The following is a 57,671-nucleotide window of genomic DNA, read 5'->3' on the forward strand; positions in this document are numbered from 1 at the left end:
GTTGATTTTCAGCGGGCTTTCGAGCGGAACCGGGTGCGCCTTTTCTTTCGGTTCCTTTCTTTTGGCAAGGCAAAAGAAAGGAACTCACCGACAGGTGAATTCTCTGCTAAGCGGTCTCGCTGCAAAGGAAATAACGATTACGAAAACAAAGCCGCCCGCAGGGCAAAAGCCAAGCGCAGCGACGACCCGTCAGAGCGCCCGCAAAATATCCTCCAGCTTCTGCTGATCAGCAGCAAACTGGCGGATGCCTTCCTGCAGTTTGTCGCTGGCCATCTGGTCTTCCAGCATCTGCCAGCGGAATTGGGCTTCGGTCAGCGTCGAAGGTGTAGCTGCGGCCGGGACGTCGGTTTGCAAACGACGTGGCACCGGGCCTGTGCTGTCGGCGAGCTCCTGCAGCAGCGCCGGGCTGATGGTCAGGCGGTCGCAGCCGGCCAGCTGGCGAATTTCTTCGCTGTTGCGAAAACTGGCGCCCATCACGATGGTGGGGTAACGGTGGGTTTTAAAATACTGATACACACGGCGGACAAATTGGACGCCGGGGTCTTGCTCGCCGCTGAAATCCTGCTGCGGCTGCTGTTTTTTGTACCAGTCCAGAATACGACCGACAAAAGGTGAAATTAAGTAGCTACCTGCTTCAGCACAGGCACGGGCCTGGGCGAAGCTGAAAATCAACGTCAGGTTGCAGCGTACACCTTGTTGCTCCAGCACGCGGGCGGCCTGAATACCTTCCCAGGTGGCGGCGATTTTAATCAATACCCGCTGGGTGTCCGAACCTTGTGCCTGATACAGTTCCAGCAGCTGATGGGCTTTTTCAATAGTCGCCATAGTATCAAACGACAGGCGGGCGTCGACTTCGGTTGAGACATAACCTGGTACCTGCGCCATCAGCTGCTGACCAATTAATACCGCCAGTTTGTCGGCGGCCAGACTGATGCGGGCATCGCCTGTGGTGCTGCTGGCAGCCCACCGCAGCGCTTCTGCAGCCAGATGGCGGTATTGCGCCTGCTCGATGGTTTTTAAAATCAGCGACGGGTTAGTGGTGGCGTCTTGTGGCTGATACAACTTGATGGCGGCAAAATCACCGGTGTCGGCCACGACAGTAGTGAACTGCTTTAACTGGCTTAATTGGTCTGACATAAATTCCTCATTTATCATATTTAATTGTAAAAAAATGGCCTAAATTGGTGCTATTCACCCTGCTGAACTCCAGAGGGTGATGCGACGTTTGTCGATAAAAGCCTTAAAAGACAGCTGCCTTAACGAAAAACATCAGTGCAAATCAAAATATATTTTTATATGATCTTTACAGCTCTCAAATGGTGATATTATCATACAATTAATTTATGGTGATGTCGATGCAAAGCGAGAAAGGTACTTATGTCGTTTTATGTCATTGGAATTGATTATGGTTCGGACTCAGTCCGGGCCTTGCTGGTGGATACCGCCAGTGGCCAGGAGCTGGCCAGCGCCGTGGTGAACTATCCGCGCTGGAGTCAGGGTTTGTATTGTGAGCCGGGCCGTGACCAGTTCCGCCAGCATCCGCAGGATTATCTCGACGCGCTTGAACAAGTGCTGCAGTTGTTGTGGCAACAAGCGCCAGCGGGTAGTGCCAACCAAGTGGTGGGCTTGAGTGTCGACACCACAGGTTCAACGCCGGTGGCGATTAACAGCGCCGGCGTGCCGCTGGCACTGTTGCCGGAGTTTGCCCAGAACCCTAATGCGATGTTTGTGCTGTGGAAAGACCATACTGCGCTCTCCGAAGCTGCAGAAATCACTGCAGCGGCGAATAGCTATGCTGCGCGTGGTGCCGGGCCGAATTATCTGCAATTTATCGGTGGCATTTATTCGTCTGAATGGTACTGGGCCAAGGCGCTGCATGTGCTGCGTCAGGACCCGCAAGTGCGCGCGGCCGCCTACAGCTTTGTTGAACACTGCGACTGGATCACAGCAGTGCTGACCAATACCACGGCGCCGGCAGATTTTTATCTCGGCCGCTGCGCTGCCGGTCACAAAATGATGTGGCATCAAAGCTGGGGTGGTTTTCCACCTGAGGCGTTTTTTGCCGGCATCGACCCGTTACTGGCTGGTTTTGCCGAAAGACTGAATGCTGACACCCGCACTTCTGATCAGGCCGCCGGGCGTTTGTGTGCCGAATGGGCCCAGCGTTTAGGTTTGCCACGTGGTATTGCCATTGGTTATGGCGCCTTTGACTGCCATATGGGCGCCGTCGCCGCCAATGTGCGGCCCGGTGTCTTGACCAAAGTGATGGGTACTTCGACTTGCGATATTACAGTGGCAAGCGCTGAGCTTTTTGCAGATAAACCGGTGCGCGGTATTTGTGGTCAGGTCGATGGTTCAGTGTTACCGGGCATGATTGGTTTGGAAGCCGGTCAGTCTGCCTTTGGCGATTTATATGCCTGGTTTCGCGACCTGCTGAGTTTCCCGTTGCAGTTGCTCGGTCAGCAATTATCTGCCGCAGCGCTGGCAGAATTAGAAGCGCAGATTATTCCGGCATTGTCGCGTGAAGCGGCGAAGCTGACACCAGGCCAGACCGGCATCACGGCGCTGGATTGGGTCAATGGCCGGCGTACGCCGGATGCCAGTCAACGGGTGGCGATGGCGATCAGCGGCCTGAAAATGGGCAGCCAGGCGCCACAGATTTTCCGCGCTTTGGTCGAGGCGACGGCTTTTGGCTCACGCGCTATTACTGAGCGTTTTCGCGAGCAGGGTGTGCCGGTGGATTCGGTGGTGGTGATTGGTGGCATTTCGAAAAAATCGCCGCTGGTGATGCAGATTTGTGCCGACGTCTGGAACTGCGATATCGCGGTGCTCGACAGCGAACAAAGCTGTGCCTTAGGCGCCGCCATTTTTGCTGCTGTCGCCGCCGGTGTGTTCCCTTCAGTTGCGGCTGCGCAGGCGGTGATGGCGTCGCCGGTGTGCCAGACCTACAGCCCCAATGCGGCAAATGCCGCAGTCTATGACGGTTTATATCAACAATATCAGCAGCTTGGTGCCTTTGTTGATGCAAAAGCACAGGAGGGGCTATGAGCTACACCGAATTAAAACGCGAAGTATTTGAAGCTAACTTAGAGCTGCAAAAACGCGGACTGGTGATTTACACCTTCGGCAATGTGTCGCAAATCGACCGCGCCAAAGGTGTGATTGCGATTAAACCAAGCGGCGTGGCGTATGAAGATATGCGCGCCGACGACATGGTCATTGTCGACTTAGACAATCAGATAGTCGAAGGCAAGTTACGTCCTTCGTCCGACACCAAAACGCATACCCATTTGTATCGTCATTTCAATGACATTGGCGGTGTCACCCATACCCATTCCACCTATGCCACAGCCTGGGCACAGGCCAAGTTGCCTATCCCATGCCTCGGTACTACTCATGCCGATTTTGTTTATGGCGCCGTGCCCTGCACCGGTGAGATGAGCATCGAACAAGTGGCGCGGGATTATGAAGAAGAAACCGGCGTGCAAATCGTGCGCGCTTTCGCCGAACTGGACCCGCTGGCGGCACCTATGGTGGTGGTCGCCGGACATGCGCCTTTTGCCTGGGGTAAAGATGCAGCGAAATCCGTCTATCACGCAGTGATCCTCGAGGAAATTGCGCGGATGGCTTATTTAACCCGCACCCTGGCGCCGCAGGGCGACCTGTTAGCCAAAGCGGTGATGGACAAACATTATTTCCGTAAACACGGCAAAAACGCTTATTACGGTCAGGCCTGAGCCGGCCGCAGCCAAGAGGAATTAAACGATGAAAAGTACCAAAGAAGTCTGGTTTGTTACCGGTTCTCAACATTTATATGGCCCAAAAGTGCTGCAGACGGTGGCGCAGGACAGCGAAATTATCGTCGCTGGCCTCAATCAAAGCGGCAAATTGCCGGTGCAGCTGGTAGTGAAACCAACGGTAAAAAGCCCGGAAGAGATTTTTGCCGTTTGCCAGCAGGCCAATGCCAATCCGGATTGTGTTGGTCTGGTGCTCTGGATGCATACCTTCTCGCCGGCCAAAATGTGGATAGCCGGCCTCAATGAGCTGCGTAAGCCATTCCTGCATTTACACACCCAGTTTAATGCTGAGCTGCCGTGGGCAGAGATCAACATGAACTACATGAACACTCACCAAAGTGCGCATGGTTGCCGCGAGTTTGGTTTTATCGGCACCCGGATGCGTAAAGAGCGTAAAGTGGTGGTCGGTCACTGGCAAAACCCAACCGTAGTGCAGGAGCTGGACGACTGGTGCCGCGCGGCATTGGGCTGGGCCGAAAGCCGCTCATTAAAAATCGCCCGTTTTGGCGACAATATGCGTCAGGTCGCAGTGACCGAAGGCGACAAAGTGGCCGCGCAAATTCAGTTTGGTTATGAAGTCCACGCCTACAGCCTGGCCGATTTGGTGGCTGTGGTGGATGCGGTGTCTGACAGCGACATCATCAGTCAGCTGGATTTATACCGGCAGGATTATGACATTGCGCCGGCGGTGTTCAGCGATGACTACGCACTGCAGATGCTGAAAAACGAAGCGCGGCTGGAACTGGGCATGCGCACATTCCTCGATAAAGGCGGTTTTAAAGCCTTTACCAACTGTTTTGAAAACCTGGCTGGCCTCACCGGTTTACCGGGTCTGGCGACGCAGCGGCTGATGGCGCAGGGTTATGGCTACGGCGCTGAAGGTGACTGGAAAACCTCGGCCATGGTGCGCATCATGAAAGTGATGGGTCAGGGTCGCGCCGGTGGTTGTTCTTTTATGGAAGACTACACCTATAACTTTGGCAGCCGCGACCAGGTGCTCGGTGCACATATGCTGGAAGTGTGCCCGTCGATCGCGGCCGCCAAGCCACGCCTCGAAGTGCATCGCCACACTATCGGTGTCAAATGTGACGTGGCGCGTTTACTGTTCAGCGCCGCGCCAGGCCCGGCCATTAACGTGTCGCCGATTGATTTGGGCAACAGATTCCGCATTCTGATTAATGAAGTCGACACTGTAGTACCACCGGCCGGTACGCCAGAGTTGCCAGTGGCGTCAGCTTTATGGGAACCTAAGCCGAACTTAAGTGTGGCGGCAGCGGCCTGGATCCATGCCGGTGGCGCGCACCACACAGTATTCAGCCAGGCCGTGACCACCGACATGGTGGTGGACTTTGCCGAAATGGCTGGCGTGGAGACGGTGATCATCGACGATGCCACCAATATCCGTCAGCTGAAAAATGAACTGCGCCAGAGCTCAGCTTATTATTTCCTGAAGCAAGGCTTGTAAGCAGTTGCGGCGTTGCCGCGGCACTCAGACAAACAACAGGCCTGCGGGCCTGTTGTTTTTTGTACTAACACAATCACGGAGTACCGATGCTGGATTTATCCGCTTATCAGGCCATCGTTTTTGATATGGATGGCACTTTAATCGATTCGATGGGCAGCCATGGTGTGGCCTGGCGCCAAACGTGCGAGCGCTACGGCTATCCGTTTGACCCTGTGTATATGCATAGCCTCGGCGGCGTGCCGACCGATCAGACCGTGGTGCTGCTGAATGAAAAATATGGCTTGTCGCACGATGTGGATGAAGTTGCGCGGGTCAAACGTGAGCTGTGGGAACAACTGGATGAAGTGCCGGCGCTGATTCCTGCGACAGTCGAAGTGCTGAAACATTATCGCGGCCGGTTAAAAATCGGTATTGGCACCGGCGCCGACCGCGGCCATGCGCTGAAAATGCTGGCAGAAACGGGTCTGCTGGAGCTGGTTCAGACTGTGGTAACCGCCACTGACGTGGTGCACGGCAAACCACACCCGGAAACCTTTTTAACAGTCGCTGCGCAACTGGGCGTGGCACCACAGCATTGTGTGGTGTTTGAAGATACGGCGATTGGCCAGCAAGCCGCCGCGGCCGCCGGCATGGACTGCATTTTGGTGCAAAACGGCGAACTACAGATTTAAACCACAAAAGCACTTGTCTTAGCTTGGTTAATTGTATTATAAAACTACAATACAAAAATAACCAATCCGACAAGGTGTGATCATGACAATATTTCCGCACTTATTTCCGCGTTGGGCCAGACGGTCATCACCGCTGCTGCTTTGTGTCTGTGTGTGTCTGCCGCTGAGCGGTTGTGGGCCTGCCCCGACACAGACAGGCGCGCAGCCGCAAACTCAATCCGTCACTCCGGCACTCTCTCCGTCATCAAGCAAGGACGTACAACCCATGCAGCCAACAGTCAGTGAACAGTCATTCGGTCAGTTGGCCGATGGTCGCGCAGTGCAGTTATACAGCTTAAAAAATAGCAACGGCATCGAACTGGATGTGACCAACTACGGCGGCATCATCACCCGGCTGGTGACGCCGGATGCCAAAGGTCAGAGCGCTGATATTGTGCTTGGTTACGACAATCTGCAGCAGTATGTCGACAACAATCCGTATTTTGGCGCCATTATCGGCCGTTATGGCAATCGCATTGCCGGCGGCAAATTTGTGTTAAACGGTACCAGCTATCAGCTCGATAGCAATGACGGTGCCAACCATTTACACGGCGGGGTGCAGGGTTTTGATAAAAAACTCTGGACCGCAAAAAGCTTCACGCAGCCCGATGCTGTCGGCTTGGTGTTGAGCCTGCTAAGTCCGGATGGTGACCAGGGTTATCCGGGTAATCTCAGCGTGGAAGTGACTTATCTGCTGACCAACAGCAACGAGCTGCAGATGACTTTCCAGGCCACCACCGATAAAACCACAGTGGTGAATCTGACGCAGCACAGTTATTTTAACCTGGCTGGCGGCGGAGATATTCTGAGCCACGAACTGACCATTCCGGCGGCGCAAATCACGCCGGTCGGCGCAGGTCTGATCCCTACCGGCGCGCTGCAGGATGTCGCGGGTACGCCTTTTGATTTTCGCAGCGCCAAAGCCATCGGCCGTGATATTGCCGCGGACGATGCCCAGCTGAAATTAGGCCTGGGTTATGACCATAACTTTGTGTTAAAAACCACGCCAGATAAAACGCTGGTGTTGGCGGGGCGGGTGCTGGAGCCTGCCAGTGGCCGCGTGCTGGAAGTGCTGACAGATGACATTGCCGTGCAGTTTTATTCCGGCAATTTCCTCGATGGCACGCTCAAAGGCAAAGGCCAGACTTATGGTCATCGCAGCGGTTTTTGTTTAGAGCCGCAGCATTTCCCCGATGCGCCAAACCAGCCGGGTTTTGCCTCGACAGTGTTAGAGCCGGGTCAGCAATATCAAAGCCGGATTGTGTACCGTTTCAGCACGCAGCCAGCGAAGGAATAACTGATGAATAAACTGCGCAACAACAGGCTGATGGCCGGCGCTTTGGCCACGCTGCTGAGTTTGCCTGTATTGGCGAATACTGCGATGCAACCAGCAGGGCAAAAACAGGCGGCAGCAGAGCAAAAGCAGGCTGCAGCACAGGGCGCTTTTACCAATCCATTGTTTGAAAATGGCGCTGATCCCTGGCTGGAATATTTTGACGGCAATTATTATCTGACCACCACCACCTGGACTTCTCAGCTGGTAATGCGCAAGTCGCCGACGCTGGCTGGCCTCGCGACCGCCACGCCGGTCTATGTCTGGTCGGATGCTGACCCTAAACGCTGTTGTAACTTTTGGGCTTTTGAGTTTCATCGTTTAAAAGGCCCGAATGGTTACCGTTGGTATCTGATGTATACCGCAGGCCAGGACGGCACTTTAGATCACCAGCATCTGAACGTGCTGGAAAGTGCCGGCGACGACCCGATGGGGCCTTATCAGTACAAAGCCGCGATGATGCCGGACAGCTGGAACATCGACGGCAGTTATCTGCAGCACAATGGCAAGCTGTACCTGCTGTATTCACAGTGGCAAGGCGACGAGCAGCTCAATCTGATTGCACAGATGGACAACCCCTGGACTTTAACACCCGGCAAGCCACATCAGGTATTGACCCGGCCTGTGCTGGACTGGGAAACCAGTGGCCGCAAAGTCACCGAAGGCGCGGCTGCGCTGCAGTATCAGGGCCGTACTTTTGTCACTTACTCCGCCAGTTTCTGCGACACGCCGGATTACAAACTCGGGCTGATGGAGCTGGTTGGTGATGATGCGCTCAATCCCGCCCACTGGAAAAAACACGACAAGCCGGTGTTTAGCCGCACCGGGCAGGTGTTTGGCCCGGGCCACAATGGCTTTTTTAAATCGCCGGATGGCAAAGAACACTGGCTGATTTACCACGGCAATGACAAAGCCAGTCAGGGCTGCGGGGCGACGCGTTCGTTACGGGCGCAAAAATTCGGTTTTGACAGTCAAGGCTTGCCGGAATTTGGCGCGCCGCTGGCGCCCGGTGTGCAGGTGGCCCGGCCGTCTGGGGAACAAGGCCCGCGCATTGGTAAAGTGCAGGGACTGTCGTATCAATTGCGCGACAAAAACTCAGGCCAGTGTTTGGCAGTGGACAAAACAGGCCAGCCACAGCTGAGTGCTTGCGCTGAAGCCAGCCGCTGGCAACCGGATGCGATGGCAACCAATGCAGTGCGTTTGCTGGAGCCAAGGTCCGGCCAAGTGCTTGGCGCTGAAAAGTTGCAGCCGTGGCGGGACGAAAGCAGTCAGCAGTGGCAATTTAATGCGCTGGGCGATGGCTGGTTATCGGTGTCGAATCTGGCGCAGAACCAGCCGCTCGGTTGTGGCAACGGCAAAACCGCTTGTGGTCCCTGGCAGCTGCTGCCACAAGGCACTTTTGCGCTGGTCAGCCAGCAATCCGGCAAAGTGCTGAGCGCCGGTTGTGACACAAAAGCCGCAGTCACACAACAAGGCTGGCGTGGCGCTGCTTGTCAGCAATGGCAGGCGGTGCTGGCACCCCAGCGCAAAGACAGTGCTGTGGTTGATGGCAGTATTTTGCTGAAATTAAGCCAAACGCCAGAAACCTGTCTGGCCGTGCAAGGCGATGCCATAGTACCGGGTGCTCTGCTTTCGCCCGGCAGCTGTGACGCCAAAACGGCGCGCTGGCAACTGACGCCACAGCCCGGCGGTGGTATGGTGCTGACCAACAGCTACAGCAAACAAGTAGTCGATCTGGCGCATTGTGGCCTGGCCGATGGCACCGCTCTGGCGCAAGCGCCGGCCAATGCCAGTGTTTGTCAGATTTTCCATTTGCGGGCGGTGAAATAACCTTAAAAAAGCATGAGACAGTGGAGTGCGTCAGTCTCCATTTGTCTCGTCAATGTACGGCGGCGCTTTGCTTGCCGCTACCTACGATCTCAATTAGCGAGTAGGTACGCGCAAGCGCAGCGCGCTGGGCGTCACACGCCGCACGGTCAATCTCAGTAAGGTCAATGTCCCATTCTCAGGACATCCACCGATTTAATGTCACGCACCGCCGTACGGTCCATGGCCTAATTCCCGGAATACCCGTCGCGTTATCCAGAGCATTTCCCGATTTCCGCTCTTTACAGCGACCTGTCTTTAGTTTATTAATATTGTAATACAATATTGCATTTTAGGGCGTGTGAACGCCCGCACTGACGTCCTCCGGCCTTGTATTCCTCTGCCCGCCGCAACGCGCGGGCAATGCTGTGTGGCCCCGCGACTTCAGACCCGCAGTTTTCACGTCTGTGATCCGTCACAGGCAGAGGAGCAAGCCTGCTGTTGCAGGCTGACAACAAGGCCACCGCCCGATCGGTGGTGTAACAGGAGAAGACGATGAAGAAGACACTCCGGCAGTGTCTGTTGCCAGTTTTGCTCGGATGTTCCGGCATGGCACAGGCGGGCCTGCTCAACCCAGATTTCAGTCAGGGCTATCAACATTGGCAAGCAACGGTCAGCTGGACTGATCAGCAAAGCGGTGACTCGGCCACCGACAGTGGTGACCTGTTCAGTACTTATCCGGCAGCGTTTAGCCTGGCCGGCAGCAGCGTCACGTTGACCACCGCACTTCAGGCGCAGCGTGAACTGTGGAGCCTGCTGATGTATCAGGATTTACAGCTGGACGCTGTGGGTGCCGGTAAAGCCTTGTGGCTGCAGTTTAATCTCAAAGCACTGCTCAGCAGCAGTGATGATTTTTATTTTGCCCAGCTGCGTGATTTAGACACAAACGACGTACTGGATTTATCGGCCGGTGGCCGTTTTAACCTGACCGGCTGGATTGGCCGCAAGCTGACGCTGGAATTTGGCGTGCAGGACAATGACTTTGTGCTCGGCGACAGTCTGACCTTGAGTCAGTTCCAACTGGAAAGCCGTGATGTGCCGGCACCAGCCAGTCTGTTGTTATTGTGCGCCGGTCTGTTGCTGTTGCCACGCGCTGGTACAGGTCGCGTTGGTACAGGCTGCGCCGCCACAGGAGCGCAGCATCATGGCTAAACATCTGTTTTCATTGCTGTTGCTCTGTGTCGCTCCGACGCTGTGGTGTAGCGCTGTGGCTGCTGAGTGGCAACAACTGACCGGCGCAACTGTACAGCAGGGCGCGCGAGTGACGGTACGTAACGTCGGCTATTACACTGACAACAAAATTCTGCAGGCACCAGCGCCAACCACCGAACAGCCGCTGCGGCTGGTGATTATGAGCAGCACTTATGCGGTCACCAATGCGCACGGCAAAGACAGTGCCGGCCGGCCTTATTTTGATGTCACCATGCTCAGCACGCCGGTGCGGGTGTATTTTGCCAACAGCCGCGGCACTTTCAGCTACAGCGCTGCGGTGTTCCAGCAGTTGTCGGACAACAATCTGCCGGACCCGACGCTGCAAACCCCGGTGTCTTATCAAAATGCCACTGTGCATGACCCATCGGTGATCCGCTTAACGGATGGTCGTTTTTACGTGTTTGGTTCGCATTTAGCGGTGGCCAAAAGCACCGACCTGATGAACTGGCAGCTGGTGGCCGAAGGCGTTAATAATGCCAATCCACTGTTCGCCACTTATCAGACCGAAGCGGCCGAAGGCATCGCCTGGTCGGGGGGCCATGTTGGCTCCTGGGCCTCTGATGTGATCCAGCTGGCTGACGGCAAATATTATTTTTACTACAACCACTGCGCCTCACCGGAAAATGGCGAATGTGATTCTTCACGCTCATATTTAGGTGTGGCGGTGTCTGAGAATATCGAAGGGCCTTACCGCAATCTGGGACTGATGCTGAAAAGCGGTCATCGCGGCAGCGAAAACCCTGGTGTGGACGGCAATGTCTACAACGGTAACATCCATCCGAATGCGATAGATCCGGACGTATTTTTTGATAAAACCGGCCGGCTCTGGATGGTATACGGCTCTTACTCCGGCGGTATTTTTGTGCTGGAACTGAACCCGCAAACGGGTTTCGCGTTGCCGGGGCAGGGTTATGGCACCAAGATCATGGGCGGTTATTACAGCGCGATCGAAGGGCCATTTATGTTCTACAGCCCGGAATCGGATTACTACTACTTGTTCACTTCATTTGGCGGTTTTGCTCAAAACGATGGCTACAACATGCGCATCGCCCGCGCCCGCACGCCACAAGGGCCGTTTCTGGATGCTGAAGGCCGTAATATGCTGGGCGCGTCTGGTGGTTGGTCGTCGATTGCGCCTTTTGGCGTGAAGCTGATGGGCGGTCATCTGTTTGAGCACAATCCGGGCGACCCAGGGACGGACCATGGTTATATGGCGCCTGGTCATAACTCGGCGTATTACGACGCGGCGACCAAACAGCATTTTGTCATCTTCCATACCCGCTTCCCGGAGAAAGGCGAAGGCCATGAAATTCGTGTGCATCAGCTGTTTGTCAATAGCGACGGCTGGCTGGTGGCGGCGCCACACCGCTATGCGCCGGTGCAGGGCGCAAATCTGGTGGATAAAACTGATGCGCTCGGCACTTATCAGTTTATCAACCACGGCAAAGATATTAACCGCACACCACACCGCTCGGTCTATCTGAGCTTAAACGCCGACGGCAGTATCAGTGGTGATGTCAGCGGGAGTTATTCGCTTGGCGACAAACAACAAATCACGCTGAATATCACAGGCATGGGTAGCTTTAACGGCGTACGGTCCTGGCAATATAACGACAACACCCCCCAGCTGGTGCCGACTTTTACCGCGTTATCAGCCAAAGGCGAAGCGGTATGGGGTAGCCGGTTGCCAGTGTTAAGCGCTGCCGATTTAGTGCAGCAAACGCTGAACAGCCTGAGCGTACCGGCTGAAACGGTCACCGACTTGCCGTTATCCAGCCGTGGCGCCCAAGGCGCAACTATTCAGTGGAGTTCATCATTACCAGAGGTGATTGCGGCAAACGGTAAAGTGGAGCCTCCGGCGGCCGGCAACGCGGATGCCACAGTGGAACTGACGGCGACAGTGACGCTGCAAGGTGTCACGCAACAAAAAACCTTCAGTATCAAAGTCAAAGCCCGCAAAGCCTACAACCGTACCGCGCTGTATCGCTTTGATCAGAACTTAGCTGACAGCACGGGTTTATTCGGTCAAGGCCGGGCTACCGCCAACAGACCGGACAGCACGGGCGTTGTCAGTTTCACCGCAGGCCGTGCCGGACAAGCGCTGCAGCTGAATGGCCAGAACGGTGTGCGCTTACCGGATGGCCTCATCAACAGCCACACTTATACAGTATCAATGTGGCTGAATCCGGCGGTGTTAACCCAGTTCACGCCGGCATTTTTTGCCGCCGCCAATCCGGATAACTGGCTGAGCCTGGTACCGCGCAGCTGGGATCAAAACACCATGCTGTGGAGTGGCAGTCAGGTCTGGTTTGACGGCAGCGCTGGTCTGCAAATCCCGGTTAATCAGTGGACGCATGTGGCTTTTAGTGTGCAACAAGGCCAGCTCAGCTTGTATATCAACGGTGTGCAGAAATTTACCGGCAGTAATTTCCGCGATTTATTCAGTACAGTGCAGGCGGTGTTTGCGCTTGGGGTGAACTACTGGGACACGCCGTTTAATGGTGCCATCGATGAGCTGGCGGTGTATGAAACTGCGTTGTCGGCCGCAGAGATTAAAGCGCTGGATGTCGACCGGCTGCAAGATGCGCAGCTGCTGCAAATTGCCGTCAACAATCTGAATCTTGGGGATATTTCGGCAGTACGCAGCGATTTGACGCTGCCACGCAGCGGCGCTTTTGCCAGTGTGCTGCAGTGGCAATCCTCGGACCTCAGCACCATAGATCTGCAAGGCAAAGTGACACGGCCAGGCCTGACAGAGCCGGACCGGCAGGTCACGCTGACTGCGACTGTCAATCTGAATGGTCAACAGCAGAACCGTGATTTTGTTGTGACCGTGCGCTCGCTGGCGCCGCCAACGCCGTTGGCCAACTTCAGTTTTGACCAGAGTAATCTGGCCGATGCCGCTGGCCGCTTTAATGCCGGCAGCAGCACCGGCAGCAAGTTGGACCAGGGTGGTGGTGTGTTGAGTTATCAGGCTGGCGTGAAAGGTCAGGCGTTGGTGCTGAATGGCAGCGCAGGCGTGCGTTTACCGGATAACCTCATCACCGACCATAGCTACAGCGTGGCGCTCTGGCTCAATCCGGCTCAGCTTACCAATTACAGCACGGCGTTTTTTGGTTATGCCAGCTTAAGCAGCTGGGTCAGTCTGGTGCCGCGTGGTCATGGCGGGGTGGGTGAAAATACCATGTTGTGGTCAGGCACTGCCTGGTATGACGCCGGCATTGGTCAGCGGGTGCCGCTGAACAGCTGGTCGCAGCTGGTGTTTGTGGTCAGTGGCGGTGCAGTGAAAATCTACCTGAATGGCCAGCCGGTCTTCAGCGGCAATAACTTCCCCAATGTGTTTGGCGCCAGCGGCACCAAAGGCTTTGGCCTTGGTGTGAACTTCTGGGACACGCCGTTTAAAGGCATGCTGGATGAAGTGCAGATTTATGGCGAAGCCATCAGCGCCGAAGATGTATTGCAGCTGTATCAGCAAAGCATGGTGCCATAACGGTTATCTCATTGGTTTAAAATAGTACAATATGACCGTCAGGCTGCCGCAGTCATGGCAGCCCTGATGGTCAGACGCTTTGAAGGAGTAAAGATGGGTAAATTGAGCAAAAAGGCGTTGGCAGTTTGCTGTGCTGCTGCGTTATGGACAGTACCGGCGCTGGCGAAAAATCCGCTGTTTGACGATGTGCTGACCGCAGATCCGGCCGCTCTGGTGCATGGTGATACTGTATATCTTTATACCGGGCACGACGAAGCACCTGATAACAATGGTTTTTTTGTCATGCATGACTGGCTGTTATTCAGCTCCAAAGATATGAAAACCTGGCAGCGGCATGGGGCTGTGCTCAAAGCGACTGACTTCAAATGGGCCAAAGGCGATGCCTGGGCGGCACATGCGATTGCACGCAACGGCAAGTTCTATTTTTACACCACAGTGCGGCATAAAGACGACAAACCGGGTTTTGCTATTGGTGTCGCAGTAGCCGACAGCCCGCTGGGGCCTTTTAAAGACGCCATCGGTAAAGCGCTGGTCACCAACGACATGACCACCCAGACCAAAAACGACTGGGACGACATAGATCCTGCCGTGTTTATCGACAAAGACGGCCAGGCTTATCTGTTTTTTGGCAATGTGGTGCCCAAGTACGTCAAGCTGAAAGCCAATATGACGGAACTGGACGGTGAGATAAAAACCATTGATTTAAAAGACTTTACTGAAGCTGCCTGGGTACACAGTAAAGGCGATACTTATTATTTGTCTTATGCCTGCGGTTTTCCGGAAAAGATCTGTTATGCCAGCAGCCGCAGTATTCACGGCCCCTGGCAATATCAGGGCATCCTGAATGAAATTGCCGGCAATTCAGAAACCAACCATCAGTCGATTATCGAATTTCAGGGCAAATCCTACTTTATCTATCACAACGGTGCCGTACCACCGCTTGACGGCCGGCAGAGCGGCGGGCGTTTTCGCCGCTCGGTGGCGATAGACCCCTTGTATTACAACACCGACGGCACACTGAAACGCGTGATCATGAGCAGCGAAGGGATCCGCTAAGGCGGTTCTTTTCGGCTGATTACGCATAAGTTTATGATTTAAATCAATAAATAAAAGTGTAATGAAGCAGGAACTCTTGTTGACAGTTAAATAATCATACAATAGTATTATAAAACTACAATAAGTTGACAGTGTAGCTTTTGCAGTGATATCTGTGCTGTGAAAGTTGCAAATGGACAAAACAATAAGCCGGAAAAAGTTCGCGCAGTACAGGACTTGAGCGGCACATACACAACACGACGGGAGAAGACGACCCATGTTCAAGCGAAGCCACTTGTCCAGTGCAATACTTTTGGTGCTTTTTGGCCAGGCAGTACAGGCACAGGAAACCGCGAATACCAAAGACCAAAAAGCCAGCGCTGAAGATATTGAAGTGATTCAGGTCAAAGGCATCCGTAGCAGTCTGAATAAAGCTTTAGGCGTCAAACGTTTAGAAGAGCAGATTGTCGATGTCATTGTCGCCGAAGATATCGGTAAATTTCCGGATAATAACGTCGTCGAGTCGCTGCAGCGCGTGACCGGCGTGCAGGTCACCAATCGTGGTTCCGGCGAAGTGTCCGGCGTCTCTATCCGTGGTTTAAGTGACATCACCACTACAGTCAATGGCCGCAATATTTTCACCGCCGCCGGCACAGCTGTGGCGTTACAGGACATTCCGGCCAGTTTATTAAAACAGGTCGACGTCTATAAAACCCGTTCTGCCAGCCAGATTGAAAGTGGTATTGCCGGTCAGATTGACGTGAAAACCCAGCGCCCCTTTGATTTTGAAGGCTCAAAATTTATCGTCGCCGGCCGCGGTATTTATACCGAACAAAATGAAGAAACTAACCCGACTATCAGTGCTTTAGCATCGAATCAATGGGCGACCAGCGCCGGTCAGGTTGGTGCTTTGGTCAACTTATCCTATTCCCGCTTGCGTTACCGCGACCAAAGCGTCACGGCAGGTGCCATGGTGCCTTTTATGACCGAAAGCACCACAGCACCATTCACGCCGTTTGAGCGCGTGTGGCCAAATCGTGGTGGCGTCAGCGAAGACCCAATCTGGCAAGCCGGTTTATTGGAAGGTTTACCTTCAGCCGCAGGTTCAACTTTTAACATCAATGGCAAAGCCACGCCTTATATGCTGGGCCGTGATGCGATTTTCCAGAGTGATTACAACGGTGAACGCGAACGTCCGGCCGCCAACCTGTCATTGCAGTTTGCCCCGGATGAAAACTCAGAATATGTGTTTGAGACTTTCTATAACGGTTATCGCAACGAGGGTTTTAACAGCTTATTTTTCTCCTTCGCCGACTGGTGGGGCGATTATGCCGGCATGACGCCAACACAGGCAGCGGCAGCTGGTAACGTGGTGCTGCATCCAGGCACCAATATTGTGAAATCGCGCTCTGTGCTGCATCCGTGGGTCTTTACCAGCGGTGATTTATCGACCGGTAAAACCGACAGCTATCTCTATGCCTTGGGCGGCAGCTGGCAGCTGAATGAAGATCTGGCGTTGAAATCTGAAATTGTTTATCAGGACAGCCAATACGACAGCGATTTCTTCGCGATGCGCTTTATCCGGCCTGGTGCCACTTACAAGCTCAATGTCGACTTCAACGAACACGGCGGCGTGCCAGGTTTTAACTTTGAAGATGACCCGGCGACTGCGGCGTTAAACGAAGCCGATATGGTCAATCCGGCGTCTTACCTGATTGATGGCATGTATGACAATGCCAACAGCGATCAGGGTGATGCTGTGACTTTCACTTCTGATTTGACTTATAGCCGCAGCGGTTTCTTTACCCGCATCGATACCGGTGTGCGCTACGACAAACGCGGCGCAGAGACTGCGTTCAGCCGGCAGGATCGTTGCTGTGGCGGTGGTGTCAGTGTTGCTACGCTTGAAGGTCTGGCGTACACCAACAGTGGTTTTATGGATGGTGAAGCCAATGTGCCAAGCAGCTGGACTGTGGCTAACGGCCATGAGATCCGTGGCAACGCGGATAAATACCGGGCGATTTACGGCATGACCAAAGTGGGCATGAACCGCTCTTTTGATATCGATTCAACCACCTTGTCGGTGTATTTGCAGGGGAAATACGAAACTGAACTGGCCGGCCGCACGCTGGATGGTGAAGTCGGTTTCCGTTACACCGGTATTGATACCGACTCGATGTTCTATCAGGAAACCGCACCAGGTGTGCCACAACCTGTCACTGCCGGTGACAGCAAAACCCGTGCAGTATTACCAAGTCTGACCGCTCGTTATGAACTGACTGACGATTTACAGGCGCGTTTTGCTTACACCGAAACGTTGCGTTATCCGTCGTTTGGCGATTTAAACCCGCTGATTATCTATAACGAAGACGTGACTGGTATTGGCTACGGCACGGCCGGTGGCGGTAACCCGGACCTGAAACCAACTGAGTCGAAAAACTATGACTTGTCACTGGAATGGTATTTCGCCAAATCCAGCTCGTTATACGGCACGCTGTTCCGCCGTGATGTCGAAGGTTTTGTTGTTGGTTTCCGCCGTGCTGTGACGCATGACAAGTCGGCGACAGACCCAACGCCGTACAAGTTTATTCTGACCCAGCCGTATAACGCGTCAAACGGTGAACTTTCAGGTGCTGAACTGGGCCTGGTCTGGTTCCCGGAGAATCTGCCGCAGCTGCTGGATGGTTTTGGCGTACAGGCCAGCTATACCCGCCTGTCTTCGTCGCAGACCACACCGGATACCAACTCGGCCGGTGAGATCACCGGTTACAAAGACACTGATGTCTTTGGCGTGTCGGATTCGTCGTACAGCGTGGTGCTGGCCTATGACAAAGACAAATTAGGTATGCGGCTGTCCTATTCATGGCGCGATGATTTCCTCGCCAACTATGAAGCGGCCCTGTTTGCCAACCCGCTGGAAATGCGCCGTCGGGCCGAAGCCAGCATGGACTTCCAGCTGAGTTATCGTCTCAATGACAATTTCGAAGTGACGTTGGACGGCACCAACCTGACCAACGAGCTGTACCAGAGTTATTACGGCAGCAATGCCACCACCAATAACTTCGGCACTGCGTTGTATAGCCGCACCTTTGCGTTGGGTGTGCGTTATTCGATGTAACTGGATTGGAAGTAGCTGTAGACCTGTGTGATCTGTAAGACGTTCCTGGTTTGAGCCCCGCCCAAGCGGGGCTTTTTTTAGCCGGCGGATCGACTTAGTGGTTGCAGCAATTATCCTACAATATTATCTTGAGCGAACAATGATAAGGCAGCCAGATCTGCCAACTGCAGTAACCCGGGTTGCTTGCCAACAGCAGCGCCCGTCAGACAGGGGAGAACGGCGTGATGAGCGGATATAAATTATCGCAGCTGGAAAAAATTGGCTTCGGCGCCGGCGACATGGCGGTCAATGTGGTGATCTCGGCGATGATGCTGATCATCACTTTCTTTTATACCGACGTGTACGGTATGCAGCCTGCCGATATGGCGCTGATGTTATTGGTGGTGCGGGTACTCGATGCCATCACCGACCCGCTGATGGGCATGATCACCGACAAATTCAACAGCCGTTGGGGCCGCTACCGGCCGTATTTACTGGTATTTGCGGTGCCTTTTGGCATCTCAGTATTTTTAACTTTCAGCACGCCGGACCTCGATTACAACGCCAAACTGGTGTGGGCTTACAGCACTTATATTTTTGTCACGCTGATGTTTACTGCCGTGACTATTCCTTACATTTCGCTGATTGGTGTGTTAACCGACGACCCGAAAGAGCGGTTGTCAGCCAATGGTTACCGGTTGTTTTTCGCCAAAATCGCCGCTTTCCTGGTCACCATCATAGTGCCGATTCTGGCCGGTGCTGACTATTGGCAAGGCGACAAAGCGGCCGGTTATCAGGCGGCAATGGGCCTGATGGCGATGCTGGCGGTGATATTTTTCCTGTTTTGTTTTTTCACTACGACAGAGCGGCTGGAGCATCAGGTCGACAAACAACCGCTGCGCCAGCAGTTTGCTTTGTTGCTGAAAAATGACCAGTGGCTGGTGCTGTGTGGCGTCTGTGTGCTTGGCACCGTCGGGTATGTGGTGCGTGGCTCAGTCGCTTTGTATTACGCCAAATATTATCTCGGCGGCGACACGACGATGCAGTCGTTGTTTTTATCCACCGGCGTCGGCGCAGCGATTTTGTCGATGGTGGCGTCGACCTGGATCACCAAAGTGTATTGCAAGGTCAAACTGTTTAAATACAGCCAGATGGCAGTGGGTGCTTTAAGTGTGCTGATGTTTGCCTTCGTTGGCCCTGGTGATGTGGTGCTGGCTTTTGTGCTGTTTTTCCTGATTTCTTTTGTCGTCGATTTACATGCGCCGGTGTTTTGGTCAGCCATTGCCGAAGCGGTTGATTATGGTGAACACAAAACCGGGCAACGTGTGGCCGGATTGTCGTTTGGCGGTATTTCGTTTTGTCAGAAAGCCGGTATGGGTGTGGCTGGCGCAGTAGTTGGTTGGTTATTGGCTGGTTTTGGCTATCAGCCGGATGTGGCGCAAAGTGAGCTGGCGCTGACCGGTATCGCGCTGATGCTGACGTTAATCCCTGGCGCCTTTCATTATGCGGTCGGTGTGTTGATGCAGCGCTACCACATTACCGACGCCGCTTACCGCCAGATCTTAGCCGAATTACAAGTGACGCCTGTGGCGCCGCAAGCCGTCACTGCTTCTTCTACCGCAGTAGCAAAAGGAACTCCGACTCATGCCTGATTTCTCCCCGATGAACAGCAACGTGCCGTTAATCCCGCAACGTGCCGACCCTTTTATTTACCGGCATACCGATGGTTTTTATTACTTCACCGCCTCAGTGCCGGCCTATGATGGCATTGAGCTGCGCCGTGCCCGGCAGCTGGAGGATTTGGCCAGCGCTGAGGCTGTGATGGTGTGGCGTAAACCGTCGGAAGGACCATATTCTGAGCTGATTTGGGCGCCGGAAATTCATTTTCATCAAGGCGCCTGGTATGTCTATTTTGCCGCAGCGCCAAGCCGGGCCATTAAAGACAATTTGTTTCAGCATCGCATGTATGTGATTCAAGGCACCGGCGACAATGCCCTGACCGCCGACTGGCAATTTATTGGTCAAATCGACACTGGCATCGATACTTTTTGCCTGGATGCCACCACTTTTTACCATCAGGGCAAACTCTATTATCTGTGGGCACAAAAGGGCCCCGGCATCACCGGCAACTCGAATTTGTATATCGCCGAAATGGCTTCGCCGGTTGCGATCAAAGGCGAACCTGTACTGCTGACTAAACCTGAGCTGGACTGGGAAATTCGTGGGTTTTGGGTCAACGAAGGCCCGGCTGTGCTCAAAGGCCACAGCAAAATTTTTATCAGCTATTCCGCCAGTGCCACCGACGAAAACTATTGCATGGGGCTGCTGTGGGCCGATGAAAATACCGATGTGCTGGACCCGGCCAGCTGGCAGAAATCACAGCAACCGGTGTTTCAGACTGACGCCAGCGTGAAGATGTTTGGCCCCGGCCATAACAGCTTTACCACTACTGCCGATGGCACCGACGTGCTGGTGTACCACTGCCGGCAATACACTGAAATTGAAGGCGATCCGCTGTGGAATCCGGACCGGCATACCTTTGTGAAAACTATCCAATGGGATAAAAACGGCATGCCGCTCTTTGGGAAACCAGGACAGCCATAAGTCAGCTTTTTTGTGTCCAGCAGGAACTAAGATGCGCCTGATAAAATTCTGTGCCGCGCTACTTTTGGGCAGCGCGTGGTCTTTGACTGTCGCAGCTGAAACTACTGCAGTGCAGCCCTTTGCACTGACGCAGGTGCGCTTAACTGCCGGGCCTTTTTATCAGGCGCAGCAGACCAATCTGCAATACCTGCGGGATTTTGACAGCAACCGGCTGCTGGCGCCTTTTGAGCGCGAAGCCGGTTTAAACCCGCGAGCGCCGGCCTATGGCAACTGGGAAAGCAGTGGCTTAGACGGTCATATTGGTGGTCACTACCTGTCGGCTTTGGCGCTGGCGGTGGCCGCAACCGGCGACCAGGCACTCAATTCCCGGCTGGACGAACTGCTGCAACGCCTGAGCAAAGTACAGCAGGCATATGGCAATGGGCCGGATGCCGGTTATCTCGGTGGTATTCCGGGCGGCCGTCAGCTGTGGCAACAAATACGCGCCGGCCAGATTAACAGTGAATTGTTCAGCCTGAATCAGCGCTGGGTGCCGTTGTATAACCTGCATAAAAGCTTCGCCGGCTTAACCGATGTCTGGCTGCTGACGCACAAACCGCAGGCCAAAACGCTGCTGCTGAATTTGGGGCAGTGGTTTTTACAGGTTAATGCCGGGCTCAGTGAGGCGCAAATCCAGCAGCTATTGGTCAGCGAACATGGTGGCCTCAATGAATCTTTAACCGATTTGGCGGCGATCAGCGGCGACCCTGCATATTTACAGCTGGCAAAACGTTATTCGCAGCAAAGTCTGCTAACGCCACTGTTGCAGCAGCAAGACAAACTCAGCGGTCTGCATGCCAACACGCAAATTCCCAAAGTGATTGGTTTTTGGCGGGTCGGGGCCAGTGCCGGTTTGCCAGACTGGCAGCAGGCGGCGCAGTTTTTTTATCAGACCGTGACCGAGCGCCGCTCAGTGGTCATTGGCGGCAACAGCGTGCGCGAGCATTTCCATCAGGCGGACGATTTCCGCCCCATGCTGGAAGACGTCGAAGGGCCAGAAACCTGTAATACCTACAATATGTTAAAGCTGGCGAAGCTGCTGTACCTGCAAAGTGGTGACACCCGCTATTTAAATTTTTATGAGCGCGCCAGCTACAACCATATTTTGTCGTCGCAACACCCGCAGCATGGCGGTCTGGTGTATTTCACGCCGCTGCGGCCCGGGCATTACCGGATGTATTCGGCGCATGACCAGTCGATGTGGTGTTGTGTCGGCTCCGGGCTGGAAAATCACAGCAAATATAACGAGTTGATTTACGCCCATGCCGGAGCGGAATTGCTGCTGAATCTGTTTATCCCATCAACGCTGCACTGGCCGGAGCAAGGGCTGCAGCTGGCGTTGGCGACAGCATTCCCCGATGACAACAGCGTTCGGCTGACTGTGTTGCAGGCGCCGGTTACCGGCAAACTGCAGCGCATCAGCATTCGCCGGCCAGCCTGGCAGGGGGCGCCGCTGCAGCTGTTATTAAACGGTCAGGCGGTGCAAACCCAGGACATCAGGCCCGGTTATGTCAGCGCAGCATTGGCGCTGCAGGCCGGTGATGTGCTGAGTTTCAGCCTGGACCCGCAGCTGCGGCTTGAGCAGTTACCGGGGCAGCGAGCGGACGAGCGCAAGGCTGCTGCCTCGAATTATGCCGTGTTATATGGCCCGGTGGCGCTGGCGCAGCCTCTGCCGCCATTAAAAGGCGAGCAGCTGAAGTTTGTCGCCGACGACAGCCGGATGGGGCATATCGCCGCCGGCGCTTTGTGCCCGGAAGGTGCAGCGCCGCTGCTGGTTGGCGAGCCGCAGGCCTTTTTACAGAGTCTGCAGCGGCTGCCCGGGCCATTAGCTTTTGCCGCACCTGGTCTTCAGGCGGCGCGGCCACAAATCTGGCAGCAACAGCCAGTGGCACAGCTGGTGCCATTTTTCCGCGTGCACGACCAGCGGTATCAGATTTATCTGCAGCAAGTTGCCGCACCGGCCTATCCGGCGTTTGTCAAAGCGGCAACAGCACGGGCTGAGGCGGAGGCCTTGTTGGCGGCCCGCACGCTGGACCAGATCCCGCCGGGCCAGCAACAACCGGAAGTGGAGCATCAGTATCAGGGCGAGGCCAGTCAAAGTGGCAACAACAATGGCCGGCACTGGCGCGACAGCGGCAGCTGGTTCAGTTATCAGCTGAGCGATGCCCGTCAGCAAGCCACAGTGCTGCGACTGGAGTATTTCAGTGGCGACGCCGACCGGCAGTTTTCCGTGTTACTGAACGGCCAGTTGTTGGCGGAAGTGACGCTACAACCGCAGGCTGAGGCCGGTATTTACAGCGTCGATTACGCCGTCCCGCAGGCCGTGTTACAACAAAGCCAAAACGGCCGCCATCAGCTGAAGTTTGTCGCCAAACCCGGCTCTGTCGCTGGTGGTATTTATGGCATCCGGTTGCTAAAACACTAGGGGCTGTGTGTCCGGATATTTGGATCTGCAGAGCCAACTGAAGCTGGTGCTGGTGACATAACAATCACATCGCAGCAAAAAGTGGCTAAAAATTTACCTGTGACAGGTAAATTTTTGCTGGTGTGCTATATATAGGAACGGGTCAGATGTATGCAGTTGACAGCTAAATTACCGTCAGGCGGTACTTGCAAGGAGCATACTGATGAAACTGTCACGTCGTTATTCCTTCCTTTCCTCATTTTCAACCGTATTGCCACTGCTCTGCCTGCTTAGCATTGCAGGCACACAGGCTGATCAAATTACCGGGTCTATGACTGTCACTGCCACCGTTGTAGATGGCTGTGCTGTTGGCAATCTGGTGACGTCTGGTGGTTTTAATGATTTTGGCTCGGTTGATTTTGGCCAGCATGCCAATTTGTCACAAAATACTGATGCACAAGGCGGTGGCAGCACCGGGGTTGGTTTCCAGCTGACCTGTTCAAGTGGGCTCAGTTATCAGATTGGCTTAAACGATGGCCAGCATGCCAGTGGCGGCAGCCGGCGCATGACCGACGGCAATAACAATTATATTCCCTACCAATTGTATCGCGACAACGCCCGGACCCAGCTCTGGGGCGATGCCGGTACAGCCAACGAGCTGACGACCAGTGGGACCGGCGCCAGTCAGTTCCATCTGGTGTATGGCCGGATTAACGCGACCACGACACCGCCTGCCGGTAACTACAGCGACACTATCCAGGTGACGCTGGTCTGGTAGCGGCATACTGGCGCTTGCAATACCCACCGTCAGCAACGCAAGGAGCGAAGCATGCAATATCCAGCGAGCAACCCCGTCCCGGTGATTTTACTGCTGTGCAGCACTATGGCGCCGGCACAGCAATTAACCGTGCAAAGTCCGACCGAGCTGACAGTGCAGCTGGCGGAAAGCTGCCAGCTCAGTGGCGCTGCCGCCGGTGGCAATTTCGGCACGCTGAATTTTGGCAGCTTCAGTCAGTTACCGCAGCCGGTGCAGGTCAGCAGCCAGGTCAGTGCCGGCAGTATCCTGCTGCGCTGCAATCTTGGGGTGAATTTCCGCATCCTGATCAACAAAGGGTTGCACGGCAGTTCGGTCGCGACACGGCAGCTGAAGGAACCGATGCAGGGGGCAACCCTGAGCTATCAGTTGTATCAGGACCCGCAACGCTTACAGATCTGGGATGACAGTTCCGGTCACGGTGCCGTTGCCACCGGAGAAGCCCAACAATTTGATTTGCACGCTATGCTGCCGGCGCAGACCGTTGCTGCTGCCGGCCAGTATTCCGATACGCTGACAGTCACCATCAGCTGGTAAGCCCTGATGACAAGCCGCTATTGGGGTTGTTGCGCCGTTATTGTGCTGAGCTGGCAGGCTCAGGCCCAGGGGCTGACGATCTGGCCTTTGATTGCCGAGTTGCCGGCAGGCCAGAAAGCTGTGGCGATTTATCTGGATAATCAGAGTGATGCTGAGCAACAGCTGCAGATCCGTGTCAAAGCTTGGCAACTGCAGCACAACAAAGAGCAACTGACGGATCAGTCTGCGTTGTTGGTCAGCCCGCCTTTTGTCACTATCGCCCCCCATCAGCGGCAGCTGGTCCGGCTGGTCTATCTGGCTGCAGATAAAGCGCCACCACAACCACAGGAACAAAGCTTACGTGTGCTGATCGATGATGTGACCGCGGTCGACAATAAAACCGGCTCTCAGGTGCATATCAGGATGCGCTATTCACTGCCGTTGTTTGTCAGCCGGCCGGCCCAGGTACCAGTGCCGGCCGACACTCAGGCGTATCAGCAGTACTGGCGGGATAAGGTGGAACTTAGCCTGCAGCAGGCTCCGGATGGCACTTTGCGTTTGCGTCTGCAGAACCGGGCGCCGGTGCATCTAAGGTTGTCGCAGGTACAGCTGCGCAGTGGCGATACCCTCTTGTGGTCAGCCGGCAGTGGCTTATTCAGTTATGTGCTGGCGGGCACCGATTTCAGCTGGACCATCACACCGGCGCAGCCGTTACGTCCGCCGTTGCAGCTGCAATTTGACAGTTATCGGGTGCCGTTGCAGTTTCCGGTGGCGTTCTGATTGCGCCTAGTGATGCCGCGGATGGATCGCAGCGCACGTCAGTTGTTGTGCTCGGTCGGACTCTGTCTGAGTCTGGCTGCTAGGGCAGCCGACGAACCGGCGCCGCTGCTGTATCTGAATCTGTTGATCAATGACTGGCACACTGGCCAGACTCTGTTGGTCAAAACGCACGCCGGAGGATTTATGCTGCAAACCGCGCCGTTAAGTCGTCTACTGCCAGCGCTGCAGTTGCCCGAACAGGAATGGACCGACAGCCGGAGTTTGCCGTTGCAGCAGATAGATTATCAGATAGCCAGCCAGCAACTGCGGATCCGGTTGCCCGAGCATTGGCTGCCGCCGACCCGGATCCGCCACCAATCTGTGCCAGAGGCCACAAAGCTGAACTATGGCAACGCGATGATCCTCAATTATGATCTGGTGGCCGAACACAGTACCCGGCAACAGCCATTGCTTGGCGCCAGTCTGGATCTGAATCTGAGTCATCAACAGCTACAGTTTCGCCACCAGCAGGTGCTGCTGCATCAACAGCAACACAGCGGGGTGGTGCGGCTCGACACCACACTGAACTGGCAGGACTACAACGGGCTGCATAGTTTGCAGCTGGGCGATCTGATCACGCCGGCCAGCAATAGTGGCCAGGCATACCGGCTGGCCGGTGTCCAGTGGCGACGAAATTTCAGCTTAAGGCCTGACCTTATTACTTACCCGTTACCGGAACTGAGCCATCAGCTGGCGCTGCCCTCCAGTACCGACTTGTTTATTCAGGGGATCAAAACCTTCAGCGCTGACCTGCCGCCCGGTCCGGTTTTTATCGAAAGCCAGCCGATGGTCAACGGTGCCGGGGTCGCGACTTTTGTCAGTACTGACTTGTTTGGCCGTGCGCAGCAGGTGGAGCAGGCCTTTTATGTGGCAGATACGCTGTTGGCGCCAGGACTCAGTGACTACGCCATCAGCCTGGGTCTGCCACGGCTGGGTTACGGCCAGGCCAACAGCAATTATGCCGGCAAACCGGCGTGGGTTGGCGCCTATCGGTATGGCCAGCAACCGGACCGTACCCTTGGCTTCAGCGCTGAACATTTTGACCGCTTATTTGGTCTGAGCGCTGAGGTGCAGCAACAGCTCGGGCTTGCCGGTGTACTCGGCGCCAGTGTCAGTCACAGCAGCGCAGCCGGGCAGGGCACACAGTGGCGTTTGAGTTACAGTTATCTGGCCGCGGACTGGCAAATCAATGCCAGCCATTTACAACGTGACAGCGGTTTTGCCGACCTCGCCAGTTATTACGGCGCGCAGCTGCTGGCCCGCCGCCAGAGTCAGCTTGGCATCAGCTGGCATACCGGAGATGGCAGTGCGGCGCTGAATGTGCTGCAACAGCAATATGGCCGGGAGCCGTCAGAGCGTTACGTCAATCTGAGTTACAGCCTGGCCAGTGACAGCCGCTGGTCCGGGTTTCTGGCGTTGAACTACCACACCGGTCAGCAGGCTCTGCGGGTATCGCTGTCGGTCAGTTATCAGTTTGATCAACAGCTGCGCGGTGCTGTGTTTGCCAGTGGTGGTAAAGACCAACCCCAGCAGCAATCGCTGAGTTTGCATCAGTCCCGTGTCGACCTGCACGGCTGGAGTTGGGCGGCACAGCAGAGTCGGGCGGCGACGCAGCAAAGCAGTCAGTTTTACGGCAACTATCGCAATGCCTATAGCGACAGTTATCTGAGTTTCAGCCATCAGGCCGGGCAGAATCGCTGGTCCGGTGGCAGCCGGGGCAGCCTGGTTGCGGCGTCCGGTGAGTGGTTTCTGACCGAGCCTGTCAGCCAGGCGTTTGCCGTGGTGGATACTCAGGGGCTGGCCGGGATTGATATCTACAACAGCCACCGTTATGTCGCTACCAGCAACGCGCGGGGTAAAGCTTTGGTGCCCCATTTGCTGGCCAACCTGCCGAACCTGATCAGCATAGACCCGTTGCAACTGCCGCTCGACAGTCAGGTGCGCCAATATCAGCAGGAAGTGATCCCGGCCGGGATCACCGGTATCAATATAGGATTTGAGATCAAACAGCAGGCTTTATTGTTATTGAAAGTCCGGCTGCCTTCTGGTCACTATGCCCCGCTGGGTAGCCAGCTGCTGGCATGGGCTGCCGGGCGCGACACTGATGCAGTGGTCGCCACCGTGGGCTGGGATGGGGAAGTGCAGCTGCCGGCCATCTGGGCTGGCCAGCCATTGCGGCTGAGAGTGCCGGCTGCCGGGGGCACAGATGCCGGGGCTGCAGAGCACGCCGTGTCGGATCAGCCCGGCTGTGTGCTGACTTTGCCGGTTGATATTAACCCCTGGATTTTTGTGCCGCTGCAGTGCAGATATGTTAGCGCCGGAGCTGAATAAGATGGGCCGCCTGCTGCTATTGCTGTACTGCTGGTGTTGCAGTGGTGCGGCACTGGCATTTTGTAATGCTCTGACGCCGCAGACTATCAACTTTGGCGCTCAGCCGTCGCCGTTGGTACGCAGCAGCCAGCAGGCTGGCAATTCCAGTGTGCTGATCGACTGTAGCCGGATCCTGAATGTGGCGCTGATCAGCGGCGATGTTTACCACTATCAGGTCACGGCAAGCACCAATGCTTTCAGGCTACGCAGCGGCAGTTTTTATATCCCGTATCAGTTGTCGAGCCATGCCAATTTTACGGTGGTGCTGTCGGCCGTTGGTCAGGGATACAATAATCTCAGTTTCACTTTGCTGAATATTATTGGAGGTCAGGATGTCCAGGTCCCGCTGTACGCCCGCACACTGCCGGCCAATGTGGCGGCCGGTACTTACACCGATCAGCTGACGTTGCTCTTTACCGGGCGTTATTGCCGGGTAGCGGTCGCGATGGTTTGCATTGGTTATGAAGATTTAAACAGCAGCGTAAATTTACAACTGAGCCTGAAGGTAGAGCGCAGCTGTGCGCTGAACGTCCCGGCTGCCCATCATTTCGGCACGGTCACAACACTCAGCCAGCCGACTGATTTCCGGCTGCAATTGCAGGTGGACTGTACCCTTAGTGAGAGTTATCAGCTGCATATCGATAACGGCAATTATTTTACCGGCAACAGCAGACGTTTATTTAACGGCAGTAACCATTACCTGCAGTACGACCTGTGGCAGCCTGACGGTAGTACCCTGCTGCTTGACAGCAGCCGGTTGCAGAAAACCGGTCTCGGCGCTGTGGAACTAATTGAACCGCGACTACGACTGCAGAGTCAGCAACTGACGCCAGTAGCCGGTACTTACCGCGATACCGTGCGGGTCATTGTCAGTTACTGATACATCACATCAGCCGGAAGCGCAGGTAAAGGCACTCAGCTTGAGTGTGAGTGCATACCTGACCTGCGGCGTGACGGATGCTTTGGCGATCACTTTTGCCATCACTTTGTCAGCAGGCTTGTGCGGTATTGATTCAGCGCTTGTTGTTCAACCACAGGCCAGCCATCCTGCCATTGGATTGGCAGCACTTTGAGTTTTTGCAGTGCCTTGTCGGCGGTCTCATAGGCGTGAAACACCAGATAGTCTTTGCCGTCAATGCTGTACGCCGCGTTATGACCCAGCGCCACCCAATCTTTATCACCTTGCAGCACTAAGGTGCCACCACCTTGCAGCATCGGTTTGCCGGCCTTGTCGACGTAAGGCCCGGTCACGCTTTTGCTGCGTCCGACCATAATTTTGTAATCGCTGTCTTTGCCGCGACAACATTTGTCAAAGGACACAAACAGATAATAAAAACCGTTTTTGTGGAAGATATAAGGCGCTTCAATAGCGCCATCGCCTGGTTCACCGTCTGGCAGCGCCGGGTTGCGTGGCCGTTTGGCGATACTGTGCCACTGCTGCGGCTCGGCGAGGCGGGTCAGGCTGTTGTCCAGTTTGACCAGTTTCAGCCCTTCCCAAAAAGAGCCAAAACTCATCCAGTGATCGCCTTGTTCATCGCGGATAATCGCCGGGTCAATCGCATTCCAGTGGTCGCGCTCAGGCACCGATTGCAGCACTATGCCCTGGTCCTGCCATTGGTAGTTTTTCGCGGTCGGGTCCAGCGTTTTATTAGTGGCGACGCCAATGGCCGAAGTGTTTTTGCCAAAGGCCGACACTGAATAATACAGATAAAAAGTACCGTCTTTCTCAAAAATATCCGGCGCCCACAAATGACCGTCAAAAGTCGGCGCTATGCTCTTGGCCCAGGTTGGCTCCGTGGCAAAGACCCGGCCGGCCGGTTGCCAGTTGTGCAGATCTCCGGATTGATAGATGGTGATGCCGGGCCCAGTGCTGAACACATAATACTTGCCACCGGCTTTGGCCAGCACCGGGTCGTGCACTTCCAGTTGTTTGGCTTGTGCCAGCGCACTGGCGGACAGCAGCCCGATAGCGGTCAATGTTGTCGCCAGTGTCGTGTTCAGTCCGGCCTTCAGTGCTCTCTTCAGTGCTCTTTTCAGTGTTGGGGTCGCCCGGAATTGCATTTTGCTGCTCCTGCCAGATTGCTTCTTGTCAATAAGTAATACAATATTAATAGTACAGAATAGATCTGCTGCTCACAAGAGCAACGACCACAGGAGTTCCACCGATGCGTTTTACTGTGTTGACTTTGGCATGTCTGCTCGCGTTACCAGCGGCCGGCGCTGTTACTTTGCCGCAAAATCCGCTGCTGCTGCAACGGGCCGACCCTTTTATCCAGCGCGACGCCACGAGCGGCTGTTACCATTTTACTGCGACAGTACCGGATTTTTCCGCGCTGGAAATTCGCTCCAGCTGCACTTTAGCCGGCTTAAAAACCGCCAAAGCCGTGCAGGTGTGGCAGAAAAAAGCCAGTGGGCCTATGAGCGCCAATATCTGGGCGCCAGAGCTGCATCGTATCAACAATATCTGGTATCTGTATTTTGCTGCCAGCCGCACTGATGCGCCTTTTCAGATCCGGATGTACCTGTTGTCCAACCCATCTGCCGACCCGAAACAAGGCCGCTGGCACGAGGAGGGGGAGCTAAAAACTCATCTCGACACCTTTGCACTGGATGCCACCACTTTTAGTCATCGCGGCAAACAGTATCTGCTGTGGGCACAGCAGGATGTGGCGCAGACGTATAACTCGGCGTTATGGCTCGCTGAAATGGACGGCCCGACCCGGATTAAAGGCACGCCAGTCAAACTCAGTGAACCGACCTTGCCCTGGGAAATTCAGGGTTACAAAGTCAATGAAGGCCCAGCCGTACTGGTCAGAAACGGCCGGGTTTTTGTCACATATTCAGCCAGCGCCACTGACCATCGTTATGCGATGGGCTTGCTGTGGGCCGACGCTAATGCCGATTTATTGAAGCCGCAGAGTTGGCAAAAAAAACCGGAACCGGTGTTTGCCACCAACGCCGCACTGAAACGCTTTGGCCCCGGTCACAACAGTTTTGTGTTGGCAGAAGATGGCAAAACTGATCTGATGGTGTATCACAGCCGTGATTACCGGGATTTGCAGGGCACGCCGCTGACCGATCCAAACCGCCATACCCGGCTGCGGTTGCTGCAATGGGACGCCAATGGCTTTCCGCTGTTTGCGCCTGAGCAGGCGGATTAACAACGCACATTGCACAGAAAAAACAAAAGCCAGCAGCGCTGGCTTTGGCGGCGGAAGGCGACTTACCAGAAGCGCCAGTAGATAAAAGCAGTGATCCCCAGAATGATCGCAGTGTGAATATAATCCCACTTATCCAGCCCTTTAAGCACATCCTGCAGGGTGTCTTTGCCCAAGGTAGAAAAGGTCAGGCCACGGACATTGTCTTCGCTTGGTGCTTTAGTGACAAAACTCAGGCCAATCACAATCAGGCACACCAGCACAAATAACAATACGCAGTAATACAGCCAGTTCATCTCGACGACCCAGGCGATTGATGTGCCATGAATGGCATCGCGAAACGGCAATAACACCAGCCGGAACATACCGAGAATAAAACCCGCCACCAGCCCGACATAACCGGCCGTTGGCGTGATGTGTTTGCTGCAAATACCGAGTAAAAATACCGCTGCAATGCCCGGTGCTATTAATGACTGCACACTTTGCAGATATTCATACAACACGTCGGCAATCAGGCTCATCACCGGGATCCATAAAATCCCCAGCACCACTACTACGACAGTGGCGATACGACCCACTTTTAACAGCTGCTGTTCAGAAGATTCTGGTTTGTACTTTTTATAAAAGTCGATGGTGAACAAGGTGGCAGACGAGTTAAACAACGACGCCAGCGAACTCATCAGCGCTGCAACCAAACCACCAATCACAATACCTTTGACGCCGGACGGCAATAATTCGGCCACTAGCGTCGGAAAGGCCTGGTCGGCACTGTCAAAAGAAATGATGCCTTTGGCCTGCAGTGCATGCGCAATCAGGCCTGGCACCAGAAAAATAAATACCGGCAGCAGTTTCAGGTAACCAGCAAAAATCGCACCGCGTCGCGCCGCCTGAATGCCTTTGGCCGACAACACCCGCTGCACAATATATTGATCGGTACACCAGTACCAAAAACCGATAATAAAAGAGCCAAACACAATGCCAGGCCAGGGGAAGTTGGCGTCGCTGGCGGCGCGCATTAAGTGCATATTCTCGCCGTTTAAGCGCTCCATCTCGGCCCAGCCGCCGACCTGATCCAGGCCAACCACCAAAATCACCACAGAGCCGATAATCAGCACCGGCGTCTGAATGACAGACGTCCACATAATGGCTTTCATGCCGCCCAGCACCGTATAAATACCGGTCAGCACCACCAGGCCAACGGCGGAGATCCAGAAAAAGTCGATGCCCCAGATGCTTTCTATGCCGAGAATCGTTTTAAAAGCGACGCCGCCGGCGTAAACAGTGACCGCAACTTTGGTCAGCACATAACTGACCAGCGAAATTACCGACAAAAAACTACGCGACTGCGGGTTAAAGCGCCGCTCGAGAAATTCCGGCATGGTGTAGACCTTGCTGCTCCAGTAAAAAGGCACAAAGATCCAGCCGAGTAATAAGATGATCCAGGACTGTAATTCCCAGTGCGCCAGCGCCATACCTGATTCAGCGCCGGAGCCGGATAAACCGACCAGATGTTCTGAGCCGATATTGGAGGCGAAAATCGACGCGCCAATCACCAGCCAGCCGGCATTGCGGCCGGCCAGAAAATAATCGGTGGTGTCCTCTTCTTTTTGCCGCATCGAGGCGACGACGACCCCAACCATCAGCAGTGCAAAACCGGCCAGCACCAGCCAGTCCAGTGTACTTAGTTCTAACATGCCCTCTGTCCTTATTGTGAAGCCAGTTTTCGGGCGGCAGCGCAACACACCGACCAGCACCAGCAATGATTATTCTTAAAGCATATTATAATACAAAATTAAGAATGGAAAGCGTTGGAGAAACCGCAGTGAACCTCAGGCTGGAACCTGGGTGGATTTACCAGGTAAACCGGCTTTAAAGCTTGAATTTCATTTGGTTTTTCGGCAATTTGGTGGGTAAAGGTGTCGACGCTGTGACCGGTTCGGCACAGACATACATCGCAACGTCCGGTTGTAGTTGTTGGTTGACGGACAGATATCGTCACAACATATGTTAATATGACAGGCAAAACGGCAAACAGACGCCACCCAACCTTGTCTGGAGGAGCCTCCATGGTTCGCATCATCGAAAATTTAAATTTATCCGAGCAGGTCACCAACGATTTGGGCCGGGCCATAGTGGCGGGTGAATACAGCTGTGAATCCGGTTTACCGACAGAAGCGCAGCTGTGCGAAGAATACGGCATCAGCCGTACTGCTGTGCGCGAAGCGGTGAAGATGCTGGCGGCCAAAGGCCTGATCTCATCGCGGCCACGTCAGGGCATCAGTGTTGAACAACCAAGCAACTGGAACCTGTACGACACCAGCGTGTTAAGCTGGTTACTCGACAGCAGCCCGTCTTTGCATGTGTTAAAAGAATTTCTGCAAATGCGCCTGGCGATTGAACCACAGGCCGCTGCGCTTGCCGCCGAATTCGCCCGCGACGAAGATATTGATCAGATTGAAAAAGCGGTCGAAGCCATGCGTATCGCGGCGACAGACCCGAGTGCCAGCATGCATGATGCCGACCTGGCCTTTCATACCAGCGTGTTATTTGCCAGCCGCAACCGGTTCTTTTTCCAGCTACGTGATTTTATCCGCACCGCACTGAATGTCAGTATTCAGCACACCACGCCGGCCAAAGCCAATGACGTCGCAGTGGCTGAAGATCACGCCAAAATCTGCCTGGCTATCCGCAATCGCCAGCCGGAGCGGGCAAAAAATCTGATGACGCACCTTATCGACGAAGCGATGAGCTTTATCGAAGCTGAAATCAAACGCCGCAGTTAAGCGCCGGCGCAGGAATGATGATGCAGCAGGACCTGAATCAAAAAGCCCAATATCCCAGTCTGCGTGGCAAAGTGGTGTTTATCACCGGCGGAGGCACCGGCATCGGCGCCCGCATGGTCGAGCGCTTTTATCTGCAGGGCGCCAAGGTCGCTTTTGTTGATATTGCCCGCGACGCCGCCGAGGCGTTAGTGCAGCGCTGCAACAGCGCCGATTTAACCACGCCGTTGTTTTTGCCTTGTGATATCCGCGATATCGCCGCGTTACAGGCCTGTATCAGTCAGACGCAGCAGCAGTTTGGCCTGGTGAGCGTGCTGATTAACAATGCCGCCGACGATACCCGCCATCAGGTTGAAGAGCTCAGTGTAGAATATTGGGATGAGCGTTTTGCGGTGAATTTACGCCATTATTTCTTCGCTTCGCAGGCTGTTATTCCGCAAATGCAGCAACTCGGCGGTGGCAGCATTATTAACCTTGGGTCTATCAGCTGGCGCATCAAACAAACCTGCATGCCGGCGTATACCACCGCCAAAGCAGCGATTGAAGGTTTAACCCGTACGCTGGCCGGCCGATACGGCGCCGACCAAATCCGCGTTAACAGCCTGATCCCGGGCTGGGTCATGACCGAACGCCAGCTGGCCCGTTGGCTCGACGCCGACAGTGTCAAAGAAATTCACCAGCATCAGGCCATCAAACAATCACTGCAACCCGACGACATCTGCGATATGGCGCTGTTTCTGGCAGCCGACGACAGCCGGATGCTGACATCGCAAAGTGTCATAGTCGATGGTGGCTGGGTGTAGCCAGAGATTTTTTTGCATGCGCTGGGCGGTGAGCGCGAAGGCTGTCATGTGCCAAGAACGGGCGTTTGATGAACCGTAGGGGGAGGGCTTGTCCCTACCCGCAATCCGCGTAATTCGGGCACCCACAAGGGGCGCCCCTACATGCGGCTAAATGTCTGCTTCACGCCCAAACCAGCTGTCGCCAAACTCCAACAAAGCGAACAGCGGCAACCACGGAGTGAGCGATCAAAAGTGAGCGCGGGAGGCGCGAACGGGCGAACGCAGTGGTGGTGATGTTTGCTTTGCCACCATCATCGGGCTATTCGGGCTTTTTCAACTGAAATCTTCCAAAAGACCTGCAACCTCAACCCACTAAATCTCTGCAACTAAATGTCTTCGCTTGCATTTCTTTATTTGTATTATAATATTTAAATTCACAAGCAGCACTGCTGCAGTCTTTTTTCCGGAGCCGTCTGTTTGGTCGAAGTGTTGCTGGTAAACCTGATCCTGCTGATTGGCGCTTGTCTGCAGGGCTTGCTGGGTTTTGGTCTGGGCTTGTTCAGTGCGCCTTTGCTGTTTTTGCTGGCGCCACAATATGTGCCTGGGCCGATGATCCTGAATGCGTTGTTGCTGACCTTGCTGATGTCGCTGCGTAATCATCAGGATCTGCAGTGGCGGCAAACCAGTTATGCGCTGGCGGGGGGCACTATTGGGGTGCTGGGGGCGGCGCTGTTGATGTCGGTATTGGTGTTTGCCCAGTACCGCAAGTTATTTGGCGCTTTGATTGTGATTGCGGTGCTGTTATCAATGATCGGCGCCCGGCCCGCATTAAGTGGGCGGAATAACCTCATCGCCGGGATTTTTTCCGGGTTTATGGGCACAGCAACATCAGCCGGTGGCGCGCCGATGGGGCTGTTGTATCAGCACGCCGATGCCCGGCTCAGAAATGCCAATCTCAGTGTATTTTTCCTTTATATCAATATCTTCGGTATGGTGGTGCTGTGGCTCGGCGGTATTTCCGGTTGGGCCGATTTGTGCTTGTTCCTGCAATCGGTGCCGGCGTTGTTACTGGGGTGGGGCATGTCCGGTTATGTTGGCCGGTACCTGCATGGCCGGCGGTTACGCCAGCTGATTTTGCTGGTCGCTTTTGCTGCCGGTTTGTTGTCGGTGCTGCTGTAAGGGCTGTTGACCCTAGGGCAAATACCAATAAAAAAACGCGGCATCAGCCGCGTTTTTTATGTCCGTGCAAGGACTGTATGCCGAACAGGCAAAAGACTTATTCCAGCCGGTAGCGCACACCCAGGGCGACGCGTGGGCCGTACTGGCGGGCAAACAGGAACTGCTCTTCGAAGCGGCCGTAACCGCGTTCGGTTTCGTTGTTCAGGTTGATGCCCTCAAGGAACACGGTCAGCTGTGGCAGCACGTCGTAGTTGACGCTTAAGTCCCACTGACCGAAGGTTTCCGCAAACTGCGGTGGTGCGTCGCTGGAACCCTGCGCCTGACCTACACCAATCAGGTAAGAATCGCGCCAGGCGTACGTGACTTTGACCGACAGGCCGTCTTTTTCATAAAACAGCTGCAGGTTGGCGGAATCACTTAAACCGGTCAGCGGCGCTTGTTGGCTTAAGCTCATCACGTCAAACTCAACGTCGCCCTGCACAAAAGTGGCGTTGGCGCCAACACCAAAACCGCTTTCACCGAGTAAATGCTGGAAGGCGACTTCAAAACCGTCCACCGCTTTACTGTCGGTATTGGCCGGCTGGCTGATTTGCCACACCATCAGCGGGTCATCGGCGGCCGGTTCAATTTTGCCCTGGGCATTGCCATTGCCATTCGCCAGCATTTGCGCATAAATCGCGCTGCTGGTGGCTTGTTCACCACGGGCGACGATATCCGCGACGGCTTTTTTGTAGCGCGGGCCGTTCAGAATGTCGCGCAGACCCTCGATGGTCGTTTCGGTGATAGTGGTCTGGATAAAGTTATCGACGTCTTTACGGAAATAACCGACTGCGGCATAACTGCCTTCGCCGTAATAATATTCCAGGCTTAAATCGAGGTTGGTTGATTCAAACGGCAACAGATTGGTATTGCCCTGACTGCCGCTGCGGGCGTCTGGTTTTGGACTGCCACTCAAGCTGCGGCCACCAGCCAGCATGCCAAGCGGCGCGCGGGTGATGCTTTTGCCATAAGAGAAACGACCGACTAAGTCTTCACGCAGCTCGGCTTTGAGGTCAAACATTGGTAACAGCACATCGTGTTTGCCTTGCTGTTGCAGGAAGTTCGCCGTGCCACCTTGTTGATATTGCGTGATCCATTCGGACGGGCTTTCCCAGTTGACCTGAGTTTCCACGCGTTGACGCACTGTGCTGTCGACTGTGGTTTCTTCGTAGCGCAGACCCAGATTCAGCTGCAGCGGAATATCTTTGACGCTGAAATCAAAGCGGCCCTGTACGTAGACGCTGTCGGTGACCTCGTTGACGTAACTTTCGCTGTCGATGCCGTCAATATAAGGGTCAATCGAATATTCATCCGCGCCCATCACACCTTTGGTCAGGAACGCCAGCTGGCGGGCCACGGCTTCGTCAAAGTCATAGCTGTAGTAATAATTCGGTTGCAGGTTATTGCCACCGCCGGCGAACTGGTCGAGGAAGTCGCTGGTGCTATGGCGGATAAACATCGCATCGGGGAAAATCTGCGGGTAAGCCGGATTAAAACCCGGACCGCCGCGCAGGCCGCTCCAGCCCTGATGGCCGCCCATGGTCTGGTCGGTGCGGGCGATGCCAAAACCGACGTCAGTCAGCGGGAAGCTGAAGAAATCATTATCCCATTTACCATCGAGTTGCCATTGCTGAATCTCGGCTTTGCCCGGCGAGTGGATAAACTGGCTGAAGTTGGAGTCAATCTCACCAGGGCTCAGTGTGGTGGTGCCGTTTTTCCAAAACACCTGTGCCTGTGGGATCTCGCCGTTGCGGTAGTCATAGACTTTACGCAGCAGCTGGTCAGAACCCAAAATCACCTGGCCCTGACTGCCGAGGCCTTTGTCGGCGCCGTTATCGGCCTTGTTGTCGGAATCATGGTAATCCAGCGTCAGTTGCAAGGCGTCGTAGACCTGCCAGTCAAAATTGACGCCGACTGAAGCTGCTTTGACTTCCGTAGTGCCTTTGCTGGCGGTGAAAGAGCCGTCGTTGCCGCTGATATCGGCGTACAGTGCGGTGCCGTTGGCATCCAGTTCATAGCCGTTGATATTGCCGCCAAATTCGTTCCAGATGCCCCAGCCGATGCTCTGGCTGCCGGTGATCGCGCGGGTGGCGGTGTAATCGATAGTGGCAGTGAAGGCGTCCACCGGCCGCACTTGCAACGTCAGCTGACCATTGCTGCGTTCGCGCTGCACATCTTCGATGCTGTAGTTCATGTCTTTGGCAAAATAATAATTGCCGCTGGGTTTACCGTCCGCGCCGACCGGGCGGGCGTCTTTGACTTTACTGGCATCGAGCGTCGGCAGCGCCACATTAGCCTGCCAGCCTTGCACGTTGGCCTGCTGTTTCTGGAAATCACGTTCCTGATGTGACAGCGATAACGACAGGCCGACTTTGTCGTCAAACATGGTTGAACTCAGCACTGTCGCTAGTTCAGGCGTGACGTCATCGCCGATTTCATTGGTGCTGTCGTAAATGCCTTTGGCGGTCGCAGAGGCATGTAACCCAGGTTTTTGCAGCGGCCGGGTGGTGATGATATTGACCGTCGCGCCTAAACCGCCGCTGGGGTTGGAAGCTCGGGCGGTTTTGTAGACTTCCAGGGCGCTGACGCCTTCAGACGATAAGTTTTCCAGATTGTAAGAGCGGGTATAACCGGTGCCCGGCATCTGCCGGCCGTTTAACGTCACCAGGTTAAAATCCGGGCCAAAACCGCGCACGGTGATTTGGCTGCCTTCGCCGTTGGCACGGCTGACCGACACGCCGGTGATGCGTTGCAGCGATTCGGCGAGGTTGGTGTCCGGGAATTTGCCCATCTCTTCGGCGGAAATCGCATCGACCACGCCGTTGGCTTCGCGTTTGATATCCATGGAGCGGATTAAGCTGCCGCGAATACCTTTGATTTCAATCACTTCGACTTTTTCTTCTGCGCTGCTACCTGCAGCGGGTTCCTGCTGCGCTGCATACACCGGCAGACCTGTGCTCAATGCCAGCAGCATGGCGCTGGTGAGCTTATTTTTACTGAAAAATGTGTTGTTCATACTCAATCCTGTTTTCACAGCCGGCGGCGGCGACAAGACAGCTGGCCGGTGGCTGTGTGCTGTTTTATGATCATCGGTTCTAATCAACTAACTGATCTGAAACATTATTTAATTTGCACGCTTATTTAATCTGAACGTTGTCGAGCCGGTAGACGGCGCCATTGCCCTGGCCCCAGGCCGGGAAAATCATCACGACATCGATGGCGCTGACGTCGAGGCCTTTATCTGCCAAATCTTTTAAGCGATAGCTGTAGGTCTGCCACTGGCCCATTACCGGCGCTTTGCCTTCCAGGCTTTCGCTCAGTTTCAGCTGTACGGCGGTGGCAGCGTCATCGGCTTCAATCTTAAACAGCCACTCGGCGCTGCTGTCATTCGGTGGGGTGACGATGCGCATGTCGAATTTGACGATGGCAGTATCGAGGATATTGCTGGCATCAAAATAGGTACCGTCAGCGGCGAAGATGCCCATCACTGTTGGCGCGCCACCGATTTTGTATTCGGCCGTTTTGCCGTGGGCGGCGTCGTCGTCTTCCACTGTTGGTTTAGTACCGCCACAACAATCCCACAGCGACCAGTTGGCTGCGGCAGCGTCAGCAAATAGGGTTAAACCGCTGTTGGATGGCAGGGCTGGTTCAGCAATGCTGACGTTATCGACGCGGTAAACAGCGCCGTTGCCGCTGCCCCAGGCCGGGAATATCATCAGCACGTCGATGGCACTGACATCTAAGCCTTTGGCGGCTAAGTCGCTGAGTTTAAATGTATAAGTCTGCCATTGGCCGGTGACCGGTGCTTTGCCTTCAACACTGTCGGTTAAGTTCAGCTCCACTGCTGTGGCGGCGTTGTTAGCTTCGGCTTTAAATTTCCACACTGCCGCCGGGTCGCTTGGTGCATTGACGACTTTCAGGTCAAATTTGATCAGGCCTTTCGCCAGAATGGCGGAGGCGTCAAAAGGTTTGTTACCGCCGTTATTGGCCGGGCGGGTGATAAAACCCATCACCGTTGGCGCGCCGCCGATTTTGAACTCAGCGGTCATGCCATGGGTGGTATCGTCCATTTCTTCGGTCGGTTTGCTGCCACCACAACAATCCCACATTGGCCAGTCGAGGTTCTGGCTGTCTTTGTAAATAGTCAGCGACGGGGCTGTGCTGCCCGGGCCGGCAATTTTCACATCATCAACCTGATACACCGCGCCTTCGCCGCTGCCCCAGGCCGGGAAAATCATCACCACGTCAATGGCGGATAAATCGAGGCCCGCGTCAGCGAGTTTTTTCAGCGGGAAAGTGTAGGTTTGCCAGACACCAGCGGCTGGGGCTTTGCCTTCGTTCGAGGCGGTTAAATCCAGCTCTACTGCGGACGCCGCGTTGTTACTTTCGACTTTGAGTTTCCATACCGCGCCCGGGTTATTTGGCAGCGACACCGCTTTCATCGCGAAACTTAAAGTGCCGGTATTGGCCAGTGGCGAAGCGTCAAATGGCGAAGGGCTACCCGCCGGGTCTTTGATAAATTCCGCGCGGCTGATAAAGCCATTGACGGTCGGTGAGCCGCCGACGCGAAACTCCATCACACCGCCGCGCTGGTTGTCGTTGACCACTGTTGGTGTGCTGCCGCCACAACAGTCCCAGCCTGGCCAGCTTGGATTGACTGCATTGTCAAAAATGGTCAGGTTGCGGGCCACGCCATCTGACGGCGGCACCGGAATAGGCGCTTTACCTTCAACTAAAGCATCTGTGGTTTTGTCGTAACCAGGGCGGATCGATTCACAACCTTTGCCGGTATCCGGATTGGCTGCGCACTGATAAGCGCGGACATAATCCACCACATAACTTTGGCCGTTGGCAAAAGCAGCTGCGTCTACGCCTTTGTTATTGACGTTTTCCGGCCAGTTACCGCCGACAGCGAAGTTCAGGATCAGGAAAAATTTCTGATCAAATGGCGCGGAAGTCCAATAGGTATTCAGCTTGCCGCTGGTCTGGTCATAATATTCGGTAAACCAGCCACGGTGTTTCAGGCCAACCGCCTGATCTTTGCTGTTATAACGCACTTCAGACTGGCGCTGCGTGGCGTACAGGTAATCATCGACGTACCAGCGAATTTCACCTTGTTGCCATTCGACGGCATAAGTATGGAAATCATCAGCCGGGTTTTTACCGCCGGGCAGCGCATAACCTTTGCCGGAGCTGCTGTTATTTGGCGCCGGTTTGCCATAGTGCAAAGTACCGTGCACGTTCGATTCGACGTTGCCGGTTGCGTCTTTTACCTTCAGGTTGACCGCTTCCATGATGTCGATTTCGCCGGAGCGCGGCCAGTCGCCATAAACAGAATCGGTTGGCATCATCCAGAATGCCGGCCAGGCGCCCTGGCCAGATGGCAACTTGGCGCGCATTTCAAAACGGCCATATTTAAAGTCGGCTTTTTTCTTGGTGGTGATGCGGGCTGAGGTATAAGGCTTTTCCGCACCGGCCGGAGCCGGTTTGGCGACAATATTCAGCATACCGGCGGAGAGAAAGGCGTTGGTTTTATCGGCGGTATAACATTGTTTTTCGTTATTGCCGCCGCCGCTGCAGTTCACTTCAAAGTTCCATTTATTGCTGTCGATGTTCTGACCGTCGAATTCGTCGCTCCACACCAGGTTCCAGCCGGTGGCCGGTTTGCTGGTGTCAGTTTTGGCGATGTCGGTCTGGGTGGCAGTCTCACCGCCACAGCCGGTCAGCAGCGCGGTGCTGAGCAGGGCGCCGAACAGGCCACCTTTTGCTACAGTGCTCTGCTGCGGCGTGATCCGCAGAAGTCGTCTATTCATTGTGCTTGTCCTGTTAACTGGTGAACTGGCGTCGGGGCAGCCGGTTTTTTTGGCAGTACCTTTAACTCAGTTTGTTTTTATTTTTGAAAGCGCTTTCTGAAAGCGCTTTCAAAGACTATTGCTGAAATTGACAAAGGTCAATCGGCAGAAACTGATTTCGTCGCAAAAATAAGCAGTTCAGCAGTGGTTTTTCGCCTGAAAAGTACACAATTCATCTTGCTACCGGTGGCGAAATAAATTAAAAAAAGCAAAAAGGTAACGTTTTTTGGCAACTTCTTTAGCCGTGCTTCCTCTCTAGAATGTTTTGGGTGGGACAGATCCGTCTGATTAAGAAGTACAGGAAAAAGATACTGAATTCCCACACCCCGAACCGGCAGCAGAAACTAATAAGTACAGTCGTATCCACAAAAGCTGCGGCACGGTTTGAGTTGACTGACTCACAATAAATCAAAAGGGAACGGATAGAATGCACAACAAAAAACCATTCACCAGAACCGCGTTAGCTAAAGCGATTTCGCTGCTGCTAACCGGGACTGCCGCGCTGCCGCTGTATGCCCAGCAGGCGCCGGCGACTGACAAAAAAGCGGAAACCAGCGACATCGAAGTCATTCAGGTACGCGGTATGCGTGGCAGTTTGCAACAGGCGACTGCTATCAAACGCGAATCTATGGGTGTCGTTGACGCCATCTCTGCCGAAGATATCGGTAAATTCCCCGACACCAACCTGGCGGAATCGCTGCAGCGTATCACCGGGGTGTCCATCAGCCGCACCAACGGCGAAGGTGCTGAAGTCACAGTGCGTGGCTTTGGCGGCGACAACAACATGGTGACGCTGAACGGCCGGACTATGCCATCAGCTACTACTTACGGTGCCGGCTCTGGTGCCGACGGTACCACCCGCGGCGGCAGCGCCCGTGCTTTTGACTTCTCCAATCTGGCGTCAGAAAGTATCAGCGGCGTTGAAGTCTACAAAACCAGTAAAGCCAACATCGCCACCGGCGGTATCGGTGCGACGGTGAACGTGAAAACCTCGCGGCCACTGGAGCGTAAAGAAGATATCGCCAGCATCGGTGTGAAAGCGGCGCATGACACCACCAACCGTGCCGGTGACGACATCACACCGGAAATTTCCGGTATTTTCAGCCAGGCCACCGACGACGGTAAATTCGGCGTTAGCCTCACCGCAAGCCATCAGGAACGTGATTCCGGTTATACCGGCGCCACGGTCAACGACTGGCAGGTGGATTATTGGGACGACGTCGCCGACTTAAACCGCTTGTGGAACAACACCGCCACCACAGTGAAAAACGCCCCGGCCCAGGGCCAGTTGTATGCCCGGCCCAACGATATCCGTTATGCCTTTTCCGATTCGCAGCGCGAGCGCGACAATGCGCAGTTAACGTTGCAGTTTAAGCCGTCGGATAAACTCAGCATGACCGGCGACTACACCTTTGCCGAGAATAATCTGGTCGAACACCGCGGTGAAATCACTAACTGGGTGCAAACCGGTAGCAACACCAAAATTGTTGAATTTGATAACAGTCTGGTGAAAACCCCGACTTACATCAAAGAAGAATACTCAGGCGCAGTCGACGAAGGCTACGAGCAACAATGGCGCGAACAAACCAACACGCTGAAGTCTTTGGGTGTGAATTTCGCTTATGAATACAGTGACGAGTTAACTATTGTATTGGATGCACACGACTCCAACATGTACAGCCGCGGCACAGGCCCACGGGGCTCCGGTGAACTGGCGGTTGGTTTAGGTGCGCCAATCGTGACTTCGCGCGAATGGTTCTGGGGTGCCGACCTGCCGACTTACCTGAACGTTTACAACGACAAAGTGCCGGGCAAAGGCGCGAATGGCAATGGTGTCGTGGATGCCGGCGATGTCGGTTCTTCGATTGCGCGCATTCGTAATGCCAGCCAGGAAAGTGATATCCAGCAGGTCAAACTCGACTTCCTGTATGAACTGGAAGACGGTCGTTTTGACTTTGGTGTCGAATCCCGCGCTATGGAATCGCGGTCAATGCAGACTGCCGGCAATAACATTGCACTCGGTAACTGGAACGTCGGTCATCCGGGTGAATTTGGTGATTTAATTCAGCCATTTAACTTACCGGGCGAATTTAAAGACTACAGCCCGAAAGCCGGTGGTTATGGTTTTATTGCCGACCCACGCGCTTTATATGATGCGGCGCTGAAACTGTATCCGGGTATTCCGACCAGCGTTGAGAACAGTCTGTCGTTTGACAATATTGTTAAAGAAGACACCACAGCGGCTTATTTCCAGTTATCGCTGACCGGCGAAGTCGGTAAGATGCCGTTTGATGTGTTAACCGGCCTGCGCTACGAAAAAACTGAGTCGGAATCCAGCTCGCTGGTGAACTCAGTGTATTTCCGCTGGGAAGATAACAATGACATCGTGTCTTATGTCGATGGCAGCAAACCGGCGGCGCCTTTTGCGGCGAAAAACGACTACGACTACCTGTTACCCAGCCTGGATTTAACCCTGCATCTGAGCGACGACCTGATCAGTCGGTTCTCGTTCAGCAAAACTATTGCCCGCGCCGGTTTAAGCAGCTTAGGTGTGTCGGCGTCTAACTTCGGTGGTGGCGGCGGTTCTACGCTGTTTGGTGCCCAGCCGACTGCAAACGCATCTAACCCGGGCCTGTTGCCGCTGGAATCGTCCAACTACGACTTATCGCTGGAATGGTATTACAACGAAGCCAGTTATGTGTCGGCCGGTCTGTTCCAGAAAGACGTGGTGAACTTTATCGGTAGCAAACAGGTTGACCAGAAACTGCTGGGCATTCGCGATGTGACTGCAGGTCCACGCGCCTTGTCGGCGATTCAGGCACTGCGTGCCGCAGGTCTGCCACAGGATGATACTTACCTGTATGCGATGATGGTGTTCACCCAGTTCCGCACCCATCCGGACATGATTGCCAAATACGGTCCGAACCCGCAGTTCACCGCCACACAGGCGCAGATTGATTTTCTCGCCAACAATCCGGGCTTTGATTTGGTCGCAACCAATGATGACCCGGAAATGACCTTCCGTACTAACACGCCGGATAACAACAGATCGGCCAAAATCTACGGTAGTGAGTTAGCGGTGCAGCACTTCTTCGGTGAAAGCGGTTTTGGTGTCCAGGCCAACTACACCATAGTACGTGGCGACGTCGGCTTTGACGTGACCGCCAATCCGGCCGAATCGCAGTTTGCCTTAATCGGCCTCAGCGATACCGCCAACCTGATTGGTATCTACGAAAAAGACGGCTGGCAGGCGCGGGTGGCGTGGAACTGGCGTGACAAATACCTCGCCGAAGTCAACAAAGGCGGTTCCAACAACCCACGCTTCGAAGAGGACTACTGGCAGCTCGACGTCAACGTCAGTTACGATGTCAATGAGAAGCTGACGGTATTTGTCGAAGGTCTGAACCTGACCGGCGAGAACAGCCGTTCGCATGCCCGCAACGAAGCGATGTTGTGGTATTTAACTGACCTGGATGCACGTTATCAGGTTGGTATGCGTTACGAGTTCTGAGCCTAAAACCGCCGGTCTGTTTGGGCCGGCGGCAACAAACAACAGCCTGAATTTCGCGTCAGGCTGTTGCCGTTTTAGCTTGTTGATCAGGAACCGCCGATGACCAGACATATGTTACTGAATAATATCGACCATCAGCATCTGCGTGTGCTGCATCAGTTTGGCGCCGCGTTCGGCGACGCCGTTGCTGCGTTACCAGCCTTTGCGCTGGAATGGCCTGAACTACAAAAACAATATTCGATTCTGCTGCGCCGCGACGCCGGGCGCTGGCAGGCGGTGGTATTGCTCGGCTTAGCGCCGGACGAAAATTTGTTTTTAACTGGCAACTCGGCTAATGGCTGGGATGCGTCTTATGTGCCGCTCGCCGCCGAAAAAGGCCCGTTTTTAATCGGCTTTCAGCGCCCGGCCGCAATGAGTTTTGACCAAAGCGGGCAAACACCAGATCCACGCGACGCCGTGGTGCATATCGATATCAAGCATCCGCGCGTCAGCCAAAGTGCGGCCGGTTTGCCGTTATTTTTACCCCAGGGCGGTGCCAGCCCTTATCTGCAGTATATTTCCGGCCGGCTGGAGCAAATTCAGCGCAGTCTGGCGATAGAGCCGCTGCTGTTGCAGGCGCTGGAGCAGCTGGATTTAATTGAACCGCTGAACATTGAATTTGCGCTCGATAACGGTGAAAAACACCGGCTGACCGGCAATTACAGCATCAGCAGTGCACGCCTCGCGGCATTAAGCGGCGATGACCTGCAACGGCTGAATCAGTCTGGCTTTTTGCCGCTGATATATGCCCAGTTAAGTTCCTTGTCGAATATTCAGCAGCTGGTGGACCGGAAAAACCAGCGGCAGCGCCAGCAGGTCGCCTGATGGAAAGCTTCAACCACAAACGTGGGCGCAGATATGGCTGAGGGCTTTATATCCAGCGCTCTTGTGGACAGTATCAGCAGCCGCAGCGCTGAGGTCCAGTGCCGGCCCGGTGAATTGCCGGCGGATTTTGCTGATATTTGTGCCCGTGCCGAAGCGCCGCTGATATTACGGGGTCTGGTCAGCCACTGGCCTTTAACACAGCTGGGGCTGGAGCCATCGACTGACGCAGCCAAAGCCTGCGCCGATTATCTGCTTAGTTTTTACAATGGCCGGCCGACCCAGGTGTACCAGGGCGCGGCCGGACAACGTGGTCGTTATTTCTACAATGACACTGTCACGGCACTGAATTACGACACGCAGCTCGGTCAGGTTGATACCGTATTGCATCAGTTACTTGATGCGCTGCAGTTACCGGATCCGGCGGCAGCGCCTTCGGTCTATATCGCCTCCAATCTGCTGCAAAGTCATTTCCCTGGTTTACAGGACAGCCATAGTATTGCCATCCCGCAGCCGGATATTTCATTTGCGACTGAGCCAGAACGCGTCAGCATCTGGCTTGGCAATCAGAGCCTCGCAGCCTGTCATTATGATGCCTCTGACAACTTAGCCTGCTGTGTGCGCGGGGTACGGCGTTTTACCTTATTCCCGCCAGAGCAGGTGGCGAATTTATATCCGGGCCCGCTCGAACCGACGCCGGGCGGTCAGGCCATCAGCATGGTGGATTTTGCCGCAGCGGATTTAACGCTGTACCCGAACTTTCCCAAGGCGATAGCCGCCGGCCAAATTGCCGAGCTGGCGCCCGGTGATGCCTTGTATTTACCTTCGATGTGGTGGCATCAGGTCGAAGCCCCCGGGCCTTTGAATATCCTGATTAACCATTGGTGGAGCAGCGCGCCGCGTTATACCGGCTCAGGCATGAATCTGCTGTACCACGCGCTGTTATGCCTGCGCGATAAACCAGAGCATGAGCGGCGCGGCTGGCAGGTGCTGCTGAATTATTATGTGTTTGACGACCCAGAGCAGGCCGGCGCGCATTTGCCTGAAGCGGCGCGCGGCGTGCTGGGCAACCTCGACGAAGGTATGGCGCGGCAACTGCGGGCCATGCTGCAACACCGCTTAAACCGCTAAAACCATGTTTAGTTGCTAAAAAAGAAGTCACAACAGGAGCGACCATGTCCATCTCAGGTGCAGTGAAAAAAGTAGTGATAGCCGGCGGCGGCACTGCCGGCTGGGTGGCAGCAGCGGCCTTGTCAAAACGGCTGCAGGGCCTGGTCGAGGTGGTGCTGGTTGAATCTGAGGAAATTGGCACTGTCGGCGTCGGCGAATCGACCATTCCGCCTGTGACTTTGTTTCATAATCTGCTCGGCATTGATGAACAAGAGTTTATGCGCGCTACCGATGCCACCTTTAAACTCGGCATTTCGTTTGAACACTGGGGCCAGCTGGGGGATAAGTATATTCACCCCTTTGGCACCACCGGCAAAGGCAGTTTTCTCGCTGATTTTCAGCATTATTACCTGCATGGCCTGAGACAGGGCATCGACGCGCCTTTTGGCGATTATTGCCTGGAATTGCAGGCCGCCCGCGCGCATAAATTTGCCAAAACAGAACAAGGCCTGCTTAGTTACGCTTATCACCTCGACGCCGGCCGTTATGCGCGGTTTTTACGCCAATTCAGTGAAAAACTGGGTTGTACGCGCATCGAAGGCAAAATCAGTCAGGTGACGCAGCACACCAATGGCGATATCCGCAGTTTGGTGCTGGACGATGGCCGGGAAGTGGCTGGCGATTTATTTATCGACTGCACCGGCTTTCGTGCGCTGCTGATTGAACAAACACTCAAGGCCGGTTTTGAACGCTGGGACCACTGGTTACCGTGCAACAAAGCCGTGGTGGTACAAACCCAAAGCGCCGTCACTTTACCGCCTTACACCCGCGCTATTGCGCATGACGCCGGCTGGCAGTGGAAGATCCCGTTGCAACACCGGGTTGGCAATGGGCTGGTGTATGCGGCGGATTATATGTCCGATGAAGTGGCCCGCCAGCGTTTGCTCGATGGTCTGGAAACGCCGGCTTTGATGGAGCCGCGGGTCATTAGTTATCAGACCGGCCGGCGTAAACAGGTCTGGCTGAAAAACTGCGTGGCGATGGGGTTGTCGAGTGGTTTTATTGAGCCGCTGGAATCAACCAGCATTTATCTGTTTATGAATAGTGTGGTGCGTTTACTGCGGCTGTTTCCGTTTGCCGGTGTCACGCCGGCGCTGGCTGCTGAGTATAACCAGCAGTCGCTGCGCGAAATTGAAAAGATCCGCGATTTTATTATCCTGCATTACCATCAGACCGAACGGCGCGACAGCCCGTTTTGGGATTATTGCCGGACTATGTCTATTCCCGACAGTCTGGCGCAGCGCATTGAACTGTTCCGCGACAGCGCGCTGGCGTTTCAGACCGGCGATGAGATGTTCCGGCTCGAGTCCTGGACTCATGTGTTAATGGGCCAGCGTCTGCAACCGCAAAGTTATCATCAACTGGTGCAACAAATTTCGCCGGCGGATTTAAGCCGCCATCTGCAGCAGATCCGCCAGACCATCAATATGGCGGTGGAGCGGCTGCCGTCGCATCGCGAGTTTATTGCGCAGTACTGCGCTTCCGGGTTGCAATAATGCTGCTGCGCGAGGACAGTTTCGACGCACCGGGTTTACAACTGCATCCGGCGTTGCAGCTCAGCGCCTTACGTTTTGGTGCGGAACGCACGCCGGTGCTTATCGCCGACCAGTTTGTCGCCGCACCGCAGCAGCTCGTCGACGCCGCCAGTCGTTGTCAGTTTGTCGCCAATTCACCATTTTATCCCGGTGTACGGGCCGAGGCTCCGCCAGCGTACCGGCAGTTATTGCTTGGGCCTTTGGCGCAAACCCTGATTGAGTTTTTTCAGCTGCCGGCGAGCCAGCTGCGCTTGTCGGTCTGTCATTTTTCGCTGATCACCACACCGCCAGAGCAGTTAAAGCTGTTACAGCGCATTCCGCATTTTGATACCACCACCGAGCATGCGTTGGCGGCGGTACATTATCTGTTTGCGCCAACACAAGACGCCCTGGCGCAACACAGTGCCAGCGGTACGGCCTTTTACCGCCACCGCAAAACTGGTTTTGAACGTATCACGCCAGAGCGGGAACTGGCTTATTACCGCGCCCTGGAAAGTGAAAATGACGGCCCAAACTTACCCAAAGCCGACGCCGGTTATATGCAGGGCAGTACCGTATTGTTTGAACAAATCGGCGCTGTGCATGGCCGTTTTAACCGCATCGTGTTTTATCCACGCCATTTGTTGCACAACGGCATCATCACACCAGACACCTTATTGTCGCCAGACCCCAGACAGGGCCGGCTGACTATTTCCAGTTTTATTGATTGCGTTTGAGGCTGAGATTATTTGGTACTGCTCGTGACGTCCAAAGTGTGACGTCGAACATGTGATGTCCAACGTGTGACGTCCAACGTGTGACACTTGCGCGCACCTGCACTCAGGACAACAGAGGCAGGTCGCGGCAAGTCGCGCGTCACTTTACAGAAAGTGTCTGGCTTATTTGCTGGTTGCTGTGGCGGCTTCCACAATCAACGCGGCCACTTGTTTTGGATTTGATGTCATGACCACATGCGACGCATCTTTGATCTCAACAATCTTTTTCGCACCGGCCCGTTTTGCCATAAATTGCATCGCTGCCGCCGGGATGTTTTTATCGGCGGTGCCATAAATCGCGTAGTTCGGGATTTGAGACCAGACCGGCCGGCCAGAGGCTTCATGTAACGCGGCTTCCGTCACCGGGCGCTGGGTGGCTGCCATCAGGGCTGCGTCTTTGGCTGATACGTCTGCGGCAAATTGTTGATGGAACTTATCCTGCTGAATATACAAATCTTTATTACCGTTTTTTAGTAGCACTGGCGCGGCAAGTGTCGGGCCTAAAGTGCCGCCCGGGTAACGGCCGGACAATTCAGCAATATTTTCGCCTTCCTGCGGTGCAAAAGCGGCGACATAGACCAATGCCTGCACTTTGCCGGTCTCTGCGCTGACGTTGCTAATCACAGCGCCGCCATAAGAATGACCCACTAACAACACAGGTCCAGTGGTGTTGGCGACCACATCCGACAGATAAGCCGCGTCAGCTTTGACACTGCGTAACGGGTTAGCCAGCGCAACGACCGGGTAACCCTGGTCCTGCAACTCGGCGACCACGCCATTCCAACTGGAGGATTCGGCAAAAGCGCCGTGGACTAATACCACAGTCGGTTTTGCTGCGGCGAAGGCAGCGCCGGCAAAAGTAAGCGCTAAAGTAGCGAGGGCGGTGCGGATAAAACTGTTGTTGCGACTTGTCATGAGCTGTTCCTTCTATCAAAAGTTGATGGTCTGTTTGTGATTAAAGCCAAGAGGTCGTTGTTACTGTTGCCGCTTCTGTTGTGTTCAGCGGATGTGGTTATAGTAGGCGGTGGGCCTTTCTTATTGGCTGCAAATAATCTAATTTATGCAACAGATCGTCTAAATGATGGAGTTGATGATGGACCGTTTGTCGACCTTGCTGGCGCAATTTGGCATGCATGCCAGCACCGTATTTGCCGCGCCGATGCCGGCGGAGCTGTTTATTACCGCCTCGGAACGGACCGCAAGACTGCATCTGTTACGGCATGGCGAGCTTTGGTTTCAGCTTGGACAGCAACAAATGGTCCGGATCTCGGAGCCGAGTTTATTGTTGCTGCCAAGGCCGGCAACACACCGGCTGACAGCGCTGGCCGGCGCGCAACCGGAACTGGTTTCAGCCACGCTGAGATTTGACGGCGGGCTGGATAATCCGCTGACTTTGGCTTTGCCGGATTATGTACTGATCCCGCTGCGGGATATCCCGATGCTGCACAGCAATCTGGATTGGTTATTTGCCGAGGCTTTTGCTGCGCACTGTGGAAAAAATGCGGTGTTAAACCGCTTGTTCGAGCTGACGATGATCCAATTGCTGCGTCATATGATGGCAAGCAATACACTTGCGACCGGGATGATGGCTGGTCTGGCTGACTTGCGCCTGGCCAAAGCAGTGACTTTGATGCATGACCAGCCGTCGCGCGCCTGGACTATTGCCGAGCTGGCCGCTGCAGCCAGTATGTCGCGTGCGACTTTCGCGGCACGCTTTCATAAAGTGGTCGGGATCACGCCCGCCGAATATCTGGCCAGCTGGCGGGTCAGCCTGACGCAAAAACTATTGCGCGAAGGCCGGCCCATTGCGTTGATCGCCGATGAAGTCGGCTATGAAAGCCCATCTGCGCTGGCCCGCACTTTCCGGCGCAAAACCGGCAACAGCCCACGCGAATGGTTGCAGATGCAAATAAATGGGGTAGTGCCGCCAGATTTGGCGTCTGGCGGCACCTAGGGGTTACAACTTATACAAGGCTTTCAGTGCCGGATCTGCCGCCAGCTGCGCTTTGGCGGCGGCATCGCCGACAATCACCAGCGTCATCTGTTCGACATTCAGGTACTTCCTCGCCAAATCGGACAACTGCTGTGGCGTGATGGCGTTGATATTCTGCACATAGTTTTCCAGATAACTCATTGGCAGGCCGTGAATTTTCAGGTTCCACAGCTGGTTGATAATGGCGCCGCGGCTGGAGTTTTGCAGAATATAAATACCGCCTTTGTACGTTTTAAAGTTATTCAGCTCCTGCTCGGACGGTGGTGTGCTTTGTAGCAGGCGGATCTCTTTGATGATTTCGCTTAAGGCTGCAGCGGTGGATTCTGCCGTCACATCAGCCTGTTCAAACCAGACCGCGGCTTTGATCCGGCTGCTGACCGAACTGCCCGGCGAGTAGGTATAGCCTTTGTCTTCGCGGATATTGCGGGTGATCCGGCTACCAAACGAGCCACCAATCACGGTATTGAGTAAATCCAGCCCGACATAATCGGCGTGCGACGGGTCGATCACAGGTAACCCAAGGCGAATCGTGGATTGCACCGCTTTGTCGCGTGGGATAAATACCAGGCCCGGTTTGGCGCTGCTGTTGACCGTGGTCAGCAGCCGGCCTTTGCCTGCGGCCATGGTGGCGAACGCGGCACGTACGGCTTTTTCGGCGGCGGCTTCGTCAAATTGGCCGGAGATAAACAAATGACTGCGGCTGGCGACTAAATGGTTTTGCACAAACTGCTGGCAGTCGGCCAAAGTCAGCGCTTCAACTTTAGCGGCGTCAGCAAAGATTTTACCGTACGGATGACCGGCAAACAGATGCTGATAAAACGCTTCGGCGGCCTGACTTTGCGCCTGCGATTTGTCGACTTTAAGCTCGCGGACAAAATTAGTCACCAGCCGGGTTTTGTCGGCGTCGGTGAAATTAGGATTAATCACCACATCAGCCAGCAAGCCGGCAGCGTCACCGACAAACTCAGACAACACGTCGATTTCGACAAAGCTGCTGTTTACATCGACTGACGTATTGAGCTGGCCGCCCATCAGCGCCGCTTGCTGGGCTATGGTTTTGGCGTCGCGGTTTTTGCTGCCTTCGAGCAACAGCTGATAACTCAAATCGGACACGGCGTCTTTGTCAGCGTCATCGACATTACCGGTTTCGGTTAAAAGCCGCAGCGTCACTTTAGGGGTGTTGCCGTACTGGACAAAAGTAACGCTGAGGCCATTGTCCAGCGTGATGGTGCGCTGCGCCGTTAAGCTAAAAGCTTTGGGCGCGCCGCCGGCTGGCGGTGTTTCTTTGGCCAGCAGCGGCGTGCACAGCAGTGCCGTCAATAACATAATCATCGCTTTCATGGCTGGGTTCCTTCTTTGCCGGTAGCCGGGTTTGTTGCCGGAGTAGGGGCCGCATCAGCCGGGGCTTCGCCCGGACGCAGCGTCAGGATAGTTCTGTTGCCGGGACGCAGGTATTCCTGCACTGTGGCTTTGATGACTTCTGGCGTGACTGCTTTAAAGTTGGCTTCTAACTCGTTGATACGAGATGGGTTATTGTCGAATAACGCAAAACTTGCCATTAAATCCAGTTTGCCGAAGCCATAAAATTCGTCGATGTTGTCATACAGGCTGGAGCGCAGTTTGACCAGCGCCCGGTCAATGTCGGCCTGCGCAATAGGTTGTTCCTGCAACTTGCCAATCACGCTGTCCACTGCCGCGACCAGCTGATCTGTGCTGTGTTGCTCGTCGTGGGTAAAAGAACTCATCCACAGCATCGGGCCGTTGTAATTAAACATATTGCCAAGCAGATAGTTGATGCCGCCGCCGACCGAGCCGGTCACCTGACGGTTTTTCACCAGTTCCTGATACAGCAGGCTGTCGCTGCCTTGCACTAATAACTGGTCGATAATGCCCATGGCGTAATATTCCGGTGTATTGCGCGGCGGCATTTTGTAGGCAAAAGCAAAAGCCGGTTTCGGCGCCAGCTTGTCGTATTTTACAAAACGTTTTTCCTGCTCCTGTCTGAGTTCAGTCAGTACGGGCGCTTCAGGCAAGGTGGAGGCCGGAATAGCCGCAAAGTATTTTTTCACCATCGCCAGTGTGGCTTCAGCCTCTACGTCACCAACCACCACGACCACGGCGTTATTCGGCGCATAATAAGTTTTGAAAAAAGCAGCGACATCGTCCAGCGTGGCGGCGTCGAGATGGGCTAAATCGCCATAGAAGTTGTGCGCGTTGTACCAGTTGTCAAAGGCGTATTGCGGCATGTCGAGCCAGGGGAAACCGCCGTAAGGCTGGTTCAGCACGTTCACTTTGACTTCGTTTTTCACCACGCCCTGCTGGTTGGTCAGGTTGTCCTGCGTGATGGCGAGGCCTTTCATCCGGTCGGCTTCGGCCCACAGCATGGTTTCTACTTTATGCGCCGGCACAATCTCAAAATAGTTGGTGAAATCAAAGCGGGTCGAGCCGTTTAATACACCGCCGTTGCTTTGCACCAGATTAACAAATTCCATCTTGCCGAGATTGGCAGAGCCCTGAAACATCATATGTTCAAACAAATGGGCAAAGCCGGTGCGGTTTTTCGGTTCATTGCGAAAACCGATGTTGTAATAAACACCGATCACAGCCAAAGGCGCGGTTTTGTCCGGTGAAATCACCACTTTCAGGCCATTTTCCAGCGTGTGGTAGTGCACTGGTACATTAAAGCTGACCGGGCTTGTGCTGCCGGCGGCTTGCTGCGCCAGCTGGCTGGCGACAGCTTCGAGGGGTTTGGTGTCGGCGGTGGCGGCAGCGGAGCTGCTGTCGGCTGGCTTGGGTCCGCACCCGGCCAGCAGCACGACCAGAGCTATGCTGCTCAATCGGCTGAATATTGGGTTTAACTTTTGGCTTAACTTTCGGCTTAACATGCAAAAGTCCTTGTTATTGTGGTTGGAGATCAGGCTGCGGGCCCACTGCAAAAGGGCGCAACATCCAGGCTTGTCGCCTTTCCACTAAACCATGCGGCTGGTGGTTTTTCAAGCAGGCTGTTAACAGCAGGTAACATTGATTTGTAAGAAAATGCCACAACCAAATTCCGTAAGCAGATCAATAACAAAAGTCATTCAAATGCGGCAGTGCCCGCGCTAGTTTTAAATTTTGCTGCAACTAAGACCGACAGATGAACGAGAGCGACCGATGAAGCAGTATCTGCTGCGTAATGAGCATGGCGACGAATTGACCATTCTGAGTAAAGGCGCGACTCTGGCGCGCTGGACCTGTCTGCTGGATGGTGCAGTACGGGATTTGATTCTGTATTATCCGCACAGCAGCGATCATCTGACCGACAGTGGTTATCTGGGTGCTGTGGTTGGTCCTTATGCCAATCGCATCGCCAACAGCAGCTTTAGCCTGAATTCCACACCAAACCTGGCTCCAGATGGGCATGGGGCAATGGCGCCACGGGTGCAATTAGAAGCAAATGAAGGCCCGCATCATCTGCACGGTGGCCAGGTTGGGTTGCACAATCTGCTGTGGCAGGCGCAGCCACAGGGGCACGATAAGTTAGTGCTGGTGACTGAAGTGCCGGACGGACAAGGCGGTTATCCGGGGCCGATGATGTTCCGGCTGACCTATCAACTCAGCGCGCCGGCGCCGGGAGTATCTGAGTTGTCGGTGCTGATGGAGGCAAGTAGCAGTCAGGCCACTTTGATTGGTCCGACTTTGCATCCGTATTTTAATTTGTCCGGCGACAGCGCTGCAGTGGATACTCATCTGCTGCAGCTGGCCGCTGCACATTACACTGTGGTGGATGGTGCCGGCATTCCAACCGGCGAGCTGCGTAAAGTGCAGGACAGCGTTTTTGATTTTCGTCAGAGCCGGCCACTGGGCCAAACGGTGCTTGATCATAATTTTGTCGTGCATGGCGACCTGCAACAAAACGCTGCCCGCTTAACCAGCCCGGACGGCCGGCTGATGCTTGAGGTTTGTTCGGATTATCCGGGCTTGCAGGTTTACAGCGGCGAGCATCTGCCACCGCCGTTCCGGCCCCGCCAGGGCATTTGTTTAGAACCGCAGTTTTTCCCGGATTCGCCAAACCAAAAAGGCTTTCCGTTTCATTTCACCCGACCGGGCCAGCCTTTTGTGGCGAAAATCCGCTATCTGCTGCGCCGCGAAGAGCAGCGCTGAGCAGATTTGACAACATCAGGCATGAAACATCCAGCGCACGCCAAAAGCGTCATTGAGCGCACCGTATAAACCAAACGGTTGTTGGCTTAAAGGATCTGTCACAGTTGCTCCTTGGCTCAGCTGCTGAAACAGCCGCGTGGTTTCATCCGCGCTGCCGCCGCTGACATACAAACACATCAGATTGCCCGGTTGTGGCTGCTCTGTCGGATGCAGCCAGTCCGACGCGGCAATATCCAGCAAAGGGGATATCAGCCGGGCATGTACCACGCGCGAATGTAATGCTGGCGCAAATGCCTGCTGCATCGGCGAATCTCCGACGGTGGTCAGCTGTAATTCACCGCCAAACACTTGCTGGTAAAAGGCAAAAGCTGCGGCGCAGTTGCCGTCAAATAACAGGTAAGTGGAGATTTGCATATTGGCTCCAGAAGTTTCCACGCCGGTTTCTGACTATGACGCTCAATCAGCGGGGCGGCAATTGCGATTTTTCGCCAGGTTGCAAGTGCAGCATATCGATATTGACCCATAGTGGTACTGTGCGTCGGGTTGCAGTCGGTCATTCAACAGCCAGCATGGCATGCTATGTTGATACAGTGCCAGGCTAAGCCTTTTCCAACATTGGCCACAATCGGGAGGGAAACCTAGTGAGAATCCAATATCAGTTTGAGCTGGCAACGGGCCTCTGTACGCTGGAGCTTAACGTGATGGTGCGCGATAACCAGTTTCATGTGACCACAGGCGTTTACACTTCGCCGGTGGGGGTTGGCGAACATATCGAAGCGGCGGTTCTCGATTTTTTGCAGAAGTTTAAACAAAGCTGCGGCCTGGATTGGGTCAATGGCAGTGTCTTTCAAAATTTGCCATTGCCAGCTGCCGCAGATACTGCAATAACCAAATGAGTTGTAGCGCCGGCTACCAGCTTCTACTGCCGTGTCTCTGCAGGCTTTAACATGCCGTGCATCGTCAGCCAGCGTGTGAAGGCGTCAAACCATCCGGAGCTACTGGTAGTTTTCGGGTACATGCCAAAGCCGTGGCCGCCTTGTTCGTAAAAATGAAATTCCACCGGCTTTTTCGCCTGGTGCCAGCTTTTTATCAGACCAAATTTGCCCTGCGCAAAAAACGGGTCGTCTGCCGCCAGCGCGACAAACAATGGTGGCGCATCTGCCGGCACGGCCACGGCATCGAGCGGGCCATAGATATTGGCAATAAAAGCCGGTTTGGCCTCTTTGCCGACCAAAGTGGTCGCCATTGTCAGCATAGCGCCAGCCGAGAAACCAATCATGCCAATGCGCTTGGGGTCTATCTGCCATTCGCCGGCGCGGCTGCGCACCAGCGCAAAAGCGGCGCGGGCATCTTCCAGCTGCGGCGCGAGCTCAGTGGCCATTGTGGCTGGATTGGGCCGTGGTGGCCGGCGCGCAGCACCTGAAAATAGTTCTGCCATCGATTGCTGAAAACCGGCCATATCAGCAGGGGTTTGGTTCAGGCGGTATTTCAGCACAAAAGCGGCAATACCTTGTTTGGCCAGCGCATTGGCCACATCCCAGCCTTCGTTGTCCATCGACAAGGTGCGAAAACCGCCGCCAGGCGCCACTATCACCGCCGCGCCACTGGCTGTTTTTGGATCTGGCAGCACAGGCGTCAGCGTCGCGACTGTGACATTGCGGGCAAAGCGGCTGCCATATTGCTGATGCCAGGATTCTTGCGCCTTAGCGCCGGGCAGGGCGGGCGTGCCCAGTTCAATCGCCTGCGGCTGTGCCGGTGTAGCGATCGGCGTCATCTGGTCATCGGCGGCGGTGGCCTGAAAAGCACAGAAGCAGAGCGCGACTAATGTCTGGCTGAGGCCATGTGGCCAGTGCCGGCGGGCAGTGCTGCGCTTATTTGGGGTGTTCATCGGTTCCTTCTCCTTGGTGGTTGTAATGTCTGTGGCTAGGGTTTGCGGCTGCGGATGATGGGCCTGATAGAACCATCCGGATTAAAAAACACCTGGTCGAGCGCGACGGAGCGGCGGTAATTGCCACCGCCCGGTAAGTCGGCATTGTGATAGGCGAGGTAGGTCTGGCCGTTAAAATCAAACAGTGCCGGATGGATAGTGGTGGTGCCGGGCAGCGGGTCCATAATAATGCCGCGATACTGCCAGGGGCCGCTGGCAGACGTGCTGGTGGCATAAGCCAGACTTTCCGGAAAACCGGCGGCGTAGACCAGGTAATAGACGCCGTTGTGTTTGGACAGATGCGGGCCTTCTTCGAAGTTCGGTAACCTGTCGACTTTATGGATGTGCACGGCGCTACTGTCGCGGTTTTGCATGCGGCCTTTGGCATCCAGCTGGTATTTTTCGCCTTTCAGGT

General features: G+C 54.7%; 41 protein-coding genes (1 of these 41 running past the window's edge). 30 read left to right on the forward strand and 11 right to left on the reverse strand.

The features are described from left to right. Positions 1-189 precede the first annotated feature (189 nt). Positions 190-1,137 (reverse strand): transaldolase, encoded by a 948-nt coding sequence (tal, locus tag ABNT34_RS16990; RefSeq protein WP_348733751.1) that lies wholly within the window; start codon positions 1,135-1,137, stop codon positions 190-192. Between the two features lie 240 nt (positions 1,138-1,377). On the opposite strand from tal, the gene ABNT34_RS16995 reads away from it, so the two are divergent. From ABNT34_RS16995 to ABNT34_RS17080, 18 genes are all read left to right on the forward strand, one after another. After that, entirely contained in the window at positions 1,378-3,048 is a 1,671-nt protein-coding gene (locus ABNT34_RS16995; protein ID WP_348733753.1) for a ribulokinase, read from the forward strand. After that, on the forward strand, positions 3,045-3,737 hold the full coding sequence (locus tag ABNT34_RS17000) for an L-ribulose-5-phosphate 4-epimerase (RefSeq protein WP_348733755.1): 693 nt from the start codon (positions 3,045-3,047) through the stop codon (positions 3,735-3,737). The genes ABNT34_RS16995 and ABNT34_RS17000 overlap by 4 nt, the downstream gene beginning before the upstream one ends. A gap of 28 nt (positions 3,738-3,765) precedes the next feature. Further along, positions 3,766-5,262 carry an L-arabinose isomerase gene (araA, locus tag ABNT34_RS17005; RefSeq protein WP_348733757.1) on the forward strand — a complete coding sequence of 499 codons (1,497 nt, stop codon included), beginning with the start codon at positions 3,766-3,768 and terminating at the stop codon, positions 5,260-5,262. A gap of 86 nt (positions 5,263-5,348) precedes the next feature. Continuing rightward, positions 5,349-5,933, forward strand: coding sequence for a beta-phosphoglucomutase family hydrolase (locus ABNT34_RS17010; RefSeq protein ID WP_348733759.1), 585 nt, complete (start codon positions 5,349-5,351; stop codon positions 5,931-5,933). Between the two features lie 265 nt (positions 5,934-6,198). Continuing rightward, on the forward strand, positions 6,199-7,269 hold the full coding sequence (locus tag ABNT34_RS17015; RefSeq protein ID WP_348733761.1) for an aldose epimerase family protein: 1,071 nt from the start codon (positions 6,199-6,201) through the stop codon (positions 7,267-7,269). Positions 7,270-7,272: 3 nt separating this feature from the next. Then, positions 7,273-9,135: a family 43 glycosylhydrolase gene (locus ABNT34_RS17020; RefSeq protein ID WP_348733763.1), complete on the forward strand. Its 1,863-nt coding sequence runs from the start codon at positions 7,273-7,275 to the stop codon at positions 9,133-9,135. 531 nt (positions 9,136-9,666) lie between these two features. Continuing rightward, positions 9,667-10,323 (forward strand): hypothetical protein, encoded by a 657-nt coding sequence (locus ABNT34_RS17025; RefSeq protein WP_348733765.1) that lies wholly within the window; start codon positions 9,667-9,669, stop codon positions 10,321-10,323. Then, positions 10,316-13,873 carry a LamG-like jellyroll fold domain-containing protein gene (locus tag ABNT34_RS17030; protein WP_348733767.1) on the forward strand — a complete coding sequence of 1,186 codons (3,558 nt, stop codon included), beginning with the start codon at positions 10,316-10,318 and terminating at the stop codon, positions 13,871-13,873. Before ABNT34_RS17025 ends, ABNT34_RS17030 begins: the two co-directional genes overlap by 8 nt. Positions 13,874-13,966: 93 nt before the next feature. Further along, complete coding sequence (locus ABNT34_RS17035) at positions 13,967-14,929, forward strand: glycoside hydrolase family 43 protein (protein ID WP_348733769.1); 963 nt, start codon at positions 13,967-13,969, stop codon at positions 14,927-14,929. 256 nt (positions 14,930-15,185) lie between these two features. Continuing rightward, the gene (locus ABNT34_RS17040) at positions 15,186-18,026 is read left to right on the forward strand and encodes a TonB-dependent receptor (protein WP_348733771.1); all 2,841 of its coding nucleotides are present in this window, start codon (positions 15,186-15,188) and stop codon (positions 18,024-18,026) included. Positions 18,027-18,250: 224 nt separating this feature from the next. Further along, entirely contained in the window at positions 18,251-19,657 is a 1,407-nt protein-coding gene (locus tag ABNT34_RS17045; RefSeq protein ID WP_348733773.1) for an MFS transporter, read from the forward strand. Beyond that, positions 19,650-20,609, forward strand: a complete 960-nt coding sequence (locus ABNT34_RS17050; protein ID WP_348733775.1) for a family 43 glycosylhydrolase — start codon at positions 19,650-19,652, stop codon at positions 20,607-20,609. The genes ABNT34_RS17045 and ABNT34_RS17050 overlap by 8 nt, the downstream gene beginning before the upstream one ends. Before the next feature lie 31 nt (positions 20,610-20,640). Then, positions 20,641-23,073, forward strand: coding sequence for a beta-L-arabinofuranosidase domain-containing protein (locus ABNT34_RS17055; protein ID WP_348733777.1), 2,433 nt, complete (start codon positions 20,641-20,643; stop codon positions 23,071-23,073). Between the two features lie 202 nt (positions 23,074-23,275). After that, positions 23,276-23,830, forward strand: coding sequence for a spore coat U domain-containing protein (locus ABNT34_RS17060; protein WP_348733779.1), 555 nt, complete (start codon positions 23,276-23,278; stop codon positions 23,828-23,830). Positions 23,831-23,881: 51 nt separating this feature from the next. Then, a complete protein-coding gene (locus ABNT34_RS17065) occupies positions 23,882-24,403 on the forward strand; it encodes a spore coat U domain-containing protein (RefSeq protein WP_348733781.1) in 522 nt (173 codons plus the stop codon). Positions 24,404-24,409: 6 nt separating this feature from the next. Next, entirely contained in the window at positions 24,410-25,162 is a 753-nt protein-coding gene (locus tag ABNT34_RS17070; protein ID WP_348733783.1) for a fimbria/pilus periplasmic chaperone, read from the forward strand. A gap of 21 nt (positions 25,163-25,183) precedes the next feature. Next, the gene (locus ABNT34_RS17075) at positions 25,184-27,532 is read left to right on the forward strand and encodes a fimbria/pilus outer membrane usher protein (protein ID WP_348733784.1); all 2,349 of its coding nucleotides are present in this window, start codon (positions 25,184-25,186) and stop codon (positions 27,530-27,532) included. 1 nt (position 27,533) lies between these two features. Beyond that, on the forward strand, positions 27,534-28,451 hold the full coding sequence (locus tag ABNT34_RS17080; RefSeq protein ID WP_348733785.1) for a spore coat protein U domain-containing protein: 918 nt from the start codon (positions 27,534-27,536) through the stop codon (positions 28,449-28,451). Between the two features lie 101 nt (positions 28,452-28,552). Here the strand turns inward: ABNT34_RS17080 and ABNT34_RS17085 are convergent, their stop codons facing one another. Then, positions 28,553-29,632 (reverse strand): arabinan endo-1,5-alpha-L-arabinosidase, encoded by a 1,080-nt coding sequence (locus ABNT34_RS17085; RefSeq protein ID WP_348733786.1) that lies wholly within the window; start codon positions 29,630-29,632, stop codon positions 28,553-28,555. Positions 29,633-29,736: 104 nt separating this feature from the next. On the opposite strand from ABNT34_RS17085, the gene ABNT34_RS17090 reads away from it, so the two are divergent. Next, the gene (locus ABNT34_RS17090; protein WP_348733788.1) at positions 29,737-30,732 is read left to right on the forward strand and encodes a family 43 glycosylhydrolase; all 996 of its coding nucleotides are present in this window, start codon (positions 29,737-29,739) and stop codon (positions 30,730-30,732) included. Between the two features lie 62 nt (positions 30,733-30,794). On the opposite strand, the gene ABNT34_RS17095 is transcribed toward ABNT34_RS17090, so the two are convergent. After that, the gene (locus tag ABNT34_RS17095; protein ID WP_348733789.1) at positions 30,795-32,423 is read right to left on the reverse strand and encodes a sodium:solute symporter; all 1,629 of its coding nucleotides are present in this window, start codon (positions 32,421-32,423) and stop codon (positions 30,795-30,797) included. Positions 32,424-32,795: 372 nt separating this feature from the next. Between ABNT34_RS17095 and ABNT34_RS17100 the strand changes: the two genes are divergently transcribed. The 3 genes from ABNT34_RS17100 (at position 32,796) to ABNT34_RS17110 (ending at position 35,470) form a co-directional block, all read left to right on the forward strand. Next, positions 32,796-33,512, forward strand: a complete 717-nt coding sequence (locus ABNT34_RS17100) for a FadR/GntR family transcriptional regulator (protein ID WP_031569029.1) — start codon at positions 32,796-32,798, stop codon at positions 33,510-33,512. Positions 33,513-33,526: 14 nt separating this feature from the next. Continuing rightward, positions 33,527-34,312: an SDR family oxidoreductase gene (locus tag ABNT34_RS17105; RefSeq protein ID WP_348733791.1), complete on the forward strand. Its 786-nt coding sequence runs from the start codon at positions 33,527-33,529 to the stop codon at positions 34,310-34,312. 465 nt (positions 34,313-34,777) lie between these two features. Next, entirely contained in the window at positions 34,778-35,470 is a 693-nt protein-coding gene (locus ABNT34_RS17110; protein WP_348734281.1) for a sulfite exporter TauE/SafE family protein, read from the forward strand. Positions 35,471-35,567: 97 nt separating this feature from the next. Here ABNT34_RS17110 and ABNT34_RS17115 read toward each other — a convergent pair whose 3' ends face one another. Next, the gene (locus ABNT34_RS17115; protein WP_348733793.1) at positions 35,568-38,525 is read right to left on the reverse strand and encodes a TonB-dependent receptor; all 2,958 of its coding nucleotides are present in this window, start codon (positions 38,523-38,525) and stop codon (positions 35,568-35,570) included. 121 nt (positions 38,526-38,646) lie between these two features. Next, the gene (locus ABNT34_RS17120) at positions 38,647-41,322 is read right to left on the reverse strand and encodes a family 16 glycosylhydrolase (RefSeq protein ID WP_348733795.1); all 2,676 of its coding nucleotides are present in this window, start codon (positions 41,320-41,322) and stop codon (positions 38,647-38,649) included. Between the two features lie 466 nt (positions 41,323-41,788). On the opposite strand from ABNT34_RS17120, the gene ABNT34_RS17125 reads away from it, so the two are divergent. The 5 genes from ABNT34_RS17125 to ABNT34_RS17145 all read left to right on the forward strand — a co-directional run bounded on the left by ABNT34_RS17125 (position 41,789) and on the right by ABNT34_RS17145 (position 49,154). Beyond that, the gene (locus ABNT34_RS17125) at positions 41,789-44,872 is read left to right on the forward strand and encodes a TonB-dependent receptor (RefSeq protein WP_348733797.1); all 3,084 of its coding nucleotides are present in this window, start codon (positions 41,789-41,791) and stop codon (positions 44,870-44,872) included. A 99-nt stretch (positions 44,873-44,971) separates the two neighbouring features. Then, on the forward strand, positions 44,972-45,736 hold the full coding sequence (locus tag ABNT34_RS17130; RefSeq protein ID WP_348733799.1) for a SapC family protein: 765 nt from the start codon (positions 44,972-44,974) through the stop codon (positions 45,734-45,736). A gap of 63 nt (positions 45,737-45,799) precedes the next feature. Beyond that, on the forward strand, positions 45,800-46,864 hold the full coding sequence (locus ABNT34_RS17135; protein ID WP_348733801.1) for a cupin-like domain-containing protein: 1,065 nt from the start codon (positions 45,800-45,802) through the stop codon (positions 46,862-46,864). A 44-nt stretch (positions 46,865-46,908) separates the two neighbouring features. Next, positions 46,909-48,399 carry a tryptophan halogenase family protein gene (locus ABNT34_RS17140; protein WP_348733803.1) on the forward strand — a complete coding sequence of 497 codons (1,491 nt, stop codon included), beginning with the start codon at positions 46,909-46,911 and terminating at the stop codon, positions 48,397-48,399. Beyond that, complete coding sequence (locus tag ABNT34_RS17145) at positions 48,399-49,154, forward strand: DUF6445 family protein (RefSeq protein ID WP_348733805.1); 756 nt, start codon at positions 48,399-48,401, stop codon at positions 49,152-49,154. Before ABNT34_RS17140 ends, ABNT34_RS17145 begins: the two co-directional genes overlap by 1 nt. A gap of 162 nt (positions 49,155-49,316) precedes the next feature. Here ABNT34_RS17145 and ABNT34_RS17150 read toward each other — a convergent pair whose 3' ends face one another. Next, positions 49,317-50,108 (reverse strand): alpha/beta hydrolase, encoded by a 792-nt coding sequence (locus ABNT34_RS17150; protein WP_348733807.1) that lies wholly within the window; start codon positions 50,106-50,108, stop codon positions 49,317-49,319. 163 nt (positions 50,109-50,271) lie between these two features. Between ABNT34_RS17150 and ABNT34_RS17155 the strand changes: the two genes are divergently transcribed. Continuing rightward, complete coding sequence (locus ABNT34_RS17155; RefSeq protein ID WP_348733809.1) at positions 50,272-51,147, forward strand: AraC family transcriptional regulator; 876 nt, start codon at positions 50,272-50,274, stop codon at positions 51,145-51,147. A gap of 3 nt (positions 51,148-51,150) precedes the next feature. On the opposite strand, the gene ABNT34_RS17160 is transcribed toward ABNT34_RS17155, so the two are convergent. Further along, the gene (locus ABNT34_RS17160; RefSeq protein ID WP_348733811.1) at positions 51,151-52,527 is read right to left on the reverse strand and encodes a pitrilysin family protein; all 1,377 of its coding nucleotides are present in this window, start codon (positions 52,525-52,527) and stop codon (positions 51,151-51,153) included. Continuing rightward, the gene (locus ABNT34_RS17165; RefSeq protein WP_348733813.1) at positions 52,524-54,071 is read right to left on the reverse strand and encodes a pitrilysin family protein; all 1,548 of its coding nucleotides are present in this window, start codon (positions 54,069-54,071) and stop codon (positions 52,524-52,526) included. Before ABNT34_RS17165 ends, ABNT34_RS17160 begins: the two co-directional genes overlap by 4 nt. A 268-nt stretch (positions 54,072-54,339) precedes the next feature. On the opposite strand from ABNT34_RS17165, the gene ABNT34_RS17170 reads away from it, so the two are divergent. Continuing rightward, positions 54,340-55,329, forward strand: coding sequence for an aldose epimerase family protein (locus ABNT34_RS17170; protein ID WP_348733814.1), 990 nt, complete (start codon positions 54,340-54,342; stop codon positions 55,327-55,329). Between the two features lie 15 nt (positions 55,330-55,344). Here the strand turns inward: ABNT34_RS17170 and ABNT34_RS17175 are convergent, their stop codons facing one another. Beyond that, entirely contained in the window at positions 55,345-55,743 is a 399-nt protein-coding gene (locus ABNT34_RS17175; protein WP_348733816.1) for a VOC family protein, read from the reverse strand. A 227-nt stretch (positions 55,744-55,970) separates the two neighbouring features. Here ABNT34_RS17175 and ABNT34_RS17180 point away from each other — a divergent pair, with 227 nt between their 5' ends. Further along, positions 55,971-56,225: a hypothetical protein gene (locus tag ABNT34_RS17180; protein ID WP_348733818.1), complete on the forward strand. Its 255-nt coding sequence runs from the start codon at positions 55,971-55,973 to the stop codon at positions 56,223-56,225. Positions 56,226-56,248: 23 nt separating this feature from the next. Here ABNT34_RS17180 and ABNT34_RS17185 read toward each other — a convergent pair whose 3' ends face one another. After that, entirely contained in the window at positions 56,249-57,217 is a 969-nt protein-coding gene (locus ABNT34_RS17185; RefSeq protein WP_348733819.1) for an alpha/beta hydrolase, read from the reverse strand. Positions 57,218-57,252: 35 nt separating this feature from the next. Beyond that, positions 57,253-57,671, reverse strand: partial view of a glycoside hydrolase family 43 protein gene (locus ABNT34_RS17190; protein WP_348733821.1) — the 3' end only. The gene runs 739 nt beyond the window's last position; only the last 419 of its 1,158 coding nucleotides appear in the window; its start codon lies beyond the right edge, outside the window — the gene reads right to left on this strand; the stop codon is at positions 57,253-57,255.

Source organism: Rheinheimera texasensis (genome assembly GCF_964031785.1).
In the GTDB taxonomy this organism is placed as follows: domain Bacteria; phylum Pseudomonadota; class Gammaproteobacteria; order Enterobacterales; family Alteromonadaceae; genus Pararheinheimera; species Pararheinheimera texasensis_A.

What these genes read in the sequence shown, in the direction of transcription:
- tal (WP_348733751.1), bottom strand. Translation starts at nt 1,137, where the DNA reads ATGTCAGACCAATTAAGCCAGTTAAAGCAGTTCACTACTGTCGTGGCC.
- ABNT34_RS16995 (WP_348733753.1), top strand. Translation starts at nt 1,378, where the DNA reads ATGTCGTTTTATGTCATTGGAATTGATTATGGTTCGGACTCAGTCCGG.
- ABNT34_RS17000 (WP_348733755.1), top strand. Translation starts at nt 3,045, where the DNA reads ATGAGCTACACCGAATTAAAACGCGAAGTATTTGAAGCTAACTTAGAG.
- araA (WP_348733757.1), top strand. Translation starts at nt 3,766, where the DNA reads ATGAAAAGTACCAAAGAAGTCTGGTTTGTTACCGGTTCTCAACATTTA.
- ABNT34_RS17010 (WP_348733759.1), top strand. Translation starts at nt 5,349, where the DNA reads ATGCTGGATTTATCCGCTTATCAGGCCATCGTTTTTGATATGGATGGC.
- ABNT34_RS17015 (WP_348733761.1), top strand. Translation starts at nt 6,199, where the DNA reads ATGCAGCCAACAGTCAGTGAACAGTCATTCGGTCAGTTGGCCGATGGT.
- ABNT34_RS17020 (WP_348733763.1), top strand. Translation starts at nt 7,273, where the DNA reads ATGAATAAACTGCGCAACAACAGGCTGATGGCCGGCGCTTTGGCCACG.
- ABNT34_RS17025 (WP_348733765.1), top strand. Translation starts at nt 9,667, where the DNA reads ATGAAGAAGACACTCCGGCAGTGTCTGTTGCCAGTTTTGCTCGGATGT.
- ABNT34_RS17030 (WP_348733767.1), top strand. Translation starts at nt 10,316, where the DNA reads ATGGCTAAACATCTGTTTTCATTGCTGTTGCTCTGTGTCGCTCCGACG.
- ABNT34_RS17035 (WP_348733769.1), top strand. Translation starts at nt 13,967, where the DNA reads ATGGGTAAATTGAGCAAAAAGGCGTTGGCAGTTTGCTGTGCTGCTGCG.
- ABNT34_RS17040 (WP_348733771.1), top strand. Translation starts at nt 15,186, where the DNA reads ATGTTCAAGCGAAGCCACTTGTCCAGTGCAATACTTTTGGTGCTTTTT.
- ABNT34_RS17045 (WP_348733773.1), top strand. Translation starts at nt 18,251, where the DNA reads ATGAGCGGATATAAATTATCGCAGCTGGAAAAAATTGGCTTCGGCGCC.
- ABNT34_RS17050 (WP_348733775.1), top strand. Translation starts at nt 19,650, where the DNA reads ATGCCTGATTTCTCCCCGATGAACAGCAACGTGCCGTTAATCCCGCAA.
- ABNT34_RS17055 (WP_348733777.1), top strand. Translation starts at nt 20,641, where the DNA reads ATGCGCCTGATAAAATTCTGTGCCGCGCTACTTTTGGGCAGCGCGTGG.
- ABNT34_RS17060 (WP_348733779.1), top strand. Translation starts at nt 23,276, where the DNA reads ATGAAACTGTCACGTCGTTATTCCTTCCTTTCCTCATTTTCAACCGTA.
- ABNT34_RS17065 (WP_348733781.1), top strand. Translation starts at nt 23,882, where the DNA reads ATGCAATATCCAGCGAGCAACCCCGTCCCGGTGATTTTACTGCTGTGC.
- ABNT34_RS17070 (WP_348733783.1), top strand. Translation starts at nt 24,410, where the DNA reads ATGACAAGCCGCTATTGGGGTTGTTGCGCCGTTATTGTGCTGAGCTGG.
- ABNT34_RS17075 (WP_348733784.1), top strand. Translation starts at nt 25,184, where the DNA reads ATGGATCGCAGCGCACGTCAGTTGTTGTGCTCGGTCGGACTCTGTCTG.
- ABNT34_RS17080 (WP_348733785.1), top strand. Translation starts at nt 27,534, where the DNA reads ATGGGCCGCCTGCTGCTATTGCTGTACTGCTGGTGTTGCAGTGGTGCG.
- ABNT34_RS17085 (WP_348733786.1), bottom strand. Translation starts at nt 29,632, where the DNA reads ATGCAATTCCGGGCGACCCCAACACTGAAAAGAGCACTGAAGAGAGCA.
- ABNT34_RS17090 (WP_348733788.1), top strand. Translation starts at nt 29,737, where the DNA reads ATGCGTTTTACTGTGTTGACTTTGGCATGTCTGCTCGCGTTACCAGCG.
- ABNT34_RS17095 (WP_348733789.1), bottom strand. Translation starts at nt 32,423, where the DNA reads ATGTTAGAACTAAGTACACTGGACTGGCTGGTGCTGGCCGGTTTTGCA.
- ABNT34_RS17100 (WP_031569029.1), top strand. Translation starts at nt 32,796, where the DNA reads ATGGTTCGCATCATCGAAAATTTAAATTTATCCGAGCAGGTCACCAAC.
- ABNT34_RS17105 (WP_348733791.1), top strand. Translation starts at nt 33,527, where the DNA reads ATGATGATGCAGCAGGACCTGAATCAAAAAGCCCAATATCCCAGTCTG.
- ABNT34_RS17115 (WP_348733793.1), bottom strand. Translation starts at nt 38,525, where the DNA reads ATGAACAACACATTTTTCAGTAAAAATAAGCTCACCAGCGCCATGCTG.
- ABNT34_RS17120 (WP_348733795.1), bottom strand. Translation starts at nt 41,322, where the DNA reads ATGAATAGACGACTTCTGCGGATCACGCCGCAGCAGAGCACTGTAGCA.
- ABNT34_RS17125 (WP_348733797.1), top strand. Translation starts at nt 41,789, where the DNA reads ATGCACAACAAAAAACCATTCACCAGAACCGCGTTAGCTAAAGCGATT.
- ABNT34_RS17130 (WP_348733799.1), top strand. Translation starts at nt 44,972, where the DNA reads ATGACCAGACATATGTTACTGAATAATATCGACCATCAGCATCTGCGT.
- ABNT34_RS17140 (WP_348733803.1), top strand. Translation starts at nt 46,909, where the DNA reads ATGTCCATCTCAGGTGCAGTGAAAAAAGTAGTGATAGCCGGCGGCGGC.
- ABNT34_RS17145 (WP_348733805.1), top strand. Translation starts at nt 48,399, where the DNA reads ATGCTGCTGCGCGAGGACAGTTTCGACGCACCGGGTTTACAACTGCAT.
- ABNT34_RS17150 (WP_348733807.1), bottom strand. Translation starts at nt 50,108, where the DNA reads ATGACAAGTCGCAACAACAGTTTTATCCGCACCGCCCTCGCTACTTTA.
- ABNT34_RS17155 (WP_348733809.1), top strand. Translation starts at nt 50,272, where the DNA reads ATGATGGAGTTGATGATGGACCGTTTGTCGACCTTGCTGGCGCAATTT.
- ABNT34_RS17160 (WP_348733811.1), bottom strand. Translation starts at nt 52,527, where the DNA reads ATGAAAGCGATGATTATGTTATTGACGGCACTGCTGTGCACGCCGCTG.
- ABNT34_RS17165 (WP_348733813.1), bottom strand. Translation starts at nt 54,071, where the DNA reads ATGTTAAGCCGAAAGTTAAGCCAAAAGTTAAACCCAATATTCAGCCGA.
- ABNT34_RS17170 (WP_348733814.1), top strand. Translation starts at nt 54,340, where the DNA reads ATGAAGCAGTATCTGCTGCGTAATGAGCATGGCGACGAATTGACCATT.
- ABNT34_RS17175 (WP_348733816.1), bottom strand. Translation starts at nt 55,743, where the DNA reads ATGCAAATCTCCACTTACCTGTTATTTGACGGCAACTGCGCCGCAGCT.
- ABNT34_RS17185 (WP_348733819.1), bottom strand. Translation starts at nt 57,217, where the DNA reads ATGAACACCCCAAATAAGCGCAGCACTGCCCGCCGGCACTGGCCACAT.